Here is a 50,263-nt window from a genome sequence, read left to right as displayed (position 1 = left end):
CCGCGTTTGCCGCTCACCCCCCGGCCAATCGTGTTGGCGCGTACCCCCGGCATACGGTGTGGCGGGGGTGGGCCGCCCGGCCCCGGGGGGGGGGCCCGGCCCGGCCGCCGAGGCTCAGGCCAGGAACTCCCCGTCGCGGGCCACGACGACACCGCCGTGCACCACCATGTCGCGGCGCGGCATGTCCACGACGACCTGCGGCAGGCATTCGCCCCGGACCAGGACGAAGTCGGCCGGGGCGCCCGCCGTGAAGTCGGCGTGGTCGAGGCCCATCACGTCCGCGCCCCCGTGCGCCGCGACGCCGTAGCAGTCCGTCAGCTCCTCGTCGAGGCGTACGTCCGTCACCCAGCCGAGCAGATGCGCGCGGTGCATCATGTCGGCGTTGCCGAACGGGCTCCATGAGTCCCGCACACCGTCCGACCCGAGCCCGACCCGCACGCCGTGCTCGCGCAGACGGGCGATCGGCAGGACCAGGGAGTCGGACGGTGCGACCGTCGTGAGGGCGATGTCCTGCTCCCCCAAGTCCGCCGCGAGGGAGCCGAGTTCGCTGTCCGTCAGGCCCGGGAGGCAGAACACATGGCTGACGGTGACCTTCCCGGCGAGCGAGAGGGCACGCGTCCGCTCGACGATGCCGCGCATCGCCCGCATGCCCTTCTCGCCGCGGTCGTGCAGGTGGATGTCCACGCCGACGCCGTGGCGGTCCGCGATGCCGAAGACGATGTCGAGCTGCTCGTCGAGAGCCTGGTCGAAACCGATCGGGTCGATGCCGCCGATCATGTCGATGACCCCCTCGCGCGCCGCCTGCTCGAGCAGCGCCGCCGTACCCGGGGTGCGGACGACACCGTGCTGGGGGAAGGCGACGATCTGCACGTCGAGGGCGTGCCGCAGCCGCTCACGGGCCTCCGCCACGCCTTCGACCCCGGCCAGACCGTACGCCGGGGCCACGTCCGCGTGGGCGCGCATCGCGCGGGTGCCCCGGGCGACGGCGTGCGACATCAGCCCGTACGCACGCTCCCCGACGGGGCGGCGCTGGCTGCGGAACAGTTCCACGTCCTGGGCGACGTAGTCCGCGATGCCGCTCGCCGGCCGGCGCGACACCCAGGAGCCGCCCCAGGTCGTCTTGTCGGGGTGGATGTGGGCGTCCACGAGGGACGGCAGGGCGATCCTGCCGCCACCGTCGACGACCTTCGCGCCGCGTGGCGCCGGACCGTCCGAGATGCGGCCGTCGACGACCACGAGGTCCGTCGCCCTCGCCGCCCCGAACGGGCGCACGTCACGGAAGACCACGTCCCGCGCGCCGCGCCCCGCCGCGCCCTTCGCGCCGACGGAGGCGGCGGAGGAGGCGGAGGACGCGGAGGCCGACGCGCTCACGGCCTGGGCGGGCGACGCGGCCGCGGCGGCCGCCACGGTCGTCGTACCGGCGAGAGCGGCCGCACCGGCGAGCATCGTGCGGCGGGAGAGCGCGCCGGGGGACGACGGGGTCTGCTGCATGGGGACTCCTCAGGGGGACGGTGAGACGAAGTGGGGGTACGGGGCACGGGCGGCGACCCGTACGGGATGGATGTGCCCAAGTGCGGTACGGGTACGGGGTTACCGCTCGCAGCGGGCGATGGCGACCGGGCGGATCAGGTGCCGCTTCACGTACGAGACCGGTGGGGACGTACTGCGGTACGGGCTGCCGCGACCCCTCCCGTGCGCGAGGTCACCGCATCCGCCCCAGGCCTCCGCCTCAGACCAGGACGCCCGCCCGCACCACGCCCAGCGGTCGCTTGAGTACGGTGACGTCCGCGAGCGGGTCGCCGTCCACCAGGATCGCGTCGCCCGCGAAGCCGCGCGCGAGGCGGCCCGCCGTGCGTGCGAGACCGAGGAGGCGGGCGGCGCCCGTCGTCGCCGTGCGGATCGCGTCGAGCGCCGGCAGTCCGGCGGCGCGCATCAGCTCGACCTCTCCGCCGATCGGGTCCACCGTGCCGCCCGACGAGTCGGTTCCGGCGGCGAGCGGGACGCCGAGTTCGTTTGCGGCGAGGACAGCTCGCTTCAGCACCGGGAGGTAGGCGCGTCCGCGCTCGGCGAGCACCGGGTCCGTGGACGCGGCGAGACCGGCGATGGCGGTGAGCGTGGGGGTGAAGTACGTGTCCCTGCGCCGCATTTCGCGCAGGGTGCGCTCGCCGACGAACGCGCCGTGCTCCAGGGAGCGGATGCCCGCCGTGACGGCGTCGTGGCAGCCCTGCTCGCTGTAGCTGTGGCAGAGGACGCCCTTGCCCCGCCGCCGGGCGGCCGCGACGATCTCGGCGAGCTGTTCGTGCGAGTAGACCTGGGCGAGCGGGTCCTGTTCCGGCAGGCCGGCCCGTTCGTTGACCCGCGTCTTGATCACATCCGCGCCCCGGGCGAGGTTCACCTCGACGACGCGGCGCAGGGCTTCAGCCGAACGCACGCCGTCCCTGAGGCGGGCGAGCGGGGTGAGGTCGGCGTCGGCGAGCACGGTGTCGCCGAGATGCGGGGTGACGAAGACGCCCGCCGCCCTCAGCCGGGGTGCGAGGACGGGGCTGTGCCGGGCGAGTTCACGGACCGCGATGTCCTGGTAGAAGGCGGTCGATCCGCTGCGGGCGCTGGTCACGCCCTTGCGGACGGCGTCGCGGGCCTCGCCGACGGTGCTGAGGTGGATGTGCGCGTCGACCAGGCCCGGCAGGACCCAGCGGCCGTGGGCGTCGAGCACCTCGACGCCCTGGGGAACGGCGACGGCGCCCCGGCGGTCGGCCGCGCGGACCAGCCCGTCCTCGATGACGACGACGGCGTTCTCGGTGACCTCGCCGGTGGCCGGGTCGAGGAGGATGCCGCCCTGGATGACGAGGCTGCCCTGCCGCGCGGGGGCGGCGAGCCGCCGACCGGGGGCGGCCGGGCCGGCCTCGGCCGCCGCCGGTCCGGCCGCGGCCACGGTGCCGGCGAGGGCGGCCGCTCCGGCGAGGACGCCGCGGCGGGTGAGCCTGGCGGAGGGCGGCGGGGTGGCTTCGACGCACATGGGTGCTCCTTGGGGGAGTGGGCCGAGGGCTTCCCTGTTTTGTATACCAACCGTGCGGTGACCGACAAGGCCGAAGATCCCCTGAGGGTGAAACGTCCCCTTCGAGAACAGGAGACCGACGTCGGGGATACGAAAAGGCCTGGCCTGGTATACGAAGAGGTTCAGGCGTCGCCGAAGAGGGACCGCAGAGCCACGGACCTGCTGTCCCGTACGTGCAGCAGCGTGCTCGCCGCCGCCGCCTCCGCGTCCCCCGCCTCGATGTGCCGGTACATCTCGGCGTGCTGGGCCCGCATGTGCGCCGGCTCCTCGCGCAGGCCGAAGACGAGCCGCAGCTGCCAGCTCAGCTGCTCCATGGTGCGGGCGAGCAGCGGGTTGCCGGCCATGGCCACGACGCGCTCGTGGAACGCCGTGTGCGCGGCCACCTCGCGCGGCCCCTCGTCCGCCGCGGCGGCCGACTCGGCCTGCTGGAGCGCGGCCCGAAGGGTGGCGAGGCCCTCGGTGTCGCCCGCCGCGCGAGCCCTCGCCGCGAGCCGGGACGCCTGCACCGCCAGCGGTTCCCACACCTCGTACAGATGCTCCACATCGGTGCGTTCGAGGCGGCGCACGCGGACGCCGCTGTGCGGGAGCAGTTCGAGGAGCCCCTCGGTGACGAGTGCGCGGAGCGCCTCGCGCACCGGTACGCGGGACATGCCCAGCTCCTCGGCGACCTCCCGCTCGACGAGACGGGCCCCCTGGGCGTACCGCCGGTCGACGATGCGCTGAAGAACGGCCTCACGCGCGCGCGTACCGAGCGGCACAGGTGCGGGTTCCGGAGCCGGTACCTCGATCGGCTTCCTCCCGTCGGCGGACCGCCCACCGCCACTCCCGGTCGTCGAGCCGGTCCCGCGTGCGTCCGCCACCTGTGCCGTCCTCTTTCGCCCTCTTCCGCCCCACGTTCGGGCGCCCCGGGGCGAGGATACGTCGGCCACCTCACCCGACCGGCGCCCGACCGGCGTCACCGGGAGGCCCCCCGCGTCACGCCCTGCCCGCCGCCTTCTGGCTCCGCCGGGACAGGGAGTCGACGACCACGGCGGCAAGCAGGACCGATCCCGTGATCATGAACTGGACGGCGTTGCTCACGCCCATGATGTTCATCCCGGACTGGATGGAGCCGATCACCAGCGCGCCGAGCAGCGCGGACCAGACCGAGCCGCGTCCGCCGAAGAGGCTGGTGCCGCCGATGACGGCGGCGGCGATGACGTTCATCAGGAGGTTGCCGCCGCCGGAGGTCTGGCTCGCGGACTGGATCTGACCGGCGAGGAAGATGCCGCCGATCGCGGCCATCGTCCCGGCGATCGAGAAGACGGACATCCGTACGAACGGCACGCTGATGCCGGCCCGGCGCGCGCCCTCGATGTTGCCGCCCACCGCGAAGATCCGCCGGCCGTACGTGGTGCGCCGCAGCACGAAGTCCAGGAGCACGAGCAGGATCAGGAAGATCAGGAGCGCGAGCGGAAGCCCCTGGTACCGGTTGAGGATGTACGCGGCGGCGAAGGCGAGCGCGGCGATGACGACCGTACGCAGCACGATCTCGGCGACCGGCCGGAAGGGCACCCGGGCCGCGCGACGGCGCCGGGCATCGAGCAGCGAGGCCGCGAGGAACAGCCCGACCCCGACGGCCGCCGTCACATAGGCGGCGGCCGGGCTGTGATAGATCGTCGAGTACAGCCGGGAGACGATGCTCTCGCTCGGGATGTTGACCGTGCCGCTGGTGCCGAGGACCTGGAGCATCAGCCCGTTCCAGGCGAGATTGCCCGCGAGGGTGACCACGAAGGCCGGTACGCCGACTTTCGCGAAGAAGAACCCGTGGATGAGGCCGACCACCGCGCCGCCCGCGACGGCGACCAGGAGCGCGAGCCACTCGTTCATGCCGTTCAGGACGTTGAGTACGGCGAAGATCGCGGCACACAGCCCGCTGACCGAGCCGACCGACAGGTCGATCTCACCGAGCAGCAGCACGAAGACGATGCCGACGGCGATCATGCCGGTGCCGACGATCTGCTGACTGAGGTCGGAGAGGTTCTGGGCGGAGAGGAAGGTGCTGTTCAGACTGCCGAAGACCGTCCAGATGATGATCACGGCGAGCACGACGGGCAGCGAACCCAGTTCACCGCTGCGCATCTTGCGCCGGAACTCGCCCACGTACCCCTTGATCCCCTCCTCGCGGACGAGGAGGCGCGTGTCGACGGCGGGCACGGCACCGGGTGCCGGTTCCTGGGCGCCGGCGTCGCCGGTGCCGGACCTGTCGGCCGGGGGCTCGGCGCGGCCTCGGTCGTGGCTCATCGCTCCTCCTCCCGCTTGCGGGCCTGGCGGCGGGTGACGGCGCTGTCGCTGGCTCCCGTGATGGCGGAGATGATCTCCTCGGTGGTCGTGGAGCGCTTGTCGAAGAAGCCGTTGTTCCGGCCGAGGCGCATCACGGCGATCCGGTCGGCGACCGCCATCACGTCGACCATGTTGTGGCTGATCAGAATGGTGCCGAGACCCTGCCCGCGGAGCCGTTCGACCAGGTCGAGGACCTCCGCGGTCTGTTCCACGCCAAGGGCCGCGGTCGGCTCGTCGAGGATGACGACCTTCGGCGCGCCGATGAGCGAGCGCGCGATCGCCACCGTCTGACGCTGACCGCCCGACAGGGAGGCGACGGGGATGCGGACGCTGGGGATCCGGATGGACAGGGTGTCGAGCAGCTCGCGCGCCCGCTGGTCCATGCGGACCTCGTCGAGCACGCCGAAGCGGCGCAGCTCCCGGCCGAGGAAGAGGTTGGCGACCACGTCGAGGTTGTCGCACAGGGCCAGGTCCTGGTAGACGGTGGCGATCCCGAGGTTCTGGGCGTCGTGCGGCCGGCTGATCGAGACCGGCCGGCCCTCCCAGGTGATGACGCCCTCGTCGGGCGGGTTCACCCCGGCGATCGCCTTGACGGCGGTGGACTTCCCGGCGCCGTTGTCGCCGACGAGCGCGACCACCTCACCGGCGTGCACGTCCAGGTCGAAGTCCTTCAGCGCCTGGACCGCGCCGAACCGTTTGGAGATCCCCCGCAGTGTGAGCACGGCTGACTCCGGCAAAGGAACCGCCTCCTCCGCTCGCCCGCTCGCGCGGGCCGCTCCACCCCACCGGTTGGCAAGCCGCGCGGCTACTGGAGGCCGGCCTCCTTGCATGCCGCGGCGTACGTCGGGGTGCAGATCTCCTGGACCGTGTACAGACCGTCCTTCACGACGGTGTCCTTGATGTTGTTCTTGTCGACCACGACCGGTGTCAGCAGATTGGCCGGCACCTTCTCGCCACTGCCGCTGGTGACGGTGGTGGGCGTCAGGTCGGCCGGGAGCGGCTTGCCCTCGGCGAGGTTGACGGCCATCGTGGCCGCGATGTCGGCCTCCGGCTTGTACGGCTTCTCGACCGTGATCGTCTGGGTGCCGAGCAGGATCCGCTGGATCGCGTCGAGCTGGGCGTCCTGGCCGGTCAGCGGCACGTTCATGCCCGCCGCCTTGAGGGCGGTGGCGATGCCGGCCGCCAGTCCGTCGTTGGCCGAGTAGACACCGACGATGTTCTCCTTGCCCAGGGAGCTGATCGCGCCGGACATCTGCTGGTTGGCGTTGTTCGGGTCCCAGTTCGGCGTGTCGTACTCCTTGCCGATCTTCACCTTGCCGTCCAGAACAGAGTGCGCCCCGGCCTTGAACTCCGCCGCGTTCGGGTCGGTCGGCGAACCGTTGTGCATCACGATCTGGCCGGTCTCCGCCTTGTCGCCGAGCGCGTCGAGGAGCGCCTTGCCCTGCAGCTCACCGACCTTGCGGTTGTCGTACGAGACGTACGCGTCGACCGGGCCCTGGGCGAGGCGGTCGTACGCGACGACCTTCACGCCCGCGTCCCTGGCCTTCTGCACGGACGACTGGATCGACTTGGCGTCCACGGCGTCCAGGATGAGGACCTTGTCGCCCTTGGCGAGCGCCGTGTTCACCTGCTGTTGCTGGGTGGTGGCGCTCTCGGCGGCGTTGTAGTAGTCGATCTGGGCGTCGGGCGCCAGCTCCTTGATCTTGGCCTCGATGTACGGCCGGTCGAACTTCTCGTACCGCGTGGTCTTGCTCTCCGGCAGCAGCAGGCCGATACGCACCTCGCCCTGCGCCTCCGACGCCGGCTGGGAGGCCCCGCTGGTCGCCACCGCTCCCAGGCAGAGGGCCGTCGCTCCGGCCAGGGCTATCGCGCCACGCAATGTACGGGTCATGGGAGGCTCCTTCCGTACGCCCCCGTCCCGCCGCCGCGTGACCGCGGGCCCCAGGAGACGCATGTGGCCATATATCGACATTAGCGTCAACCTGGGGACCGGCAAGCGGGTGACACCCCACCACCCCGGGAGCGGCAGGAGTCAGTACACGTCCCGGACGTACCGCTTGTCGGCGGCCAGCTGCTTGACGTACACGCCCGCCGACTCCTCGTCGAGTCCGCCGTGGGCGACGGCGATGTCGCGCAGCGCCCGGTCGACGTCCTTCGCCATCCGGGCGCCGTCGCCGCACACATAGAAGTGCGCGCCGGACTGCAGCCACGACCACAGCTGCGGTCCGTGCTCCCGCAACCGGTCCTGGACGTAGATCTTGGCGCGCTGGTCGCGGGAGAAGGCGGTGTCGAGGCGGTCCAGGGTGCCGTCGGCGAGCAGGGCGGTGAGCTCCTCCTCGTAGTAGAAGTCGGTGGCGCGGTGCTGCTCGCCGAAGAAGAGCCAGTTCGGAGCACGGTGGCCGAGCGCCCGGCGCTCGTCGAGGAAGCCGAGGAAGGGTGCCACGCCCGTGCCGGGACCGACCATCACCATCGGGGTCGTGGGGTCCGCCGGGGGCCGGAAGTGCGGGGCGCGCTGGACGAAGACCGGGACGGGGGCGCCCGGCTCGGCATCGGCGAGGAACGGCGAGCAGACGCCCTTGCGGGGACGGCCGCGCAGGTTCTCGTAGCGGACGACGGAGACGGTGAGCGACACCCGGTGGGGGTCGGTGAGCGGGCTGGAGGAGGTCGAGTACAGCCGGGGCCTCAGGCTGCCGAGCACGTCGGCCCACTCCTGCGCGGCGGCACGGACGGCGTGCTCGGCCAGGACGTCCACGGCCTGTCGGCCCCACGTCCACTGCGCGAGGCCGTCCTTGTTGTCGGGCCGCAGGAGCCGCTTCAGATCCCGGTCGCCGGTCCGTTCGGTGACGAAGCCGAGGAGGGCGGGGGTGACACGGGTGATGTCGAGATGGCGGTGCAGGGCCTCGCCGAAGGGCACGGAGCCGGAGCCGGACAGCTCCACGGGGACGTCGGCGTCGAGCCCGGTCACGGCCAGCCATTCGGCCACGAGCTCGGGGCAGTTCACCGGCTGCACACCGAGGGCGTCCCCGCTCTCGTAGCCGAGCGGTGTCCCGGTCCCGCTGGTGTCGAAGGTGAACCGGCGTACCTCCTTGCCCGCGCCCGGCAGGCTGAGGAGCCGGTTCCCGACGAGCCGGGCGGGTGTGGTGGCGGGCCCGGACCGCCGCGCGGGGACGGTGGTCGCCGGGACCGGCGCGACCGGGGGAGCCGGCGCCGCGTCGGAGAGACCGGCGAGGACCTGGTCGAGCCAGGCGTGCGCCGAGGGCTCGTAGTCCGGTTCGCAGTCGGTACGGGGTGCCAGACGGACGCCCCCGAGCTCGTCCAGACGGCGGTCGAGACGCCGCCCGTGCCCGCAGAAGTCGCCGTACGAGGAGTCCCCGAGCGCGAGTACGGCGTAGCGGCGCCCGTCCAGGCGCGGGGTGTCGGGCGCGGCGAGCGCGTCCCAGAAGCCGGAGCCGTTGTCGGGCGCGTCCCCGTCCCCGAACGTGCTGGTGATCAGGAGGAGATCGGCGGTGGGCGGCAGCGCTCCGAGATCGGTCTCGTCCATGCCCGCGAGCGCGGCCCGGTGACCGGCCGAGAGCAGCCGCTCGGCGGTGGCGGCGGCGAAGACCTCGGCGTTCCCGGTCTGCGATGCCCACAGCACGACGACCTCACGGCCGGCCAGGTCCGCGCCTCCGGCGGCCTCCTTGGCCCCCGGGGCGCGCGAGTACAGACCGGCCAGGACACCGTTCACCCAGCGGGCGTGGTCCTCGCGGAACGGCGCGCCGGGCGGCAGGACGGGCACACCCGGCGCGCCCGTCTCCAGGCCGGCGAGGAAGCCGACGAGGTACTGGCGCTCCTCGGCGGTCAGGACGGGCGGCGGGGCCGGTTCGAGGCCGAAGGCGGCGGCGGGCCCGGGCGGCAGGCCACCGCTCGGAATCACCACCTGAGGAACCCCGGCGGAAGGGACGACGGCGGAAGGGACCACGTCGGAAGGAACAACGGAAGGAACAACGGAAGGAGCCGAAGCCGCCGGAACAAGGGCCGCCGGAGCCGACGCCCTCGTCAGCGCCACCGCGCACACCTTCAGTTCGGGCTGGAAGGAGAGGGGGTCGACGGCGTCCTGGGTGACCGCGTTGACACACAGGTCCTCGCCGAACAGGTCGTTCCAGTGGAAGGGCGCGAAGCAGCTGCCCGGTGCGACCCGGTCGGTGACCGCCGCGGGGAGCACGGCCCTGCCGCGCCGCGAGGCGATCTCCACGGGGTCGCCCTCCGCGATCCCGAGCGCGCGGGCGTCCTCGGGATGCAGTTCGACGAACGGCGCCGGGTTGAGCCGGTTGAGCTTGGCGACCTTCCCCGTCTTGGTGAGGGTGTGCCACTGGTGCTGGAGACGGCCGGTGTTGAGGACGAACGGATACGTGTCGTCGGGCATCTCGGCGGGCTCGACGTGCGGCCGGGCGTGGAAGACGGCCCGGCCGCTCGGCGTCGGGAAGACGGGACCGGTCCCGTCGCCGGCCACGTACCGGATCGGGTTCCGCGCCGGGCCCCCGGGCGCGGCGGGCCACTGCACGGGGGTGGCGCGCAGCCGCTCGTACGACACCCCGCTCAGGTCGTATCCGGTCTTCGGGTTCGCGGCGCGGCGGATCTCCTCGAAGACGTCCTCGGCGCTGTCGTACGAGAACGCCTTCTCGTACCCCATCGCGCGGGCGACGCCGGCGATGATCCGCCAGTCGGCGAGGGCCTCGCCCGGCGGGTCGACGGCCGGCCGCGTGAGGGTGAGGCCGCGCTCGCTGTTGATCAGGACGCCCTCGGTCTCGGTCCAGAGGGCGGCGGGCAGGACGATGTCCGCGTACGCGTTGGTCTCGGTCTCGGCGAAGGCGTCCTGGGTGATGACGAGTTCGGCGGCCCGCAGGCCCTCGACGACGGTGGAGCGGTTGCCGACGGAGGCGACCGGGTTGGTGCAGATGATCCAGCAGGCCTTGATCTCGCCGTCCGCCATGCGCCGGAAGAGGTCCACGGTGCCCTGTCCCGAGCCGTCCTCGCGGATCGTGCCGGGCGTCAGGTCCCAGAGCTCCTCGGTGAAGGCCCGGTCCTCCGCGACCAGGACCGAGCGCTGTCCGGGCAGGCCGGGGCCCATGTAGCCCATCTCGCGGCCGCCCATGGCGTTCGGCTGGCCGGTCAGGGAGAAGGGGCCCGAGCCGGGGCGGCAGATCGCGCCCGTCGCCAGGTGCAGGTTGACCAGGGCGTTGGTGTTCCAGGTGCCGTGCGTGGACTGGTTGAGTCCCATGGTCCAGCAGCTGGTCCACTCGGCCGCCGTGCCGATCCACTCGGCGGCGGTACGGATGTCGTCCTCGGGTATGCCGGTGATACGGGCGACCGTGGCCGGGGGGTAGTCGGCGAGGAACGGCGGCATCGCCTCCCAGCCCTCGGTGTGCGCGGCGACGAAGTCCGGGTCGGTGTGCCCGTTCTCGTGCAGCAGGTGCAGCAGCCCGTTGAGGAGCGCGAGGTCCGTGCCCGGCCGGATCCGCAGGAAGAGGTCGGCCTTCTCGGCCGTCGCGGTGCGCCGGGGGTCGACGACGATCAGCTTCGCCCCTGCCTTGACCCGCTCCATCATGCGGAGGAACAGGATGGGGTGGCAGTCGGCCATGTTGGAGCCGATGACGAGGAAGACGTCGGCCTTGTCGAGGTCGTCGTAGGAGCCGGGCGGTCCGTCGGCGCCGAGGGAGAGCTTGTAGCCGGTGCCGGCGCTCGCCATGCACAGCCGTGAGTTGGACTCGATCTGGTTGGTGCCGATGAAGCCCTTGGCCAGCTTGTTGGCGAGGTACTGGGCCTCCAGGCTCATCTGGCCGGAGACGTAGAGGGCGACCGCGTCGGGGCCGTGCTCGTCGACGATCGCCCGCAGCCGGCGGGCGGTCTCGGTCACGGCCCGGTCGGTGTCCTCGGGCACGGGGCCGGCGCCGCGCTCCCGCCGTACGAGCGCGGTGGTCAGCCGGCCGGGGGCGGCGAGCAGGTCGGCGGTGGTGGCGCCCTTGGTGCAGAGCCGCCCCCGGTTGGCCGGGTGGTCCTTGTCGCCCGTCGCCCTGAGAACCGTACGGCGCCCGTCGGGCCCCGTGCCGATGTCGAGGAGCAGTCCGCATCCGACACCGCAGTACGAGCAGACGGTCCGCACCTGTTCGGCCGTACCGCCCCGGGGGTCCGCCGAGTCCTGTGGGGTCACCGGGCGCCTCTCTGTGGAACCGTTCGAGCCCCGACCCTACGGAACACCCGTTACGCCCATGTCAACCGGGCCGATCATGGTCCGTAACACCGGTCACACAGCGGCCCCGGGCGCCGTGTGAGCACCCGGGGCAGCCGCCGGGATCCCTCCGTACGCCCGTTGAGGCGACGACCGAGTCGCGAGGCCTTACATATCGGGACAAGATGACCTTTTGTGGCCCTCGGAGAGGTCACACGGTCTCTCCGCGGAAGGGTGACGCGGACGTCCGGCGAGCGGTCGCCGCGACAGGAGGCGGGAATGTCTGAGCTCATCGTCATCGGATACGAGGATCCCGAGGTGGCCCAGCGGGCCTTCGTCACCGTGCAGGACCTGCAAAGGGACTACGTGGTGCATCTGAACGGTCTCGCGGTCGTCTCCGTCGACGGGGACGGCAGGACCCATGTCGACACCACCAGCCGCATCGTCGGCGTCTCGGCGGCGTCCGGGGCCCTGTGGGGAACGATCTTCGGAATCCTCTTCCTGCTGCCCGGCGTCGGACTCCTCACCGGCGCGGCCCTCGGCGGCCTCGTCGGCAGGATCAGCAGGTCCGGGATCGACGACCGGTTCCGCCAACAGGTGGAGGACCTCCTCAAGCCCGGCTCGGCCGCCGTCGTGATCATGGCTTCGAAGATCACCGACGACAAGTTCACGGTGGCCATGCAGCCGCACGGCGGCACCGTCCTCAAGACCTCGCTCAGCGACGAGGACGAGAAGGAACTGGCCGACCAGCTCGCCGGCCCCCAGTAGCCCCGCCGCACCCGCCGGCCCCGCCCGCAGCAACCGCCCGGCCGCGCCCGTGGCACCCGCCCCGCCGGCAGCATCCGCCCCGCCCGCCCGTGGCACCGCCGGAACCCGCAAGGAAGGCTTCCCCATGGACCCCGCGCTCAGCAGCGACGCGCTCGCGAAGCTGCGCCAGCCCCGCCCGTACCCCGCCGTGTCGCTCGTGATGCCGACGCACCGCCGCGAGCCGGAGAACGCCCAGGACCCCGTACGCCTCCGCAAGCTCGTGGCTGCGGCGGAGAAGGCGGTCCACGACGACCCCGCGGTGACCCGGGAACGGCGCGACGACGTCCTGGACCAGCTGCGCAGGGCGGTCGCCGAGATCGACCTCGCGCACGCCGAGGACGGCCTGGTGATCTTCGTCGCCCAGGGGGAGCACCACGTGTGGACGGTGGGCCGCACGGTCCCGGAGCGCGTCGTCCTCGCCGACACCTTCCTGACCCGGAACCTCGTCGCCGCCCAGGCAGCCGAACAGCCCTGCTGGACGCTCGCGGTGGCCGCCGACCGGGTCTCGCTGTGGAGCGGCGACGCCGCGCGGTTCACCGAACACACCGCGGACGGCTTCCCGCTCGTCCGCGACCTCGACGACCCCGACGCGGAACGCGAACAGCGCGTCGGCGACCTCCCCAGCACCTTCCAGGACGAGGCCACCCGCCAGTTCCTCCGCGACGCCCACCAGACCCTGCGCGCGGTCCTCGCCTCCCGGCCGCGCCCGCTGTACGTGATCGGCGAACCCGCCGCCCTCGCGCTCCTGGAGGAGACCGGGCCGCTCCAGCCGGGCACGACGCCCGTGCGGCGCGGCGGGCTCGCGCGCGGACCCGCCGAGGCCGTACGGGAGGCCGTCGAGCCCGCCCGCGCTGCCCGCGAGGCCGCCGCGTCCACCACGGTCGTGGCCGAGCTCGACACGGCCAGGGGACGGAGGGAGTTCGCCGGCGGGATCGACGAGGTGTGGCAGGCCGTGAAGGAGGGCCGGGTCCGGCTGCTCGCCGTCGAGGACCACTACCGGACCGTCGTACGGGACGACGGCGGGCATCTGGAACCCGCCGAGCCCTCCGAGGCCGAGGCACGGGACGACATGGTCGACGAGATCGTCGAACGGGCCCTCGACACCGGAGCCGAGGTCCAGTTCGTCCGCGACGACACCCTGATCGACATGGACCGCATCGCCGGCGTGCTCCGCTACTGAGCACCACGGCCGCACCCCCTGGAGACGAGAAGAGGACGCATCCCGTGAACCCCCCATCGACACCCGCGAGGTCGGTTCGCGTACGCGCGGTGAGCGCGGCGGCCGCCGTCGTCGTCACCGCCCTCGGCGCGGCCGGCCTGGTGTCCTGCGACACCGGGAACGACGACACCGGCAGCCCCGCGTTCAGCGCACGCCCCACGGCGCCCGACACGGGCGGTTTCTCGGGCGTACCGCCGTCGGGCATGGCCTCGTCGGCGGCGGAGGCCGTCGAATCGGCCCGCGCGTCGGCGTCGTCAGCGGCGGCCTCGGCGTCCGCCCGCGAGGCATCGCGCAAGGCGTCCATCGGGTCGGAGATCGAGCGTTCGCGCCAGGAGGCCGAGAACGCTCTGAAAGGCGTGGAGGGCCGTGGCAACGCCCTTGGCGAGGTCGCGATGACCGGCAAGCCCCGGGCGGACACCGGAGGCGTCCTGACCGTCCTCCTCACCATCACCAACAAGACGGACCAGGAGGCCTCCTACGCCGCGCAGGTCGACTTCCTCGACCCCTCGGGCAAGGTCGTCGAGACGCAGTTCGTCGGCGCCGAGGACCTCGAACCCGGCGAGCGCGAACAGCCGCTGGTCATCAGCGGGCAGCCCCCCGAGCCGGTGCTCACCCCCAAGCTCGTCAAGGCGCAGAGGTACTGACAGAGCGGTCACGACAGAGCGGTATCGACACATGAGGAGAGCCGTATGTCCGAACTCATCGTCCTCGGCTACGACGATCGCGCCGTCGCGAACCGGGCCTTCGCCAAGGTCCAGGAGCTGGAGCGCGACCAGGCGCTCGACCTGACCGGGCTCGCCGTCGTCTCGGTGGACGAGAAGGGCGAGACGCATGTGGACACCCCGGCCAGGAGAGAAGGGCAGGCCGCCCTCTCCGCCACCGCGGGCGCCCTCTGGGGCATGGTCTTCGGCATGATCATCCTCACGCCGGCGATGGGCGTCGTGGGCGCCGCCGTCGGAGGGCTCATCGGCAAGCTGAACCAGATGGGCGTGGACAACAGGTTCCGCGACAAGGTGCGTTCGCTGCTCGAACCGGGCTCGGCCGCCGTCGTCATCATGGCCTCGAAGGTCACTGAGGACTCCTTCGCCGCGGCCATGGACGAGTTCGGCGGGACCGTGCTCAAGACCTCCCTGCCGGAGCAGAGCGAACGGGAGCTCGCCGAGCAGCTGGCGGGCCCGGAGACGTCGGGCTGAGTCCTGGCGGGTGTCTTCCGATCCGGTTCCGACCGACGGGACACCCCCCGGCGAAGCCATCAGGACGAACCGGCCACCCCTCCGCGGGGTGGCCGGTTCCGTGGTGCGCGCGAGCCGTCAGAACGTGACCGCGTCACGGACGAGCGGGCAGGTCATGCAGTGGCCGCCGCCGCGCCCCCGGCCCAGTTCGGCACCGACGATGGTGATGACCTCGACACCCGCCTTGCGCAGCAGCGTGTTGGTCTGGGTGTTCCGGTCGTACGTGAAGACGACCCCCGGTTCGAGGGCGACGGCGTTGTTGCCGCTGTCCCACTGCTGGCGCTCGGAGGCGTACACGTCGCCGCCGGTCTCGATCACCCGCAGTTGGGGCAGGCCGAGGCCCTTGGCGACCACGTCCACGAAGGGCGTGCTGCCCTCGTCGGTGATCTCGACCCCGGGCGCCTTGTCGCCGGGGCGCAGCGAGAAGGTGTGGACCGCGTCCATGATCTTCGGGTAGAGCGTGACGATGTCGCGGTCGGCGAAGGTGAAGACGGTGTCCAGGTGCATCGCGGCGCGCAGCTTCGGCATGCCGGCGACGATGACGTGCTCGGCCGCGCCGTTCCTGAACAGCGAGGCCGCGACCTGGGTGATGGCCTGGCGGGAGGTGCGTTCGCTCATGCCCATGAGGACGACGCCGTTGCCGACGGGCATGATGTCGCCGCCCTCGAAGGTGGCCTGGCCCCAGTCCTGTTCGGGGTCGCCCCACCAGACGGTGGCGTCCTTGTAGTCGGGGTGGAAGGTGTAGACCGCCTTCATGAGGAGGGTCTCGCCGTGCCGGGCGGGCCAGTAGAGCGGGTTCAGGGTCACACCGCCGTACAGCCAGCAGGTGGTGTCACGGGTGTAGAGCGTGTTCGGCAGCGGGGGCATCAGGTACTCCCGCGCGCCGGTGGCCTCCCGCGCGAGGGCGACGTACCCGGAACGGAACGCCTCGGGCAAGTCGGCCGTCGACAGGCCGCCGATGAGGTACTCGGCCAGATCGCGCGCCGTCACGGAGTCGAGGAAGGCACGGGTGTCGTCGATGAGGCCCAGACCGACCTCGTTGGCGGTGATCTTCCGGTCGAGGAGCCAGGCCCGTGCCTCGGGGATCGCCATCGTCTCGGCGAGCAGCTGGTGGAGCTCCACGACGTCGACGCCCCGCTGGGTCAGCTTGTTGACGAAGTCGGCGTGGTCGCGCTGCGCGTTCTCCACCCACATCACGTCGTCGAAGAGCAGGTCGTCCGAGTTGGTCGGGGTCAGCCGGCGGTGGGCAAGCCCCGGGGCGCAGACGAGGACCTTGCGGAGCCGTCCGACCTCGGAGTACACGCCGAGCGCGGGCTCGACGGAAGCGTCGTTGCTGGTCATGCGGGGCCTTTCAGTACGGGTGACGGGTGACGGCTCACGGGGGAGGCGGCGGGCCTCAGAGGCTGATCCAGCCGGTCGCGAGGGCCACGATCCCGAGGACCGCGCCGGCGACCGAGACGGCCAGGATCACGAGCTCACGGCGGGAGAACGGCCGTCTGCCCTGCTCACGCCTCGCCTTGACGAACAGGAAGGTGGCGGGCGCGTAGAGGATGAAGGAGACCAGGACGAACTTGAGCCCGGCCGCGTACAGCAGGAACGCCGTGTACACCGTGGCGAGGACGCCCACGACCAGCTCGCGCCGGGTGCTCAGGCCCGCCACCTTCTCCCGCTCGGGCCTGAGGGCGATCTTCACCGCGAACGCGGCGGCCAGCAGGAACGGGATCAGACTGAGCGAGCTGGTCAGATCGAGGGCGAAGTTGAAGGCGTCGTCGGAGAAGGCCGTGACCACAAGCACGATCTGACTGAGGGCCGTGGTCATCAGCAGCGCGGGGACGGGGACGTCGTCGCCGCTCGACCGCCCGAGGAAGCGCGGCATGTCCTTGTCCTTGGCCGCCACGAAGAGCACCTCCGCGGCCATCAGGGTCCAGGCGAGGTAGGCGCCGAGCACGGAGACGATGAGACCGACGCTCACGAAGACCTTGCCCCAGGTGCCGACCGCGGCTTCCAGGACGCCCGCCATCGAGGGCTGGCGCAGCTCGGCGATCTCGCTCATCGGCATGAGGCCGTACGAGACCATGGTCACCGAGGCGAAGACGGCGAAGACGCTGAGGAAGCCCAGGATCGTGGCCCGGCCGACGTCCTCGCGGCGTTTGGCGTGCCGCGAGTACACACTGGCGCCCTCGACGCCGAGGAAGACGAAGACGGTGGCGAGCATGGTGCCGCGGACCTGGTTGAACAGTGAGCCGGCGTAGTCGGCGCCGCCGAAGTTGTCGGCGAACACGGACGGCTTGAAATAGAACAGCGCGAGGATGACGAAGACGAGGATGGGCACGATCTTGGCCACGGTCACGATCCGGTTGATCGCGGCCGCCTCCTTCACCCCTCGCCGGATGAGCAGGAAGAACGCCCACAGTCCCGCCGAGGACAGGACGATCGCGAGGGCGGTGTCGCCGTCGCCGAGCGACGGCGCGACGGCGCCGATCGTCGACATGATGAGCACCCAGTACGTGACGTTGCCGACGCAGGCGCTCGCCCAGTAGCCGAAGGCCGAGAAGAAGCCCAGGTACTCGCCGAAACCGGCCTTGGCGTACGCGTAGACACCGGCGTCCAGGTCCGGGCGGCGCACCGCGAGCGTCTGGAAGACGAACGCGAGCATCAGCATGCCGCAGCCGGCGATCGCCCAGGCGATCAGCGCGCCCGCGACCCCCGTCTCCTGCGCGAAGCGCCGAGGCAGCGAGAACACGCCGGCTCCCACCATGGACCCGACGACCATCGCGGTCAGCGTGATGAGCGTCAGCTTGGCCGTGGGAGGGGAACCTGTGGCGGCGGCGCCCGTGCTCGTATCGGCGTTCGACATGACCTGCCTCTCGGTCCACTAAAAGCTCGATAAAAGCAATTTGGCGCAATTGCGGCCATTGCGCCTCTCTTGGGTCCGCCTGAACCAGCGCCCCGGGGGAGTGGGGCGATGGTTCCGCCGCTCACGCCGGGGCGCGGCAGGCCTGTCTGAAAAGTGATGTTTGCTCGGTTAAACCTCGTGCGAATCAAGATCGCCGTTTCGAGTTAATGCCCCCGATCCGATGAGGCGAGCGGGGTTAACCGGCCGCTACTGTTCCCCCGGATCTGGACGGATTCCCAGAGATTCATCCCTGTTCCGTCCTTCCCTCCCCTTTCTTCTGTTTCTCCTCTTTCAGCGACCGGCGCACCCGTGCGCCGGTCACCACCCCCCTCCGAAGGAGAGCCCGCCCCATGACCGTTGACACCAGCCCGGACGCACAGCTGGACGCGCCGAAGCAGTCCAGCCTGAGCACCGCGGCCGCCCGGAACCTCGCCACCACGACCAAGTCCGCCCCGCAGATGCAGGAGATCAGCTCCCGCTGGCTGCTGCGGATGCTCCCCTGGGTCGAGACCAAGGGCGGCGCCTACCGGGTCAACCGCCGACTGAGCTACACCATCGGTGACGGTCACATCGAGTTCGTCCAGGACGGTGCCCACGTCCGGGTGATTCCCCGCGAGCTCGGAGAGCTCGCCCTGCTCCGCGGCTTCGAGGACGAGGAGGTGCTGAACGCGCTGGCCGGCCGGTGCGTCCAGCGCGACTTCGGCGTCGGCGAGGTCATCGTCGAGCGCGGCGCCCCCGCCGACCAGATCCACCTGATCGCCCACGGCCGGATCAACCAGACGTCCGTCGGCAAGTACGGCGACGAGGTGGCCGTGGCGGTCCTCGCCGACGGCGACCGGTTCGGTGAGAACGCCCTTCTGGACGCCGACGCCCGATGGGACTACACCGCCACCGCCGAGACCTCCGGCACGCTCCTCACGCTCTCCCGCGCCGATTTCTCCGCCGTGCTGGACTCCGCGCCGGACCTCCAGGCGCACATCGACGCGTTCAGCTCGCTGCCCCTGCAGCGGCAGAACCGCCACGGCGAGGCCGAGATCGCGATGTCGGCGGGCCACACCGGTGAGGTCGAGCTGCCGGGCGCCTTCGTCGACTACGAGCTCAAGCCGCGAGAGTACGAGCTCTCCGTCGCCCAGACCGTGCTGCGGGTCCACACGAGGGTCGCCGACCTCTACAACGGGCCGATGAACCAGACGGAGGAGCAGCTCAGGCTCACCGTCGAGGCGCTGCGCGAGCGCCAGGAGCACGAGCTGATCAACAACCGGGAGTTCGGCCTCCTCCACAACGCCGACTTCAAGCAGCGGATCCAGACCCATTCGGGCCCGCCCACCCCGGACGACCTCGACGAGCTGCTCTGCCGCCGCCGCGGCACCAAGCTCTTCCTCGCCCACCCGAGGACCATCGCCGCGATCGGCCGCGAGTGGAACGCCCGCGGGCTCTACCCGGACACCGTCGAGCTCGACGGGCAGCGCGTACTCGGCTGGCGCGGCGTCCCGCTCCTCCCCTGCAACAAGATCCCGATCACCAGGGAGAACACCAGCTCGATCCTGGCCATGCGCCTCGGCGAGGACAACCAGGGCGTCATCGGGCTGCGCCAGACGGGGCTTCCGGAGGAGTACGAGCCGGGTCTCTCGGTGCGCTTCATGGGCATCAGCGAGCAGGCGATCATGTCGTACCTCGTCACCACGTACTACTCCGCCGCCATCCTCGTCCCCAACGCGCTCGGCGTCCTGGAGAACGTGCAGATCGCCCGCAGGCGCGACTGACGGAGCTGTCCCGCGGCCGCCACGACGGCCACTGAAGGCCCGGGTCCTCCCGGGCCCGCCCAGCGCGCCCGGGATCCCGGACAGCCCACCCCCTCACCAAGGAGTCACGGATGCCCGAACCCGGGCCCTCCCCTCTGCAGTCGAGCCTGCCCGCCGCCGCCACCCGCTTCGGGGGGCAGGTCCTCGGCCGGTCGGCCCCCGCCACCGAGCCCGCCGAAGCCGCGGCGGTCACACCGTCCCTCCCCGCAGCGGGGTGGGTCCCGCCCGGCCCGACCGGGCTCGGGACGGCGGCCCTCTCCCTGGCCCGGCGCGCGGAGGCCCCGGAGTCTCCTGAAGCCTCGGACTCCTCGGCCTCCGAGGAGCCGGTGCGGGGACGCCCGATCCCGGGTCTCTACTTCCATCCCGTGGCCGAGCCCGATCCGGCACGGGTGGACGAGGTCAGCCGCCGGATCAAGGCCTGGGCCCTCGACGAGGTCCAGCTCTACCCCGAGGACTGGGAGGGCGAGTTCGACGGCTTCTCCGTCGGGCGCTACATGGTCGCCTGTCACCCGGACGCCCCGACCGTCGAGCACCTGATGCTCGCCACCCGCCTCATGGTCGCGGAGAACGCCGTCGACGACTGCTACTGCGAGGACCACGGCGGCTCGCCCATCGGTCTCGGCGGCCGCCTCCTCCTCGCGCACACCGCGCTCGACCCCCTGTACACGACGAAGGAGTACCAGCCGCTGTGGGCGGAGTCGCTCCACGCGGACGCCCCGCGGCGCGCCTACCGCTCCGCCATGGAGTACTTCGTCGACCAGGTCACGCCCTCCCAGGCCGACCGGTACCGGCACGACATGGCCCGGCTGCACCTGGGGTACCTGGCCGAGGCCGCCTGGGCCGAGACGGACCACATGCCGGAGGTGTGGGAGTACCTGGCGATGCGCCAGTTCAACAACTTCCGCCCCTGCCCCACCATCACCGACTCCGTCGGCGGCTACGAACTGCCCGCGGACCTGCACGCGCAGCCGGCCATGCAGCGCGTGCTCGCGCTCGCCGGGAACGCCACGACGATCGTGAACGACCTCTACTCGTACACGAAGGAACTGGCCAGTCCCGGCAAGCACCTGAACCTGCCCGTGGTGATCGCCGAACGCGAGGGCCTCTCCGACAAGGAGGGCTATCTGAAGGCCGTCGAGGTCCACAACGACCTCATGCGCGACTTCGAAGCCGCCGCCGCCGAACTCGCCGCCGCCTGCCCCGTCCCGACCCTGCTGCGCTTCCTGCGGGGCGTGGCCGTGTGGGTCGACGGCAACCACTACTGGCACCAGACCAACACCTATCGCTACAGCCTGCCCGATTTCTGGTAAGAAACGGATTTATCTGTGACCAGCACCGAGTACACCACCGTCAACGACACCTCCGCGTTCGTCCCCTCGCCGGCGACGCCGTACCAGGGGGACATCGCCCGCTACTGGAACGACGAGGCCCGGCCCGTCAACCTGCGCCTGGGCGACGTCGACGGTCTCTACCACCACCACTACGGCATCGGTGACGTGGACCACGCCTCCCTCGGGGACATCGAGGACAGCGAGTACGAGAAGAAGCTGATCGCCGAGCTGCACCGCCTCGAGTCCGCGCAGGCCGAGGTCCTCCTGGACCACCTCGGCTCCATCGGGCGTGACGACACGCTCGTGGACGCCGGCTGCGGCCGCGGCGGTTCGAGCGTCATGGCCCACCAGCGCTTCGGCTGCAAGGTCGAGGGCGTCACCCTGTCCTCCACGCAGGCCGATTTCGGCAACAAGCGGGCCAAGGAACTCGGCATCGACGACCACGTCCATGCCCAGGTCTGCAACATGCTGGACACCCCGTTCGAGAAGGGCAGCATCGCCGCCTCGTGGAACAACGAGTCGAGCATGTACGTCGACCTCGACGACCTCTTCGCCGAGCACTCCCGCTTCCTCAAGGTCGGCGGCCGGTACGTGACCATCACCGGGTGCTGGAACCCGCGTTACGGCCAGCCCTCCAAGTGGGTCTCCCAGATCAACGCGCACTTCGAGTGCAACATCCACTCGCGCCGCGAGTACCTGCGGGCGATGGCCGACAACCGTCTGGTGCCGCAGGCCGTCATCGACCTGACGCCCGACACCCTGCCGTACTGGGAGCTGCGCGCCACCTCGTCCCTGGTCACGGGCATCGAGGAGGCGTTCATCAACTCCTACAAGGACGGCTCCTTCCAGTACGTCCTGATCGCGGCCGACCGCGTCTGACCGACCGTGAGCACCCGGGCCGGGCCGTCACGCGACGGACCCGGCCCTTTCGGCGACCTCGGCGAGGAGTGCGGCGCGGTCGATGGCGTCGGTCCCGGTGGCCGGCACCGTGCAGGCGTAGGCCCCGGCCACCGCGCCGTAGAGGGCGCACCGGTCGAGGTCCTGACCCGTCAGCCGGCCGAAGAGGAAACCGGCGGCGAAGGCGTCGCCCGCTCCGTTGGAATCGACCACCGGCTCCCGGGGTGTGACGGCCGGTACGTGGACGAGCCCGTCGGCCGTCGCCAGGTACGCGCCCTCGGCCCCGGCGGTGGCGACCACGATCTCGGCGCGGCCCCGCTCCAGGATCCGGCGCACGGTCCGCTCCGGGTCCGCCAGGGCGGTGGTGGAGACGAACACGATGTCCGCGCCGTGGGCGAAGGGTTCGTGGTACGGGTTCTCGCCGTCCCAGTTGTGCAGGTCGGTGGAGACGGTGAGGCCCGCCTCGCGCAGGAGGGGGAGGGCGAAGGCGCACGGGTACGTGATCGAGACGTGCGCGTGGCGGCTCGCCGACGCGAGGGAGCGGACCAGGTCCTCGGGCAGCCGGTCGGACTCCCGGGAGCGACTGTCGTCGTAGAGCGAAAGGCGTCGGCCGTCGGGGCCGACGAGGTTGACGGCCCGCTTCGTGCCGCCGGGCAGGGGTACTTCGGTGAAGTCGATGCCCCGGTCGCGGTGGAAGGCGCGGACGAGATCGCCGGCGGAGTCGTCGCCGATCATGTCGATGTGGTGCGTCCGCAGCCCGAGGGCGCTCAGACCCAGGGCCACGAAGTCGCCCGTCTGCCCGGCGCGGGTCTCGATGCCCGGTCGGATCATGTAGCTGTCCGCGTAGGGGAGGGGGAGCTCGGGCACGTGGACGATCGTGTCGACGCCCGCGCCTCCGAGGACGAGGACGTCGTACTGGCTGGTCATCGGGGCTCCTTCGGCTGCCGTTGATCGCACGGGGAGTCAAGCAGCCGGTGACGCCGCCAGCAAGGGCTTGCAGGGAATTTCAGCAAGCGGATGTCCGAGTGTCCGGGCGGGGAGTCCTGGCCGCGGTCGGTGATCGTGGCGCCGAATTCTGTGGATGGTATGGACCTGACAAGTGAGGGCCGCTAGCGTACGCGGTGCTCTGCTGAGAGCGCTCTCAACGTCTTCTTCCCCCACCAGGAGGCTCCTGTGAGACGTACATCCGCCCTGCGCGCCGCCCTCGCGGCCCTCGTGCTCACCCTCGGACTCGGCGCCGCCCACGCCGCCCCCGCGAGCGCCGAACCCGACGGCGCGGCGCCCACCGCGTCCGCCGGCCTCCTCGCCGCCCTGCGCGCGGACCTCGGTCTCACGGAACGTCAGGCCGGCGAACGGCTGAAGGCCGAGCGTGCCGCGGCGCGCGTGGAGGCCGAGGCGCGGAGGACGGCGGGCGACGCGTACGGCGGATCCTGGTTCGACGCGGGCACCGGACGGCTCGTCGTCGCCCTCACCGACCGCGGAGAGGAGGCCGGGGTCCGGGCGCTCGGCGCCGACACCCGGCTCGTCCGGCACAGTGCGGGCGAACTCGACCGCGCCAAGGCCCGGCTCGACGGCCGGTCCGCCCCGGCCGGCGTCGCCGGCTGGCACGTCGACCCCCGCACCAACAGCGTCGTCGTCACCGTCGTCCGCGCCGACCGGCACCTGCCCGCCGTGCGCGCCTTCGTGGAGAAGGCCCGAGACGCCGGCCCCGTCACCGTCGCCGAGACGGCGACCGCACCCCGTACGTACGCCGCGGGAACCGTCGGCGGCGACCCGTACTACACCGGCAACGTCCGCTGCTCCATCGGGTTCTCCGTGCACGGAGGCTTCGTCACCGCCGGGCACTGCGGCCGGGCGGGGGCCGCCGTCCGTGGCTGGGACGGATCCGCGATGGGCACCTTCCAGGGCTCCTCGTTCCCCGGCGACGACTACGCGTACGTGAGCATCCACAGCGGCTGGTGGACGGTCCCCGTGGTGCTCGGCTGGGGGACCGTGCCCGACCGGCTCGTCCGAGGCTCGGCCGAGGCGCCCGTCGGCGCGTCGATCTGCCGCTCCGGGTCCACGACCCGCTGGCACTGCGGCACGGTCCTGGCCAAGAACCAGACCGTCAACTACAGCCAGGGCGCGGTCCATCAGATGACGAAGACCAGCGTGTGCGCGGAGGGCGGTGACTCCGGCGGCGCGTTCATCAGCGGGGACCAGGCCCAGGGCGTCACCTCCGGCGGCTGGGGCAACTGCTCGACCGGCGGCGAGACCTGGTTCCAGCCCGTCAACGAGATCCTCGGCCGGTACGGCCTGAGGCTCCACACGGCCTGACCTGTCTGGGCCAGGGAGGAGATCCCCCACGCGCGCCGACCGGCGTGAGGCCCGCGCTCACGACAGCTTCGCGAGCCTGCGGTGGGCCGCGGTCGCGGAGCGGCCACGGCGCGGCGCCTCCCGCCAGGGGTCGTCCTCGCCGAGGCGGTCTCCGATGGTGGAGACGGTCCACCGCCGCGCGGTGAGCCCCGGATCGTCCAGCTCCGCCCAGCTCACGGGCGTGGCGACGGGGGCGCCGGGCAGCGCACGGACCGCGTAGGGGGCGACGGCGGTCTGGCCGTAGGCGTTGCGCTGGACGTCCAGGTAGAGGCGGTCCCCGCGCGCCTGCTTACGGGCGGCGGTGGTGAGCCGGTCGGGGTACCGGTCGGAGAGCACGTCGGCGGCGTCCCGGGCGAACGCGCGGACCTCGTCGAAGGCCGTACGCCGGTCCAGGGCGACCACGACGTGCAGGCCCCGGGAGCCGGTCGTCATCGGGACGCCGGGAAGGTCCAGCTCGTCGAGCAGCGCGTGCAGAAGCCCCGCCGCCTCCCTGACCTGCTCGAAGTCGTCGCCCGGCGGGTCGAGGTCGAAGACCAGCCGGTCGGGGTGGTCCGGCCGGTCCGCCCTGGAGAGCCAGCGGTGCGGGGTGACGCACGCCTGGTCCGCCAGATAGAGGAGCGTGGCCAGGTCGTCGCAGACGGGATAGGTGACCGTGCCGCCCTCCTTGGCCAGTTCGGTGCGGTGGATCCACTCGGGGAAGTGATCGGGGGTGTCCTTCTGCATGAAGCGGCCGCCGCCGATCCCGTCGGGATGCCGTTCGAGCATCAGCGGACGGCCACGCAGATGCGGCAGCATCCGTCCCGCGACGGCGCGGTAGTACGTGGCCAGGTCTCCCTTGGTGATGCCGTCGCCGGGAAAGAGCTCCTTGTCGGCCCGTTTGATCTCGACGGTCCGGCGGCCCGCTCGCAGGGTCTCCGTGCTCGTCATCGTTTCCTCTCGTCACGCTCACCGTTCGCCTGCTCCTGCGGCCGGACGACGTCGAGGAGTTCGAGCAGGTACAGGAAGGCGGCGGCCATCGGCCTGTCCCCGGTCTCCTCGCGTACGCGGTCCCAGTCGACGCGCTCGCGCAGCCCCCGCGCGACCGGGAGGAGCTTTCCGTAGTCGCAGTGGTGCTCGGACAGGGCGGCCAGCCGTCCGACCATCAGGTCGGTCGGGTCGATGACCGGCATGTGGACCGAGTCCACGGGGAGCGTCCACGCCCGTTCGAGCAGTTCGGTGGTGACCGGCCGACCCGCGAGAGAGAAGATCAGGTCGATGTGCTCGCCGCCCCTGCGCGCCTTCACCAGCCAGTCCTCCGGCGGATCGACGATCTCGATCCCGTGGGCGCGCAGCAGGCCCGTCACGGTGTCGGCGTCCTCGCGCCGTACGGCGAAGTCCGTGTCGTGCTGCAGCCCCACCGGGATTCCGTAGGCATAGGCCGCGACGCTCCCGACCAGGGCGAACGGGCACTCCGACGACTTGAGGACGCCGGCGATCTCCTTGGTGACCTCGAGAATGGCCTGCGTGTGGTCCAGGGGGAGGTCCTGTTCCGACCCGCCCCTGCCGGTCCGGGCCGCGATCCCCGCGAACCGCGCGGGAAGCCGGTCCGCCGGTGAGGAGCGGGCGTCCGCGTGGCGGCCTTCGACAAGGTTCATGGAGCTTCCTCCTCACGGATGCCGCCACTGTTCGGCGAGGGGCGGGGGTGTGCACCTACCCCGTACGCGGGGAAGAACGCGCGGGCGGATCGCCGCGCCCTTCGTCACCCTCACGCGAGTGCCCAGGACGTCCCCGGGCAGACGCCCCGAACGCCACCGACCCCCTACGAGCGAAGGCAGGCGAGCGACGATGAGTCCCAGCGGCGTCCCCCACGGCATGGTCCCCGACAGCACCGCCGCCCTTCTCCTGAAGGGCTACACCTGGCTCCCGGACCTGCGGCGCCGCCACGACGGGGCCCCCGTGCGGACGCGCCTCCTCGGCCGGCCGGTACGGGTCCTGGCCGGACCCCGGGACGTGGAATTCTTCTACGACGAGGCGCACGTCCGCCGCGAAAGCGCCCTGCCGGGACCGGTCCTCGACACCCTCTTCGGGCGCGGCGCCGTCCACACCCTGGACGGCGCCGCGCACCACGTACGGAAACGCCTGTTCCTGGACGCCCTGACCGATCCCGGAGCCGTCCGGGCCCTCGCCGACCTGGTGGGCGAGGAGTGGCGCGCGGCTATGGAGCGCAGTCGGGGCCGGCAGACGGTGCTCTTCGACGAGGTCGCGTACGTCCTCGCCCGGGCGGTGAGCTCCTGGGCCGGACTGCCGCCGACCGACGAGGCGACGACCGGGCGGCTCGCACGGGACTGCGTCGCCATGGTCGACGGCTTCGCCACCCCCGGCCCACGGCATCTGCGGGCCCGCCGTGCCCGGGCCCACCAGGAGCGCAGGCTCGCGCGGGTCGTCGAGGAGGCCAGGTCGCACCCCGCCGACGCGTCCCCCGCGACACCGTTCCGGGCCGTCGTCGCGCACCGGGACGCCGACGGCACTCCGCTCGACGCCCGGACCGCGGCGGTGGAGCTGCTGAACATCCTGCGCCCCACGGTCGCCGTCGCCTGGTTCGCCACCTTCGCCGCCCAGGCCCTGCGGGGAGCCGTGTGGGGGGCCGTACCGGGCAGGTCCGAGGCGCGGGAGCGGCTCGCGGACGCGTCGGCGAACGGCTACGGACTGGCCTTCGTCCAGGAGGTGCGACGCTTCTACCCCTTCGTGCCGTTCGTCGGCGGCCTCGGCGCGGACGGCCTCGGGCCCGAGGGCGAACGGCTGGCTCCCGGCACCATGCTGCTGCTCGACGTGTACGGACAGGACCACGACCCCGACCTCTGGGAGGACCCGTACCGGTTCGCGCCGGAGCGCTTCCTGGGCGCCTCCGCCGGCCGTGAACGGCTGATGATCCCCCAGGGCGGCGGCCCCCGGGACGGACACCGCTGCCCGGGCGAGGACATCACCGTCGCGGTGCTCCGGGTGCTCGTGCGCGAGCTGGCCAGGACCGACTTCACCGTGCCCGAGCAGGACCTGCGGATTCCGATCCACCGCATCCCCACCCGGCCGCGCAGCGGGTTCCGCATCGACGTCGGCGCGGGCGCCGGGCGCGCCCGCTGACTCGACCCCGATCACTCACCGTCATCGTCCAGGAGGTCGAGCACGGCGCGTTCGACGGCGCCCTGGGTCGCCGGATGACCGAACACGCCGTGCTCCCCGAGCCGTTCGAGCACGGGGGCCACGGTGACTCCCTCGCCGTACCGCTCGATGACGCGGGGCGCGATGTACGAGCCTCGGCAGACGGCCGGGGTGTTGTTCAGGTACGCGCTCACCTCCCGCACGGCCCGCCGTACGGCCCTCCGCCGTGCCGTCACGGACTCGGCCCCGGCCTCCTCGGACACCGCGAGCGCGACGGCGGCGAGGACGGTCGCGTGCCAGGTGCGGAAGTCCTTGGCGCTGATGTCGACGCCGGACCGGTCCCGCAGATAGGCGTTGAGGGCCTCGGCGTGCACCTCGTGCCACGCCCCGCCCTTCCAGTACGCGAAGAGCCACGGGCTGTCGTCGCCGCGCCGCAGGAGCGCCCGCACCACCTGGTGGACGGATCTGTCGACCAGGGCCGCGGTGACCTGCTTGCCGGACTTGCCGGGGTAGTCGAAGACGACCCGGCCGCCGGAGAGGTGGACCTGGTCCCGCCGGAGCGTCGTGAGGCCGTACGAGCCGTTGCCGCGTCGGTAACGGTCTCCGCCGACGCGGAAGAACCCCAGGTCGAGCAGGCGGGCCGCGCAGGCGAGGACGCGGTCCTCGCACAGGCCGCGGAGCGCGAGATCGTGCTCGACCGCCCGGCGCAGCCGGGGCAGCGCCGCCGCGACCTCGTGCACGTGCTCGTGCTTGGCGCGCTCCTGACGGGCCCGGAACTCCTCGTGGTACAGGTACTGCCTGCGGCCCGCGTCATCCGTGCCGACGGCCTGGACGTGCCCGTTGGGCCACGGGCAGATCCAGACGTCCCGCCAGGCCGGCGGAATCGCCAGGGCTCGCACGCGCGCCCGGTCCGCAGCCGGGAGGGGCCGGTTCCGTTCGTCGAGGTAGCGGAAACCCCGTCCGTGGCGGACACGTCGCCACCCCGGCCGGCCGGCATCGCTCATCCTCAGTCGCACGCCTTCCATGTGCCCCCGATCGGTGGGATCACGCCGGGTGAGCGGGCCAGCGGCGTTCGGCGAGAGGGCAGGCGGACCACCGCAGGCCCGCCATGGTTGGGCGTGCGGCGAGCGGGCAGCCGCCGGGAGACCCGAGAGGGACACCGCCCACCACCCGGCCGGGGAGGCGCAGCATGTCAGGCAGCAGCGACAGCGGACCCGCGCCCGAGGCGTACGACGCGACGCCCTTCCTGCCGCGCCGGGGAGGTCTGCCCGCGCACCGGCGGGCCGCCGCCGACTGCCGGGGCTGCCCCCTCTACCGGGACGCGACCGGGACCGTCTTCGGCGCGGGCGACACGGACGCGCGCGTGATGCTGGTCGGCGAGCAGCCGGGCGACCAGGAGGACCGCGAGGGCGTCCCCTTCGTGGGGCCGGCGGGGCGCCTCCTCTCCAAGGCCCTGCGCGAGGCGGGCATCGACGAGGAGGGCCTCTACGTGACCAACGCGGTCAAGCACTTCAAGTTCACCCGGGACGAAACCCGGAAGCGCCGTATCCACAAGGCGCCCAGCCTGCGCGAGACCCTCGCCTGCCGGCCCTGGCTCACGGCGGAACTCCGCCTCGTCTCACCCGAGTTGGTCATCGTCCTCGGCGCCACGGCGGGCCGGTCGCTGCTCGGCCCCTCCTTCCGCGTCGGCACCGACCGCGGAGTGCCGCGGCCCCTGCCCGGCGCGGAGGACGGGGCACGGGTGCTCGCGACCGTGCACCCCTCCTCCGTGCTCCGCGCACCGGACAGGAAGGCCGCGTACGAGGGCCTGGTCGCTGACCTCAGGACCGCGGCCGGGCTGCTCTGACCCGCCCCGGCGCGGGCCGTACCCCCACGTTTCCGCGCGGGACCCCCGGGCAGCCGCTCCGGGAACGAACCCGAACGAACGGGCGGAGCCCGCGAAACGAACGGAGGCGACCCGTCATGACCAAGGCGACGGTCGGCGACCACCTGCTCGACCGGCTGCGCGCCTGGGGCGTCAGCCATGTCTTCGGCTACCCGGGGGACGGCATCAACGGGCTCCTCGCCGCCTGGTCACGGGCCGGGGACGAACCCAGGTTCATCCAGGCGCGGCACGAGGAGACGGCCGCCTTCGAAGCCGTCGGCCAGGCCAAGTTCTCCGGACACGTCGGCGTCTGCGTGGCGACCTCCGGCCCCGGCGCCATCCATCTCCTCAACGGCCTGTACGACGCCAAACTCGACCACGTCCCCGTCGTGGCCATCGTCGGCCAGACGGCCCGCAGCGCCATGGGCGGCTCCTACCAGCAGGAAGTCGACCTCCACACCCTGTTCAAGGACGTCGCGAGCGCCTACCTGGAGACCGTCACGGTCCCCGAGCAGCTGCCGAACGTGCTCGACCGGGCCGTACGCACCGCCTACGCGCGCCGCGCCCCCACCGCCCTGATCATTCCGGCGGACGTCCAGGACCTCCCGTACTCCGCCCCCGGCCACGAGCACAAGATGGTGCCCTCCAGCCTCGACGTCAGCGGCTGGGCCCCGGTGCCCGACGACGGCTCCCTCGCCCGCGCCGCCGCCCTCCTCGACGAGGGCGAACGCGTCGCCATGCTCATCGGACAGGGAGCCGCGGGCGCCGCCCGCGAGGTCGGGGAGGTGGCCGAGGTCCTCGGCGCGGGCGTCGCGAAGGCGCTCCTCGGTATGGACGCGCTGAGCGACGAACTGCCGTACGTGACGGGCCCGATCGGTCTCCTCGGCACCCGCCCCTCGTACGAGATGATGCGGGACTGCGACACCCTGCTGACCGTCGGCTCCAACTTCCCGTACTCCGAGTTCCTGCCCCCGTACGGGCAGGCGCGGGCCGTCCAGATCGACATCGATCCGCACATGGTCGGGCTGCGCTACCCGTACGACGTGAACCTGGTCGGCGACGCGGCGACCACCCTGCGACGGCTCCTGCCGCTGCTCACCCGCAAGGAGGACCGCGGCTGGCAGGAGACCGTGGCCGGCGGGGTGCGCCGCTGGAAGACGGTCATGGAGCGCAGGGCCCGCGTCGCGGCGGATCCGGTCAATCCCGAGCTCGTGGCGGCGGCCCTCGACCCGCTGCTGCCCGACGACGCGATGATCACCTCGGACTCCGGATCCATGGCCACCTGGTACGCCCGCCACCTCACCATGCGGGGCACCATGCGCGGCTCGCTCTCCGGCACCCTCGCCACCATGGGCTGCGGAGTCCCGTACGCGATCGGCGCCAAGTTCGCCCACCCCGACCGGCCCGCCATCGCCCTGGTGGGTGACGGAGCCATGCAGATGAACGGCATGGCGGAGCTGATCACCGTCGCCAAGTACGCCGCGGAGTGGACCGACCCGCGACTCGTCGTGGCCGTCTGGAACAACGGGGACCTGAACCAGGTCAGCTGGGAGCTGCGGGCCCTCGGGGGGACGGCCCCCTTCGAGGCCTCGCAGGCCCTCCCCGACGTGCCGTACGCCGACTTCGCGCGCTCCCTCGGCATGACCGGCATCCGCGTCACCGACCCGGACCGCGTCGAAGACGCCTGGCGCGAGGCCCTGGCGGCGGACGGACCCTCCGTCCTCGACTTCCGTACCGACCCCGCCGTGCCCCCCGTCCCGCCGCACGCCACCTGGGAGCAGATGGAGGCGACGCTCGCCTCCCTGGCGCACGACGGCGGCCGCGGCCATGTCGTCGTCCAGGGACTCAAGGCGAAGGCGCAGGAGCTGCTGCCGGGCGGCCGCGGCGAACGCTGACGGCCGCACGGGGCTCCGGCGGCCGTCCCACGGGGGAGCGGTTCAGCCGGGTCTGCCTGGGCAGCGGCAGAACAGGACGCCCGTGAGAACGGCGGGAGGTGTCGGCGATGGACGAGGCCCGGCTCTCGGAACGAGAGCGACGCATCCTCGCGGAGATCGAGGAGCGGCTGGACCAGGACCAGCGGCTGGCCCGTCGGCTGCGCACGACGCGCGGCGGGCGGGCGTCCCCACGTCCGGCCGTCGGCGCGCGCCGAGGAGTGACCGCCCTCGGCCTCTGCACCCTCGGCGCCGTGACCCTGACCCTGCTCGTCCTGGCCGTCGCCACCGAGGCCCCGCTCCTGATCTGGGCCTTCGCCGCCGCCTGGGTGGTGACCCTGGTGGTCCTGCTGCGCCTGGTCGTCCGCTGGTCGAGGCGCATGGCAGCGACGCAACGAGGCCGCGATCGGTGACACGCCCTCCGCTTCCGCTGCGGGGGGTTACGAGGGGCCCCGGGCGGGTAGCCGCGCAGCCGTCCCGGTAACTCCACCGACCCAGGGAGATGACCGCGATGGTGCACGACACGATCAGAGTGGACGCCCCACTGCGCGAGGTCTACGACCAGTGGACGCAGTTCGAGGAGTTCCCCCGCTTCATGGACGGCGTGGAAGAGGTCCGGCAGCTCGACGACCGGCACTGCCACTGGCGGACGCGGGTCGCCGGGGTGACCCGCGAGTTCGACACCGAGATCGTCGACCAGCTTCCCGACGAGCGGATCGCCTGGCGCACCGTCGGCGGAGACGTACGCCAGAAGGGCGTCGTGACCTTCGAGCGCGTCGACGACTCCCGCACCGAGGTGACCCTGGCGATGGACTTCGAACCGGAGGGCGTCGCCGAGAAGACGGCGGCGGCCGTCGGCATGGTCGACAGCCGGGTCGGAAGCGACCTGCTCCGCTTCAAGGAGTTCATCGAGGACCGCGACAGGGCGACCGGCGCGTGGCGCGGCCGGCTGCGGCCCGCCGACGCGGAGGAGAGTACGGAGGGGCAGGGCGCCGCCGGTGCCGCGGGAGCCGCCCCGGGTTCCCCCACCGCCCCGCCCACGGCACCGCCCGGGCCCCGGCCCGGCGACGAGCCGCCCGGTCCTCCGCCCCGCCCGATGCCCGTGGACCCCGGGCACCTGTAGACGCAGGAGCCGGTCGTCGCCGGCCGAGAGGGAGCCCGACGGGGTCGGCGCCCGGTCGGTACGGCGACGGGAGGAGGTTCACGATCCATGCAGGATGACCATCGCACGGAAGCACACGTCGGAACGGAACACATCAGAACAGAACACATGGCAACGGAAAGCGTCGGGACGGACGGTGTCGGGATGGAACGGGTCGGGACGGCGCCGCTCGGAACGGCACTCGGCGCGATCGACACGGACCCGGCGGAGCCCCTGACTGTCGAGGTCCGGCCCGACACCCACGTCGCGGGGACGGTCCTACTCGTCGTGACGGGGGAACTCGACTACGGGACGGCGGCCCCCCTGCGCGACGCCTTGGAGGAACACGGCAGGGCCCGGCGGATCGTCGTCGACTGCTCGGGAATGCGGTTCTGCGACTCGACCGGACTCAATCTGCTCCTCAAGGCGCGCCTGAGGACGCTGGACGCCGGAGGACGGCTCGACCTCGCCGGACTGCGCGCCTCCGTGGACCGCATGTTCGAGATCACGGGAGCCCGGCAGGTCTTCCGGGTGTACGGGGACGCCCACGAGGCGCTCGCGGACGCGGCCTGAGCCCGGGGGCCCCCGGCCCGGCCGGCTCCGCCCGGCACGGCCACGGCCCCGGTCCTAAAGTGGAGTGGTGGGGCAGCCGCCGGGACCGGCGCGCACAGCCCCGTACGCGAGGTCCTTCATGGTAGAGCGCAGAGTGGTGCACCCCAGCGGCGAGAAGCCGCGCGACCGGACAGGCGCGGACGGCGACGGCGGCGACGAGGGCCTTCAGCGCCTGCTCGCCGGCCTGACCGCCGTACGGGACGGTGAGCTCTCCATACGCCTCGCCGAGGGCTCCGAGGGCGTCCTCGGCGAGATCGCCGGGGTCTACAACGACATGGTGGACCGGCTCTCCCTGCTCACCTCGGAGGTCACCCGCGTCGCGGGAGAGGTCGGCGGGCAGGGCCTCCTCGGCAGCCGGGTGCGCGAGGCACGGGCCCGCGGGGTGTGGCAGGAGGTCACCACCGGCGTCAACACCATGGCCGACAACCTCACCTCACAGGTGCGCTCCATCGCGCAGGTCGCCACCGCCGTCGCCCGCGGCGACCTCACCCAGAAGATCCGGGTCGACGCCCGCGGCGAGGTCCTGGAGCTGAAGGAGACCATCAACACGATGGTCGACCGGCTCTCCTCCTTCGCCGAGGAGGTCACCCGGGTGGCCCGCGAGGTCGGCACCGAGGGCAAACTCGGCGGCCAGGCCACCGTGGGAGGCGTCTCCGGCACCTGGAAGGACCTCACCGACAACGTCAACTCCATGGCCGACAACCTCACCAACCAGGTGCGCAACATCGCCCAGGTCACCACCGCCGTCGCCCAGGGCGACCTGACCACCCGCATCGACGTCTCCGCGCGCGGCGAGATCCTGGAGCTCAAGACCACCATCAACACCATGGTCGACCAACTGTCCTCGTTCGCCGCCGAGGTGACCCGCGTGGCCCGCGAGGTGGGCACGGAAGGGAAGCTCGGCGGCCAGGCGGAGGTCGAAGGAGTCTCCGGCACCTGGATGCGCCTCACCGAGAACGTCAACGAGCTCGCCGGGAACCTCACCCGCCAGGTCCGGGCCATCGCCGAGGTCACCAGCGCCGTCGCCGAGGGCGACCTGACCCGCTCCATCACCGTCGACGCCCCCGGCGAGGTCGGCGAGCTCCGCGACAACATCAACGCCATGGTCGAGTCCCTGCGCGCCACGACCCAGGCCAACCAGGAACAGGACTGGCTGCAGACCAACCTCGCCCGGATCACCGGACTGCTCCAGGGGACCCGCAGTCTGACCGAGATGGCCGAACTGGCCATGGCCGAGGTGCCGCCGCTGGTCTCCGCCCAGTACGGCGCCTTCTTCGCCGTCGAGGAGGACGAGCGCGGGCCCGGCCTTGTCATGGCGGCCTCGTACGGGCTGCCCGATGTGGGCGACGACGGCGAGCCGCGCCGCTTCCGCCCCGGCGAGGGACTCGTCGGACAGGCGGCTCGCGGCCGGCGCCCCCTCGTCGTGGACCCCGTCCCGCCGGGATACGTCACGATCTCCTCCGGCGTGGGCTCCGCCGAACCCCGCGCCCTGATCGTGCTCCCGATCGTCGTCGAGGACCAGGTCCTCGCCGCCGTGGAACTCGCCTCCCTGCACCCCTTCACGGGCCTGCGCCGCGACTTCCTCGACCGTTTCGTGGACAGCGCGGGCGCCGTCCTCAACTCGCTCGTCGCCAACCTGCGCACCGACGCCCTGCTCGGCCAGTCGCGCACCCTCGCCGACGAACTCCGCTCCCGCACCGAGGAGTTGCAGGCCCGCCAGCGGGAACTCCAGCGCTCCAACGCCGAACTGCAGGAGAAGGCCGCGCTCCTCGCCGAGCGCAACAAGGACATCGAGTCGAAGAACCGGGTCATCGAGCAGGCCCGGCAGGAACTGGAGACCCGGGCCCAGCAGCTCTCGCGCACCTCCATGTACAAGTCCGAGTTCCTCGCCAACATGAGCCACGAACTGCGCACCCCGCTCAACAGCCTGCTCATCCTGGCCCGGCTGCTCACCCAGAACCCGGACGGCAACCTGACGCAGAAGCAGGTCGACTACGCCGAGGTCATCCACTCGGCCGGATCCGACCTGCTCCAGCTGATCGACGACATCCTGGACCTGTCCAAGGTCGAGGCGGGCAAGATGGAGGTCCGGCACGAGCCGTTCGCCATGTCCCAGCTCCTGGAGTACCTGGAGTCGACCTTCGGCCCGGTCGCCGACGAGCGCGGGCTCCACTTCTCCGTGACCGTGGCACCCGACGTCCCCGGACACCTCACCACCGACGAGGGACGGCTCCGCCAGGTACTGCGCAACCTGCTCTCCAACGCGCTGAAGTTCACCGACAGGGGCAGCGTCGAGCTGACCGTCGAGCACTGCCCGCCCGACGAGGCGCCGGCCGCCCTGCGCGACGGCCGGCCCGTCCTCGCCTTCCGGGTCACCGACACCGGCGTCGGCATCCCCGCCGACCGCCTCCGCCACATCTTCGACGCCTTCCAGCAGGGCGACGGCACCACGGCCCGCCAGTACGGCGGAACCGGCCTCGGCCTCTCCATCAGCCGCGAGGTCGCCAGGCTCCTCGGCGGCACCATCGCGGTCGAGAGCGTGCCCGGCCGGGGCAGCACCTTCACCTTCCACCTCCCGGAGCGCGCGGGCGCCCGCGAACCGGCCACCGCCGAGGCGGCGGAGGACCAGGAGGACCGCGACGGCGGCCTCGCGAGTACGCCCTCGGGCGCCGGGGTCCCGGAGTGGGCCGGGAGCACCGTCCTCGTCGTCGACGACGACACCCGGAACGTCTACGCGCTCACCGAGGTCCTTGAGGCACAGGGACTGCGCGTACTGACCGCCGACGGAGGCGAGAGCGGCATCGCCCTGGTCGCCGCGCACCAGGAGATCCGGCTCGTGCTGATGGACGTCATGATGGCCGGGACGGACGGCTACCGCGCCATCGAGGAGATCCGGAAGCTCCCCGGCCGCGCCGACCTCCCGATCATCGTCGTCACCGCGAAGGCGATGCCGGGCGACCGGGCCAGTGCCCTTGAGGCGGGCGCCGACGACTACCTCGCCAAACCGGTCGACCAGGCGGAACTCCTGGTCAAGATCCGGCGCCGCCTGACGAAACCGGCGAAGTAGGGCACGGGCGAGGGAGAATCGCCGGCGCTCCTCAGGACCCGCGTACGGGGGCCCGGCTTCAGGACCCGCGTACGGCGTCCGGCTCCCGCAGCCGCACCGCCACGACACTGGTGTCGTCGTCGGTGTCCCCCGTCACCATGCCGAGCAGCCCGTCCACCAGCTGCTCCAGATCCGGCACGCCGGCGAGTTCCTCCGCCGCGGCGACCAGCCGGCCGAGACCGGAGCCCAGACCGTCGTGGCGCCGCTCCACCAGGCCGTCCGTGTACAGCAGCAGGGTGTCCCCCGGTCGTAGCGCGGTACGGCGCTCCTGGTACCGGGACGAGGGCGTCGCCCCCAGCAGGATGTCCTGCGGCGGGTCGAGCAGGGTCGCCCGGCCGCCCCTGAGCAGCAGCAGCGGAAGATGTCCCGCGCTCGACCAGACGAGTTCGCCGTCCTCCGGGTCGTACAGCGCGCACACCGCCGTCGCCGTGCTCCCGCCGCCCGTCCGCAGCGTGACCTCGTTGAGCCAGCTCATCAGCTGCCCGGGCCCCCGGCCGGTGAACGCGAGCGCCCGCTGCGCGTTGCGCAGGGCCACCATGCCGGTCACGGAGTCGATCCCGTGCCCGGCGATGTCGCCGACGGCCACCAGGACCTTGCCGCTGGGCAGCGGCAGGACGTCGTACCAGTCGCCACCCACCTGGTACTCCTCCGCCGCCGGCCGGTACCGCGAAGCCGCCATGAGGCCACCCGGCAGCTCCTGGAGGGCGGGCACCTCGGGCACGATCGCCCGCTGGAGCTGGAGGGCCAGCTGGTGACGGACGTCCGCCTGGTCACGGACGGCCGTGAGGTGGTCGAAGGTCGCCGTCAGGGCCAGCTCGGTGCGCCGGCTCGCCGACACGTCCTGGTAGACCCCGACGCACCCGGTGACCGTCTCGCCGTCCAGGAGCGGCTCCGCCACCACCCGGACATGGCGCACCGAACCGTCGGGAAGCACGGCCCGGAGCACGGTCTGCGCGCCCGCACCGCGTTCCGTCAGGGTTCTGAGCAGCTCGGTCAGCGCCCCGCCGTCGTCCTCGTGGATCCGCCCCCGGAGCGCCAGGAGCGGCACCGGCGGCTCCTGCCGGGACATCCCGAAGATGCCGTAGGCCTGCTCGGACCACACCGTCTCGCCGCCGTCCAGGCTGTCCTGGAACGTGCCGACCGTCTGGAGCCTCGCGACGGCCCGGCGCACCGCGAGCCCGGGGTCGCCGGCCGTGTGCCAGAGAACGACGGCCAGCTCCTCGCCGGCGGGCAGGACGCGTACGTCGAGGAGTGGCGAGGGACCCCCTTCCGGGCCGGTGTCGGCCGTCACGGGAAGCCGGGCGGCGTGCTGCGGACGCCTGGAACGGCGGACCCGCCGTTCCAGGCGGGTGAGCTCCCGGTGCGCCAGGGGGAAGACCCGGGCCAGGGACCGGTCCTCGGCGGGGAGCGGGCCGCCGAGCGCGGCGACGGCCTCCTCGTTGGCGTGCTCCACCGTCGGCGGGCCGGCCGTGCCGGAGGTGCGCAGGAGCACCGCCGGGTGGGTCAGGGCGTCGAGGACGTCCACGAGCACCGGGGAACCGGGCTCGGGGGAGTCGGGACGGTCGAGGACCGTGCTCGCGACGGTCATCAGACCGGTGACGGCCCGCCGTGTCCTGGTGTCGAACTCCATGGGCTCCGGCCAGCCGGCCAGCGCGAGGCCGACGGTGGCGCCCCGTCGGCGCAGCGGCACGAGCACACGGGCCGCGCCCGCCGAGGCCCCCGGCAGCGCGGCGGCGTCGGCCGGCCCGTCACCCAGCCACACGGGCGTGCCCTCGGCCAGAGCGGTCCGCATCGGCTCGGGGGCCATAGGGGGGATCCCCCGCCAGGCCTCGGCCTCCGAGGCGGAGACCCCGGCGCACCCGGCGAGCCGCAGGTACCCGGCCTCCGCACACCGCCACAGCCACAGACTGTCCGCGCCGAGCAGGGCGAGTCCGTCGTCCAGGAGCGTGCGGGCCGCCTCGCCGACGCTGTCCGCCGTCTCGGCAGCGGCGGACGCGCGGCGGAGCCGGCGGGCGGGGAGCGGCGAGGCCGGGCCGGGGTCCGCGCGCGGGTCCCCGGGCGAGGCGACGGCGTTCACGACGTCGGCGGCGAGGTCCTCGGGCGATGTCCCCGTCGCCCGGGCGGTCTCCTCCAGGTGATCGGCCGCCTCGGTCGTCGACTGCCCCAGCTGGACGGCGAGCATCCCGGTGGCGAGATCGATCAGATGACGGCGCGCCGCCGCCTCCCGCAGGCGCCGGTTCTCCGCGGCGAGCCCGGACACCGCCCCATGGACGGACCCCTCCGAGGAACCCCCGGCACCCGTCAAGGCGACCTCCGATCCGCCCTCGCTCGGACAGCTGGAGAAGTACAGACAGCGGGAGAAGCACAGACAGCTGAGAAGTTACGCATCTGGAGAAGTGACGTATCCGGAAAAATTGCGCGTACGCCTACGAATTCTACTCGCGGTCCCCTCCCCGCGGCCGGGGACCGGGGCCCCGGCGGGCCGGATACCGGATGGCCGGCGGCCCGCCGGGACCGCCGGCTCAGGACAGGTCGAACCGGTCGAGGTTCATGACCTTGTCCCACGCGGCCACGAAGTCGCGCACGAACTTCTCACCCGCGTCCTGGGACGCGTAGACCTCCGCCAGGGCTCGGAGCTGGGAGTGCGAACCGAAGACGAGGTCGACGGCGGTGGCCGTCCACCTGACCTCACCCGTGGCGCGGTCCCGGCCCTCGAACACGTTCTCGGTGGCCGTCGACGGCTTCCACTCCGTGCTCATGTCGAGCAGGTTCACGAAGAAGTCCGTCGTCAACGCCCCCGGCCGCTCCGTGAACACCCCGTGCCGGGCACCCCTGAAGCCGGCGTCCAGGGCCCGCATGCCGCCGACCAGAACCGTCATCTCGGGAGCGGTCAGCGTCAGCAGATTGGCCCGGTCGAGCAGGAGCGTCTCCGGCGACAGCTTCTCTCCCGCCCGGAGATAGTTGCGGAAACCGTCCGCCTTGGGTTCGAGCACCCCGAACGACTCCACGTCGGTCTGCTCCTGCGTGGCGTCGGTACGCCCCGGAGAGAACGGGACCGTGACGTCGTAGCCGGCGTTCCGCGCGGCCTGTTCGACGGCCGCGCAGCCGCCGAGGACGATCAGGTCGGCGAGCGACACCTTGACGCCGTCGGTCCTTGAGCCGTTGAAGTCCTGACGGATCCGGTCCAGGGCCTCCACCGTCCCCGCGACCTCCGGCAGGTCGTTCGCCTCCCAGTCCCGCTGCGGGGCCAGACGGATCCGCGCCCCGTTGGCGCCGCCGCGCTTGTCGGTGCCGCGGAAGCTCGCGGCCGACGCCCACGCGGTGGTGACCAGCTGCGGGGGAGTCGGCCCGGAGGCGAGGATCCGGCGCTTGAGGTCGGCGATGTCCGCGTCACCGACCAGCTCGTGATCGACCGCGGGAACCGGGTCCTGCCACAGCTGCGGCTCGGGGATCCACGGGCCGAGGTACCGAGAGACGGGCCCCATGTCGCGGTGGAGCAGCTTGTACCAGGCCTTGGCGAAGGCCTCCGCGAGCCTGTCCGGGTTCTCGTGGAAGCTCTTGGCGATCGGACCGTAGACGGGGTCGAGCTTCAGCGAGAGGTCCGTCGTCAGCATCATGGGCGCGTGCCGCTTCGACGGATCGTGGGCGTCGGGCACCGTGTCACGGGCCGAGGGGTCCGTGGGCGTCCACTGCTTGGCGCCGGCCGGGCTCGTCGTCAGCTCCCAGTCGTACCGGAACAGGTTGTCCAGGTAGCCGTTGTCCCACTTCGTCGGCTCGGAGGTCCAGGCGCCTTCGAGGCCGCTGGTGAGGGCGTGGGCGCCGGTGCCGCTGCCGCAGGTGTTCCGCCAGCCGATGCCCTGCTGCTCGATGGGGGCGGCCTCGGGCTCAGGACCGATGCAGCTGGGATCGACCGCGCCGTGACACTTGCCGAACGTGTGGCCGCCGATGATGAGAGCGGCCGTCTCCTCGTCGTTCATGGCCATCCGTCGGAACGTCTCGCGAATGTCCCGTGCGGCGGCGATCGGATCCGGATTCCCGTTCGGACCCTCGGGATTGACGTAGATCAGGCCCATCTGCACGGCCCCGAAAGGACCGGTGAGTTCACGGTCACCGCTGTACCGCTCGTCTCCGAGCCAGGTGTCCTCGGGCCCCCAGAAGACCTCCTCGGGCTCCCAGATGTCCTCACGGCCGAATCCGAAACCGAACGTCTTGAACCCCATGGATTCCATGGCGCAGTTCCCGGCGAAGACCAGGAGATCGGCCCAGGAGATCTTCCGGCCGTACTTCTGCTTGACCGGCCAGAGCAGACGGCGGGCCTTGTCCAGGCTCGCGTTGTCCGGCCAGCTGTTGAGCGGAGCGAAACGCTGGGCGCCGGAACCGCCGCCGCCCCGGCCGTCCTCGATGCGGTACGTCCCCGCCGCGTGCCAGCTCATCCGGATGAAGAGCGGCCCGTAGTGGCCGTAGTCGGCGGGCCACCAGTCCTGCGAGGCCGTCATCACCTCGAAGACGTCCCGCTTCAGCGCGTCGACGTCCAGGGTCGCGAATTCCTTCGCGTAGTCGAAGTCCGGGTCCATGGGATCGGACTGGGGCGAATTCTGGTGGAGCACCTGGAGGTCGAGCTGCTCCGGCCACCAGTCCCTGTTCGTCCTGGGGCGGGTCGGCGCGGGGGCCGGGGAGGGGATTGCCGGGTTCTCGCTTTCGCTGCCGGACACGTCCGTCCTTCTTCCTGTCGCGGTGTTTCCTTCTGCCGGCCGCCTGCTCCTGACATTCGCTTTTATGCATCGGGACGGAGACTCGGCGTCCGTATGGTCGCGCACCGCACACCGCGCGGCTGAGAGAACACGCAGGGCACCACCGCGCAACAAGAAGTCGACCGAAGGTCTCCGGGCTCAGAGCCCGGAGACCTTGGAGCTCGCCGACAGTTCGTAGACCAGCGTGACCGTACGGCGGCCGCCGGGCGGCAGGGTGACGTCCCAGCGGACGATCCCCTCGGCGTCGACCGCGTCGGGCGCGGGCGAACAGGCCTCCTCGCGCAGGCGGACGTCCACCGCCGAGACCTCGGAGACGGGGATCCGCTCCCGGAGGACGACGACCCGCTCGCCGAGCTCCCCGGGCGGTGAGAACCGGGACAGGTGCAGCCGGACCGTGCGGGTGACCACGGTCCGCTGCGTGAGGCCGGCGGTGTCGCGGGACTCCTCGGTCTCCCGGACGACCCGGTGGTCGTCACGGCTGCCGAAGGCCAGTTCGAGCGGGGCGCCGGGGGTGGTGAAGTCCAGCGCGCCGCGACCGATGAAGCCGCTGTCGCGGACGAGGTCCACGGGACCCGCGAGCAGCACGTGGCCGGACAGGTTGTCGCCCCGCACCACCTGGGTGACCAGGGGCGACACCTCGGGGGAACAGGCGTACTCGCTGCTCGCGGCCGTGGTGAACGCGGAGATCGGCACCCGGTGCGCGCGCCCGTCCGAGGGCACGGAGACCGGCACGGGGGAGTGCAGCACCCGGGTTTCGCCGCCGTCGTCGACCCCCGGCAGACCGAGCACCGGAGCAGGCCCGAGGTCCCCGATCTCCTCCTCGCGCAGCTCGACGTCGACCGTGCGCCGCTCCGCGGCCGTACGCTCCTTGAGCGTCAGCCGGTCCTCGGCGAGCCGCGGCGGATCGGTGGCAAGCGCCGACCGGGCCGTCGACAGCGTCAGCCGCGCCTCCGACCAGTCCTCGCCGGTGTGCTGCCACACCACCGCCTCGGTCTCCAGCGTCAGGGAGCCACCGTCGAGCACCGCCCGGTAGGCGGGCCGCCACAGCGCGCACGGCGTGAGGTGGCTCAGGCGCAGCCCGGCAGGCCCGGCGACCGCGGCCTCCACGGTCAGCTCGATGTGACCGACCAGCTCGGCGGGCTCCTCCTCGGTGAGGTCCACGGCCCGCTCGACGTCCCGGAGTTCGGCGGCGAGCGCCGTCAGCCGGGCCTCCACGGTACGGAGCAGCTCGCCGTGGGTGTCGCGCTCGGCGTCCACCCGGTCCAGTTCGCGGGCCCAGCGGGGTCCTTCGGTCTCCCCGGAGCCGGCGCCCTCGGCGATCTCGCGGAGGACGTCGGTGGCGAGGCGGCCGAGGAGGTCGAGGCGGACCCGCAGCCGATCGCGCTGCTGCTCGAGGACGAGCCGCTCCTCCTCCAGGGCGTGGACGCGGTGGCGCAGGGCGGAGTCGTCGCCGGCCGGGGGCCGCGGCCCCCGAGGCGTCCACTCACGCACGACGCGTACGTCGAGCACGGTGGCCGGGTGGTCGGAGGTCAGCTCGGCGTGGAGCGTGCGGTCGACGGCCAGCGCACTGACCGGACCGAGGCGCAGCCGCTGGACCCCGGCCTCCAGGTCGAGCACGACGGACCGCTCGATGTGGGCGCGGTCCTCCAGACAGGTGACGGCGGTGACGGGGACGGCGATCGTCGTCGAGACCGTGGACATGGGGGCTCAGCTCCTGCGGTTGCCGCCGACCAGGGCTTTGCCGGCCGGGATGCGGATCTCGTAGCCGCCGTCGAGGGCGGTGGTGCCACCGGCGGGCAGCTCCACCCGCCAGACGCGGGTGCCGGGGGCGTGCCGCTCGGGCCCCGTGCGGTCGGGCGCCGTCCAGCCGCCCCGCTCCTCGACGCGGACGTCCGCCTCGGAGGTGACGGGCACCCGCTCGCGGACCTCGACGGTCGCGGGCCTGCCGAGCCGGTTGGCCAGTTCCACATGGACCTGGTGGTCGAGCACGGTGATGTGGTTGCGCAGTCCCGACGTCGACTCGCGCAGGTTCGTGCGGCGGGTGACACGGATGCCCTCGGCGGGCCCGAGCCCCACCCGGCGTACGCCGCCGGGGGCGAGCGTGGGCAGCGCGGCGGTCAGCAGGAAGTCGTCGTCGACGGTGACCTCCACCGGGCCGGCCAGCAGGGCCTGGTCGGTGGCGTTGGAGAGCACGAGCGTCGCGTACACGGTCTGCTCCACGGACGGCACACAGAGGTACTCGGTGCGCAGACCGACCGGGATCTCGGCGACGGTGACGGTGTGCCAGGTGCCGTCCGAGGGAACGTCGGCGCGGGCGGCCGCGTCGAAGCGGTGGTCGAAGGAGCCCGCCGACTCGCGGGGGCGCACGGCGTGTCCGGGCAAGGGCAGCGCGGCCACCGCCTCGGCGCGGCGCCGGTACTCGGCCGCCACCGCGTCGAAGGACTGCGCGGGGAACAGCCGGCCCCGGCGACCGCCCGGCTCGGCGGGACCGCACAGGGTCAGGGCGGCGTAGTCGAGCTCGGCGCCGCTCGGCTGCGGCGGACCGGCCACCGGCGGTGGCGGCGGTGCGGCGGCGCCGGGAGGCGCGGGAGCGGCGGGCGCGGGCGCCCCCGCGAGGGACCGGTCACGGGTACGGGGCCGGGCGCCCGGTTGCCGAGGTGCGGGCCGCGCGGCGGGCGCCGCGCCGAAACCCTGCGGTGCGGCCGGAGGCGGCGGAGGACCGCCGTAGCCCACCGAAGGCGGTGGTGACACCTGCTCGTACGCGAGCTCTTCCGGTACGGCCACGGGCGCGGCGCCGACACCCCAGGCGACCGCTCCACCGGCCGCCGCGCCACCCGCGGCCATGGCCGGCCGGGGGCCGGCCGCCTCGTACCCGGTGAACAGGTCGGCGAGACCCGCCGGCGGCTCGCGCCAGCCCGAGGGCGCGGGCTCGGACTGGCGGCGTCCGATCCGGACCGAACGCAGCTTCGGCAGATCGGTGCGGCGCCGGAGGTCGGCGGTGGCCAGGGCGATGCGCACCCCGGTCCAGTCCTCGCCGGTGCGCTGCGCGACCGAGGCGCGCAGCACCAGGCGGCCGGTGTCGTCGCCCTGACGGTGGGTGAGACGGTACGTCGGCACCCAGACGGCGCCCGGCACCCCGTACTCGAGGGCGAGCTCCACCTCCGTGTCACCGGCGCCGGCGAGGGTCAGCAGCGCGGAGACCGTCGTGTCCACATGAGCCGCCGGCGCTTCGGTGGAGGCGCGGTCGAGCCGGTCGGCGGCGACCTCGAGCTCGTGCTCGACGGCGAGCAGCTCCCGTTCCAGCTCGACGAGACGGGCGTGCAGTCCGGTCAGCCGCCCGTCGACGAAGTCGGCGAGCTCCAGCCAGGCGTCGACCGGGGTACGCCGGTGCGGGTCCTCGCGCTTGCGGCCGGGCGGCACCGGGTGCAGGCCCTGCATCTCCGCGATCAGACCGAGCTGCCGGTCCCGGCGCCCACGCGCCGCCGCCGACGCGTCGCGCAGCCGCTCGACCTCGCGCCGCAACGCGTCGGGCGCGGCCCTGCCGTCTGCGGGGGCGTCGACCTCCACCCGGGCCTCGGTGACCCGCACTCCGGACGCACCGAGGACACGGGCACGCAGGGAGCCCGGATCCAGCGAGCGGGGCAGCCCCGTGACCCGTACCCGGCCGTCCGCCGGAACGCTGCCCCGGGCCAGCCGGTGGCAGAGCGCGCCCCGCGCGTACACCACGACCGAATCGAGGGTCGATCCCCACCGCTGTGCCGTCTCCGCCGCCATGTGCCCCGCCCCCGTCGCGTCCATGCTGAGCGAAGCCTACGCCGGAGTGTCCCGGGTGTCGGCAGGGGCCGGAGGACGAAGCGGCGGAGAAACGGATACCGGCCGCCCACCATGGGAAAACCGCAGGTCACCGCCGTGCACTTCGCCGGGTGCACCGCCCTGCACGAGGGAGCCCTGGGCGGACGCCCTGCGGCTTCGGTGGTTGGGCGGCGCCCGGGGTGGGACGCTGAAGGTGGGGGTCCGTGCCCACGAGACTCGGGAGGGACCGATGGGACGTGACGTCCCGGCGCTGGAGTTCACCCGTGACGACCGTCGCCGGTTCCGGAACAAGGTGCACACCTGCCTCGATGTGTTCGCGCGGATGCTGCGGGAGTCACGCTTCGACTTCGAGCGGCCGCAGGTCGGTCTGGAGATCGAACTGAACCTCGTGGACCCCGATGCCGAGCCCGCCATGCGCAGCACGGACGTCCTGGAGGCGATCGCCGATCCCTCCTGGTCGACCGAGCTGGGCCGGTTCAACCTGGAGATCAACGTCGAGCCGAGGCTGCTCGCGGCGGGCGGCCCCGACTCCTGGGAGCAGGAGATCCGGGCGGCCCTCAACCACGCCGAGGAGAAGGCCGCGGCGATCGGCGCGCATCTGGTGATGATCGGGATCCTGCCGACCCTCGAACTGAAGGACGTCGGCCCGGAGTCGCTCTCGGAGAACCCGCGGTACCACCTGCTGAACGAGCAGATATTCGCCGCGCGGGGCGAGGACCTCCTGATCTCGGTGGACGGCGTGGAGAGACTGCGGACGTACGCGGAGACGATCACGCCGGAGGCGGCCTGTACCAGCACCCAGTTCCATCTGCAGGTCGCGCCGGACGAGTTCGCCGACTACTGGAACGCCGCCCAGGCCGTCGCGGGCGTACAGGTGGCCCTGGCGGCGAACTCTCCGTTCCTCTTCGCCAAGGAGCTGTGGCGCGAGACGCGCATTCCGCTGTTCGAGCAGGCCACCGACACCCGGCCCGACGAGATCAGGGTGCAGGGGGTACGCCCTCGGGTCTGGTTCGGGGAGCGGTGGATCACCTCCGTCTTCGACCTCTTCGAGGAGAACGCGCGGTACTTCCCCGCGCTGCTGCCCCTCTGCGACGAAGAGGACCCGGTGGAGACCCTCGAAGGCGGAGGAACCCCCGGACTCGCCGAACTCACCCTCCACAACGGGACGGTCTACCGCTGGAACCGGCCCGTCTACGCCGTCGTCGACGGCGTACCGCATCTGCGCGTGGAGAACCGGGTGCTGCCCGCCGGCCCCACGGTGGCCGACGTGCTGGCGAACGGCGCCTTCTACTACGGTCTCGTCCGCGCCCTGGTCGACGAGGACCGGCCCGTCTGGTCCCGGATGTCGTTCGCGGCGGCGGAGGAGAACCTGCACACCGCCGCCCGTCACGGCATCGACGCGCAGCTGTACTGGCCCGGCATGGGCGAGGTCCCGGTGACCGAGCTGGTGCTGCGGCGCCTGCTGCCGCTGGCGGACCGCGGCCTCGAACGGCTGGGCCTCGACGCGGCCCGCCGGGAGCCGCTGCTCGGCGTCATCGAGCAGCGGTGCGTCAGCGGCCGCAACGGCGCGGTGTGGCAGTCCGAGATGTTCCACCACCTGCACGACACCGTCCACGTGGACCGCCACCAGGCGCTGCGGCGGATGACACGGCAGTACATCGAGTACATGCATCTGAACGCTCCGGCGCACACCTGGCCGGTCGAGTGACGCCCGGCATCCTGGTGGTGCCGACACCAGGACCAGCTCCCGCTCCCCAGCGGGCCGGCGCCCCGGGCACGCTGGCGTCATGAACCCACGTACCGCACCCACCGTCCTGATCACCGGCGCCACCCAGGGGCTGGGGCGCGGCATCGCGCTCGGCCTGGCCGCCCGGGGCCACCGTGTCCTGCTCCACGGCAGGGACCCGGAGCGCCTCGAAGCGACCGCGGAGGAGGTACGGGCGACGGCAGGACACGCGGCGGTCGGGACCTTCCTCGCCGACCTCGCCGATCTGGACCAGGTCCGCGCCATGGCCGACCGGGTGCGCGCGACCGAGCCCCGGCTCGACGCGCTCGTGAACAACGCCGTCGCCGGAGGCGGCGCCGAACCCCTGCGCCGTGAACTGAGCGCCCAGGGACACGAGTTGCGATTCGCCGTCAACCACCTGGCGCCCTATGTCCTCACCCGGGCCCTGCTGCCCCTCCTCACGGCCTCGGCCCCCGCCCGCGTCGTCAACGTGGCCTCCATCGGGCAGGAGCGCGTCGACTTCGACGACCTCATGCTGGAGGAGGGGTACGAGGGGCTGCGGGCCTACTGCCGGAGCAAACTGGCGATGATCATGGCGACCTTCGAGCTCGCGGCCGAACTCGAGGGCACTGGAGTCACCGTCAACACCCTGCATCCCGCCCATCTGATGGACACCCGCGGAGTGCGGGAGTACGGCCTCACCCCGGTCGTCGGGATCGAGGAGGGGGTCCGGCCGACCGTACGGCTCGTGACGGACCCGGACCTGACGCGCACCACCGGCCGGTACTTCGACCGGTTCACGGACACCCGCGCGCACGAACAGGCCTATGACGCGGAGGCCCGCGGCCGGCTCATGGCCTTGACGGACACGCTCGTGGGCGGCGGCGCCAGGCACCCGGCCGGGCGGTGACGAGGCCGGGCGGCCCCCGAGAGCGGGGGCCGCCCGGCCCGTCTGTGGTGCCTCCGTCTTTCCGGGGCCTTACGGCCGGCTTCCGACTAGAAGACGCTCACGCCGTACGCGCTCAGCGCCTCCGTCACCGGCTGGAAGAACGTGGTGCCGCCGGTGGAGCAGTTGCCGCTGCCACCGGAGGTGAGGCCGAGCGCGGTGCTGCCGGAGAAGAGCGCGCCGCCGCTGTCGCCCGGCTCGGCGCAGACGTTGGTCTGGATCATGCCGTAGACGATGTCGCCGTTGCCGTAGTTGACGGTCGCGTTGAGGCCGGTGACGGTCCCGCTCCGCAGACCGGTGGTGCTGCCGCTGCGCTGGACCGACTGGCCCACGGAGGCGTTGCCCGCCGTGGTGATGTCGCGGTAGCTGCCGTTGTAGAGGTAGACCCGGCCGTCCGCCGCCGAGGCGTTGGAGTGGCGGATGATGCCGTAGTCGTTGGTCGGGAAGCTGGAGCCCGTGCGGGTGCCGAGCACCGTGGTGTTGGCCGAGTTCGTGTACCAGGTGCTGCCGATGTTGGTGCAGTGGCCTGCCGTGAGGGCGTAGTAGGTCGAGCCGCTGCGGACGTTGAAGCCCAGCGAGCAGCGCCCGCCGCCCGCGTAGATGGCCTGGCCGCCCGCGATGAGCTTGTTGAACGTGCCGGGCGTCCGCTTGATCTCCAGGGCGGAGGCGCGGTCGCCCGCCGCCTTCTTGATCGCGGCGATCTCGGCGGCGGAGACGGTGGAGTCGGCGGTGAGGACGATCTTCCCGGTCGCCTGGTCGGTGTACCACGCGGTGCCGGGCACATCGGCTCCACGTACGGCTTCGCTGGCCGAGGCCAGCTGGGTGGCGGTGGCCCGGCCTTCCACGGCCGTGGCGGCGGACGAGGAGGGGACGGCAAGCGCTGAGGCGGCGAGCAGCGCGGAGGCCACGGCGATCAGCCGGGCGCCCTTGGCGGCGCCGCCGAGGGGGGACAGACGCTTGAGGTTCACTGGATCCTCCGGTGGGGGAGTGGAGGGATCGCTGGGTGGGCGATCCCCTGGTGCGGGGAGCGAGCAGGACATGACGCAGGGGTAGTCCGCCATGAACCTGTCAAGCTCGACAGGGGAATCCTCGAATCCAGGCCACCCTGGCGGCAAGAACGCCTTTCGGCCTATCTACGCGCGTACGTGCCGTCCGGGGGTCGGCAGGTGCGGACCGCGGCCTGATCGCGGGGCATGTCGGGAGGGGTGCGGCAGGCTCGTGCAAACGCTTGTGGAAGTTTGCTGACGGGCTTTCAGGAGCTTGAAACGGCAACCAAGTTCGCCCGGCGAAGGTGGGTCGATAAAGCGGAACGCGTTGTACCGTTTCGCCAGTTCAGCCGCCGGGGCGTCCCCGTCGCCCGAGCCGGTGCCGCGCCCCCGCCGGCCACGGCGGGCGGGGCCCCGGAGCCGCGGGCCGGAAGGGTAGCGGGTGCACAGTTCCGGACGTGCCCCGGATCGGGGCCGACGGGTGAAGAGCCCCCTGCGCCGGCGGAGAAGGGTCCGTCCACGGGCCCGTCACGCACGCGTGGACGCCCCTCGATGTCGCAATCCTTCCCCTCCGTCCCAGGCGACCGCGTGTCCGGATCCCGTCGCGCCCGGGGCCGGCCGGGCGTCAGAGTGCCGCGTACACGGCCTCGATCAAGGCCATCTTGCGGGGATCGTCAGCGATCCGGGAGCCCATGCGGTTCATCACGTAGCCCAGGGAGACGCCCGACTCCGGGTCCGCGAGACCGCAGGAGCCGCCGAAGCCGTCGTGGCCGAAGGCTCGCGGATTCGGGCCGTAGGCGGCGTTGGGCCCGCTGAGCCAGAGGCCGAGGGCGCACTCCGTGTCCTGGGCGAAGCCCGCGCCGAGGACCAGGTCCCGGCCGGCTCCCTGTCCCTCCCGGGCCCGTTCGACGGCCGCCTCGGAGAGGATCCGGTGCTCGCCGTACCGGCCCCGCCCGGCGAAGACCCCGTACAGCTGGGCGACCGCGCGGGCCGTCCCGTGACCGTTGGCCGCGGGCAGCTCGGCGGCACGCCACTCGGGGCTGTTGGCCTGGCGTGCGCCCACGAGCGGGTTCGCCAGGGCGGCCTGCGCCGCGGGCGCCAACCGGGCGAAGGCGGCCGCCTGTTCATCCGACGACGAGGTGCGGGGGTGTACGAGCTCGGCCGCGCGTTCCGCCTCCTTCTCCGGGAGACCGATGGTGAAGTCGATGCCGAGGGGGCCGGTGATCTCGTCGCGGAGGAAGGCGCCGGGCAGTCGTCCCGTGATCCGCCGGATCACCTCGCCGACCAGGAACCCGTACGTCATGGCGTGGTAGCCGGACCGGGTGCCCGGTTCCCACCACGGCTCCGTCGCCGCGAGCCGGGCCGTCGTCACCTCCCAGTCGTAGAACTCCGCGAGCGAGAGCGGCTCCCGCAGTCCTGCGAGGCCCGCGCGGTGGGAGAGGAGATGGCGTACGGGGAGCCTCTCCTTGCCCGCGGCGGCGAACTCCGGCCAGTAGGAGGCGACCGGCGCGTCCGGATCGAGCAGTCCCCGGTCCGCGAGGAGGTGGGCGCAGAGGGCTGTCACGCCCTTGGTCACGGACCAGACGTTGACCACGGTGTCGCGTTCCCAGCGGCGCGTCCGGGCGGCGTCCGCCCAGCCGCCCCACAGGTCGACCACGGTCTCCCCGTGGACCTGGACGGTGACGGCGGCCCCGAGCTCCTTCCGGGTGCGGAAGTGGGCCTCGAAGACCTCCCGTACGGCGGTGAAGCGCGGGTCGCAGTGCCCCTCGACCACGGGCCGGGGCGGGGGCTGGGGAGAGGCGGCGGGTGAAGGGGCCGGCTCGGGCATGAGGTCCTCCGGGGGGTGCTCGACGGTCGCGAGCAACATACCGACCGGTCGGACAGGGGGGAAGGGAGTGCGCGCGGGAGGCGCGAGACCTCGATGCCACCCGCCCGATGGCGCTCGCCCCGTCGCCACCGCCCCGCGTCAGCCGCGACCGGCGCCCTCCACGGCGCTCATACGCTCACGAGGAGCTCGTCGAGCGGGCCAGGCACCTGGGCGGGGGTGAGGGCCTCCACCAGGAGGAGGCCGTAGCGGATCTTGCGGCCCTTCTTCGTGCCGAGGAAGCGGCGCAGCTGCCCGTGCCGG

At 72.5% G+C, this 50,263-nt stretch carries 37 protein-coding genes (1 of these 37 only partly in view); 17 read left to right on the top strand and 20 right to left on the bottom strand.

The annotated features are described in order from the left end of the window. Nucleotides 1–114 precede the first annotated feature (114 nt). From ACZ4VK_RS29815 to ACZ4VK_RS29785, 7 genes are all read right to left on the bottom strand, one after another. The gene (locus ACZ4VK_RS29815) at nucleotides 115–1,491 is read right to left on the bottom strand and encodes an amidohydrolase family protein (protein WP_468358695.1); all 1,377 of its coding nucleotides are present in this window, start codon (nucleotides 1,489–1,491) and stop codon (nucleotides 115–117) included. 238 nt (nucleotides 1,492–1,729) lie between these two features. Next, on the bottom strand, nucleotides 1,730–3,016 hold the full coding sequence (locus tag ACZ4VK_RS29810) for an amidohydrolase family protein (protein ID WP_468358692.1): 1,287 nt from the start codon (nucleotides 3,014–3,016) through the stop codon (nucleotides 1,730–1,732). Nucleotides 3,017–3,177: 161 nt separating this feature from the next. Then, nucleotides 3,178–3,843 (bottom strand): GntR family transcriptional regulator, encoded by a 666-nt coding sequence (locus ACZ4VK_RS29805; RefSeq protein WP_468358837.1) that lies wholly within the window; start codon nucleotides 3,841–3,843, stop codon nucleotides 3,178–3,180. A 187-nt stretch (nucleotides 3,844–4,030) separates the two neighbouring features. Beyond that, nucleotides 4,031–5,338 (bottom strand): sugar ABC transporter permease, encoded by a 1,308-nt coding sequence (locus ACZ4VK_RS29800; protein ID WP_468358689.1) that lies wholly within the window; start codon nucleotides 5,336–5,338, stop codon nucleotides 4,031–4,033. After that, nucleotides 5,335–6,099, bottom strand: a complete 765-nt coding sequence (locus tag ACZ4VK_RS29795; protein WP_468358686.1) for an ATP-binding cassette domain-containing protein — start codon at nucleotides 6,097–6,099, stop codon at nucleotides 5,335–5,337. The genes ACZ4VK_RS29800 and ACZ4VK_RS29795 overlap by 4 nt, the downstream gene beginning before the upstream one ends. Before the next feature lie 83 nt (nucleotides 6,100–6,182). After that, complete coding sequence (locus tag ACZ4VK_RS29790) at nucleotides 6,183–7,268, bottom strand: sugar ABC transporter substrate-binding protein (RefSeq protein WP_468358683.1); 1,086 nt, start codon at nucleotides 7,266–7,268, stop codon at nucleotides 6,183–6,185. A 141-nt stretch (nucleotides 7,269–7,409) separates the two neighbouring features. Then, on the bottom strand, nucleotides 7,410–11,567 hold the full coding sequence (locus ACZ4VK_RS29785) for a molybdopterin-dependent oxidoreductase (RefSeq protein ID WP_468358680.1): 4,158 nt from the start codon (nucleotides 11,565–11,567) through the stop codon (nucleotides 7,410–7,412). Nucleotides 11,568–11,864: 297 nt separating this feature from the next. Here ACZ4VK_RS29785 and ACZ4VK_RS29780 point away from each other — a divergent pair, with 297 nt between their 5' ends. The 4 genes from ACZ4VK_RS29780 (at nucleotide 11,865) to ACZ4VK_RS29765 (ending at nucleotide 14,804) form a co-directional block, all read left to right on the top strand. Beyond that, nucleotides 11,865–12,353: a DUF1269 domain-containing protein gene (locus tag ACZ4VK_RS29780; protein ID WP_468358677.1), complete on the top strand. Its 489-nt coding sequence runs from the start codon at nucleotides 11,865–11,867 to the stop codon at nucleotides 12,351–12,353. A 124-nt stretch (nucleotides 12,354–12,477) separates the two neighbouring features. After that, nucleotides 12,478–13,572 (top strand): baeRF3 domain-containing protein, encoded by a 1,095-nt coding sequence (locus tag ACZ4VK_RS29775; RefSeq protein WP_468358674.1) that lies wholly within the window; start codon nucleotides 12,478–12,480, stop codon nucleotides 13,570–13,572. An 89-nt stretch (nucleotides 13,573–13,661) separates the two neighbouring features. After that, complete coding sequence (locus ACZ4VK_RS29770; RefSeq protein WP_468358671.1) at nucleotides 13,662–14,255, top strand: hypothetical protein; 594 nt, start codon at nucleotides 13,662–13,664, stop codon at nucleotides 14,253–14,255. 45 nt (nucleotides 14,256–14,300) lie between these two features. Continuing rightward, on the top strand, nucleotides 14,301–14,804 hold the full coding sequence (locus ACZ4VK_RS29765) for a DUF1269 domain-containing protein (RefSeq protein ID WP_468358668.1): 504 nt from the start codon (nucleotides 14,301–14,303) through the stop codon (nucleotides 14,802–14,804). Nucleotides 14,805–14,921: 117 nt separating this feature from the next. Here ACZ4VK_RS29765 and ACZ4VK_RS29760 read toward each other — a convergent pair whose 3' ends face one another. Together ACZ4VK_RS29760 and ACZ4VK_RS29755 are read right to left on the bottom strand one after the other, a co-directional pair. Beyond that, the gene (locus ACZ4VK_RS29760) at nucleotides 14,922–16,184 is read right to left on the bottom strand and encodes an arginine deiminase (protein ID WP_468358665.1); all 1,263 of its coding nucleotides are present in this window, start codon (nucleotides 16,182–16,184) and stop codon (nucleotides 14,922–14,924) included. 55 nt (nucleotides 16,185–16,239) lie between these two features. Next, nucleotides 16,240–17,700, bottom strand: coding sequence for a basic amino acid/polyamine antiporter (locus ACZ4VK_RS29755; RefSeq protein ID WP_468358662.1), 1,461 nt, complete (start codon nucleotides 17,698–17,700; stop codon nucleotides 16,240–16,242). A gap of 389 nt (nucleotides 17,701–18,089) precedes the next feature. On the opposite strand from ACZ4VK_RS29755, the gene ACZ4VK_RS29750 reads away from it, so the two are divergent. The 3 genes from ACZ4VK_RS29750 to ACZ4VK_RS29740 all read left to right on the top strand — a co-directional run bounded on the left by ACZ4VK_RS29750 (nucleotide 18,090) and on the right by ACZ4VK_RS29740 (nucleotide 21,751). Then, the gene (locus ACZ4VK_RS29750; RefSeq protein ID WP_468358659.1) at nucleotides 18,090–19,502 is read left to right on the top strand and encodes a family 2B encapsulin nanocompartment shell protein; all 1,413 of its coding nucleotides are present in this window, start codon (nucleotides 18,090–18,092) and stop codon (nucleotides 19,500–19,502) included. Nucleotides 19,503–19,612: 110 nt separating this feature from the next. Further along, nucleotides 19,613–20,851, top strand: a complete 1,239-nt coding sequence (locus ACZ4VK_RS29745) for a family 2 encapsulin nanocompartment cargo protein terpene cyclase (RefSeq protein ID WP_468358656.1) — start codon at nucleotides 19,613–19,615, stop codon at nucleotides 20,849–20,851. A 15-nt stretch (nucleotides 20,852–20,866) separates the two neighbouring features. Continuing rightward, nucleotides 20,867–21,751, top strand: a complete 885-nt coding sequence (locus ACZ4VK_RS29740) for a geranyl diphosphate 2-C-methyltransferase (protein ID WP_468358652.1) — start codon at nucleotides 20,867–20,869, stop codon at nucleotides 21,749–21,751. A gap of 27 nt (nucleotides 21,752–21,778) precedes the next feature. Here ACZ4VK_RS29740 and ACZ4VK_RS29735 read toward each other — a convergent pair whose 3' ends face one another. Further along, the gene (locus ACZ4VK_RS29735) at nucleotides 21,779–22,696 is read right to left on the bottom strand and encodes an adenosine kinase (protein WP_468358649.1); all 918 of its coding nucleotides are present in this window, start codon (nucleotides 22,694–22,696) and stop codon (nucleotides 21,779–21,781) included. Between the two features lie 246 nt (nucleotides 22,697–22,942). Between ACZ4VK_RS29735 and ACZ4VK_RS29730 the strand changes: the two genes are divergently transcribed. After that, the gene (locus tag ACZ4VK_RS29730) at nucleotides 22,943–24,085 is read left to right on the top strand and encodes a S1 family peptidase (protein ID WP_468358646.1); all 1,143 of its coding nucleotides are present in this window, start codon (nucleotides 22,943–22,945) and stop codon (nucleotides 24,083–24,085) included. Between the two features lie 57 nt (nucleotides 24,086–24,142). Here ACZ4VK_RS29730 and ligD read toward each other — a convergent pair whose 3' ends face one another. Continuing rightward, nucleotides 24,143–25,051 (bottom strand): non-homologous end-joining DNA ligase, encoded by a 909-nt coding sequence (gene ligD / locus ACZ4VK_RS29725; protein WP_468358643.1) that lies wholly within the window; start codon nucleotides 25,049–25,051, stop codon nucleotides 24,143–24,145. Further along, nucleotides 25,048–25,758 (bottom strand): nucleotidyltransferase family protein, encoded by a 711-nt coding sequence (locus ACZ4VK_RS29720; RefSeq protein ID WP_468358640.1) that lies wholly within the window; start codon nucleotides 25,756–25,758, stop codon nucleotides 25,048–25,050. Before ACZ4VK_RS29720 ends, ligD begins: the two co-directional genes overlap by 4 nt. A 190-nt stretch (nucleotides 25,759–25,948) precedes the next feature. On the opposite strand from ACZ4VK_RS29720, the gene ACZ4VK_RS29715 reads away from it, so the two are divergent. Continuing rightward, nucleotides 25,949–27,241, top strand: a complete 1,293-nt coding sequence (locus ACZ4VK_RS29715; RefSeq protein WP_468358637.1) for a cytochrome P450 — start codon at nucleotides 25,949–25,951, stop codon at nucleotides 27,239–27,241. Nucleotides 27,242–27,252: 11 nt separating this feature from the next. Here ACZ4VK_RS29715 and ACZ4VK_RS29710 read toward each other — a convergent pair whose 3' ends face one another. Beyond that, nucleotides 27,253–28,275, bottom strand: a complete 1,023-nt coding sequence (locus ACZ4VK_RS29710) for a DNA topoisomerase IB (protein WP_468358634.1) — start codon at nucleotides 28,273–28,275, stop codon at nucleotides 27,253–27,255. A 173-nt stretch (nucleotides 28,276–28,448) separates the two neighbouring features. On the opposite strand from ACZ4VK_RS29710, the gene ACZ4VK_RS29705 reads away from it, so the two are divergent. The 6 genes from ACZ4VK_RS29705 to ACZ4VK_RS29680 all read left to right on the top strand — a co-directional run bounded on the left by ACZ4VK_RS29705 (nucleotide 28,449) and on the right by ACZ4VK_RS29680 (nucleotide 35,874). Beyond that, the gene (locus tag ACZ4VK_RS29705) at nucleotides 28,449–29,105 is read left to right on the top strand and encodes a UdgX family uracil-DNA binding protein (protein ID WP_468358631.1); all 657 of its coding nucleotides are present in this window, start codon (nucleotides 28,449–28,451) and stop codon (nucleotides 29,103–29,105) included. A 116-nt stretch (nucleotides 29,106–29,221) separates the two neighbouring features. Beyond that, a complete protein-coding gene (locus tag ACZ4VK_RS29700; RefSeq protein WP_468358628.1) occupies nucleotides 29,222–31,018 on the top strand; it encodes a thiamine pyrophosphate-requiring protein in 1,797 nt (598 codons plus the stop codon). 107 nt (nucleotides 31,019–31,125) lie between these two features. Continuing rightward, nucleotides 31,126–31,467, top strand: coding sequence for a DUF3040 domain-containing protein (locus ACZ4VK_RS29695; protein WP_468358625.1), 342 nt, complete (start codon nucleotides 31,126–31,128; stop codon nucleotides 31,465–31,467). A gap of 98 nt (nucleotides 31,468–31,565) precedes the next feature. Beyond that, the gene (locus ACZ4VK_RS29690; RefSeq protein ID WP_468358622.1) at nucleotides 31,566–32,177 is read left to right on the top strand and encodes an SRPBCC family protein; all 612 of its coding nucleotides are present in this window, start codon (nucleotides 31,566–31,568) and stop codon (nucleotides 32,175–32,177) included. A gap of 147 nt (nucleotides 32,178–32,324) precedes the next feature. Further along, nucleotides 32,325–32,768, top strand: coding sequence for an STAS domain-containing protein (locus tag ACZ4VK_RS29685; protein WP_468358619.1), 444 nt, complete (start codon nucleotides 32,325–32,327; stop codon nucleotides 32,766–32,768). A gap of 118 nt (nucleotides 32,769–32,886) precedes the next feature. Beyond that, on the top strand, nucleotides 32,887–35,874 hold the full coding sequence (locus tag ACZ4VK_RS29680; RefSeq protein ID WP_468358616.1) for a hybrid sensor histidine kinase/response regulator: 2,988 nt from the start codon (nucleotides 32,887–32,889) through the stop codon (nucleotides 35,872–35,874). 58 nt (nucleotides 35,875–35,932) lie between these two features. Here ACZ4VK_RS29680 and ACZ4VK_RS29675 read toward each other — a convergent pair whose 3' ends face one another. The 4 genes from ACZ4VK_RS29675 to ACZ4VK_RS29660 form a co-directional block, all read right to left on the bottom strand. Beyond that, a complete protein-coding gene (locus ACZ4VK_RS29675; protein ID WP_468358613.1) occupies nucleotides 35,933–38,173 on the bottom strand; it encodes a SpoIIE family protein phosphatase in 2,241 nt (746 codons plus the stop codon). Nucleotides 38,174–38,435: 262 nt separating this feature from the next. Then, complete coding sequence (gene katG, locus ACZ4VK_RS29670; RefSeq protein WP_468358610.1) at nucleotides 38,436–40,625, bottom strand: catalase/peroxidase HPI; 2,190 nt, start codon at nucleotides 40,623–40,625, stop codon at nucleotides 38,436–38,438. A 177-nt stretch (nucleotides 40,626–40,802) separates the two neighbouring features. Next, the gene (locus tag ACZ4VK_RS29665) at nucleotides 40,803–42,365 is read right to left on the bottom strand and encodes a mucoidy inhibitor MuiA family protein (RefSeq protein ID WP_468358607.1); all 1,563 of its coding nucleotides are present in this window, start codon (nucleotides 42,363–42,365) and stop codon (nucleotides 40,803–40,805) included. Nucleotides 42,366–42,371: 6 nt separating this feature from the next. Next, on the bottom strand, nucleotides 42,372–44,438 hold the full coding sequence (locus ACZ4VK_RS29660) for a DUF4139 domain-containing protein (RefSeq protein WP_468358834.1): 2,067 nt from the start codon (nucleotides 44,436–44,438) through the stop codon (nucleotides 42,372–42,374). 268 nt (nucleotides 44,439–44,706) lie between these two features. Here ACZ4VK_RS29660 and ACZ4VK_RS29655 point away from each other — a divergent pair, with 268 nt between their 5' ends. Continuing rightward, nucleotides 44,707–46,185, top strand: coding sequence for a glutamate-cysteine ligase family protein (locus tag ACZ4VK_RS29655; protein WP_468358604.1), 1,479 nt, complete (start codon nucleotides 44,707–44,709; stop codon nucleotides 46,183–46,185). A gap of 79 nt (nucleotides 46,186–46,264) precedes the next feature. Further along, nucleotides 46,265–47,113, top strand: coding sequence for an SDR family NAD(P)-dependent oxidoreductase (locus ACZ4VK_RS29650; RefSeq protein ID WP_468358601.1), 849 nt, complete (start codon nucleotides 46,265–46,267; stop codon nucleotides 47,111–47,113). A gap of 86 nt (nucleotides 47,114–47,199) precedes the next feature. Here ACZ4VK_RS29650 and ACZ4VK_RS29645 read toward each other — a convergent pair whose 3' ends face one another. The 3 genes from ACZ4VK_RS29645 to ACZ4VK_RS29635 all read right to left on the bottom strand — a co-directional run. Next, nucleotides 47,200–48,117, bottom strand: coding sequence for a S1 family peptidase (locus ACZ4VK_RS29645; protein WP_468358598.1), 918 nt, complete (start codon nucleotides 48,115–48,117; stop codon nucleotides 47,200–47,202). Between the two features lie 643 nt (nucleotides 48,118–48,760). Further along, the gene (locus ACZ4VK_RS29640; protein WP_468358595.1) at nucleotides 48,761–49,963 is read right to left on the bottom strand and encodes a serine hydrolase domain-containing protein; all 1,203 of its coding nucleotides are present in this window, start codon (nucleotides 49,961–49,963) and stop codon (nucleotides 48,761–48,763) included. A gap of 167 nt (nucleotides 49,964–50,130) precedes the next feature. After that, a protein-coding gene (locus ACZ4VK_RS29635) for a TOPRIM nucleotidyl transferase/hydrolase domain-containing protein (RefSeq protein ID WP_468358592.1) crosses the window boundary here: on the bottom strand, nucleotides 50,131–50,263 show its 3' end. It continues 485 nt past the right edge of the window; the window shows 133 of its 618 coding nt (coding positions 486–618); its start codon lies beyond the right edge, outside the window; its stop codon occupies nucleotides 50,131–50,133.

It is taken from the genome of Streptomyces sp. NPDC028711 (assembly GCF_055565415.1).
The sequence above is the reverse complement of the archived record's forward strand: the minus strand, read 5'-3'. Positions and strand labels throughout refer to the sequence as shown.

Coding starts and splice junctions, on each gene's coding strand:
- ACZ4VK_RS29750 (WP_468358659.1), top strand. CDS start 18,090: ATGACCGTTGACACCAGCCCGGACGCACAGCTGGACGCGCCGAAGCAG.
- ACZ4VK_RS29665 (WP_468358607.1), bottom strand. CDS start 42,365: ATGTCCACGGTCTCGACGACGATCGCCGTCCCCGTCACCGCCGTCACC.
- ACZ4VK_RS29775 (WP_468358674.1), top strand. CDS start 12,478: ATGGACCCCGCGCTCAGCAGCGACGCGCTCGCGAAGCTGCGCCAGCCC.
- ACZ4VK_RS29680 (WP_468358616.1), top strand. CDS start 32,887: ATGGTAGAGCGCAGAGTGGTGCACCCCAGCGGCGAGAAGCCGCGCGAC.
- ACZ4VK_RS29690 (WP_468358622.1), top strand. CDS start 31,566: ATGGTGCACGACACGATCAGAGTGGACGCCCCACTGCGCGAGGTCTAC.
- ACZ4VK_RS29700 (WP_468358628.1), top strand. CDS start 29,222: ATGACCAAGGCGACGGTCGGCGACCACCTGCTCGACCGGCTGCGCGCC.
- ACZ4VK_RS29815 (WP_468358695.1), bottom strand. CDS start 1,491: ATGCAGCAGACCCCGTCGTCCCCCGGCGCGCTCTCCCGCCGCACGATG.
- ACZ4VK_RS29760 (WP_468358665.1), bottom strand. CDS start 16,184: ATGACCAGCAACGACGCTTCCGTCGAGCCCGCGCTCGGCGTGTACTCC.
- ACZ4VK_RS29810 (WP_468358692.1), bottom strand. CDS start 3,016: ATGTGCGTCGAAGCCACCCCGCCGCCCTCCGCCAGGCTCACCCGCCGC.
- ACZ4VK_RS29790 (WP_468358683.1), bottom strand. CDS start 7,268: ATGACCCGTACATTGCGTGGCGCGATAGCCCTGGCCGGAGCGACGGCC.
- ACZ4VK_RS29780 (WP_468358677.1), top strand. CDS start 11,865: ATGTCTGAGCTCATCGTCATCGGATACGAGGATCCCGAGGTGGCCCAG.
- ACZ4VK_RS29705 (WP_468358631.1), top strand. CDS start 28,449: ATGTCAGGCAGCAGCGACAGCGGACCCGCGCCCGAGGCGTACGACGCG.
- ACZ4VK_RS29765 (WP_468358668.1), top strand. CDS start 14,301: ATGTCCGAACTCATCGTCCTCGGCTACGACGATCGCGCCGTCGCGAAC.
- ACZ4VK_RS29640 (WP_468358595.1), bottom strand. CDS start 49,963: ATGCCCGAGCCGGCCCCTTCACCCGCCGCCTCTCCCCAGCCCCCGCCC.
- ACZ4VK_RS29655 (WP_468358604.1), top strand. CDS start 44,707: ATGGGACGTGACGTCCCGGCGCTGGAGTTCACCCGTGACGACCGTCGC.
- ACZ4VK_RS29695 (WP_468358625.1), top strand. CDS start 31,126: ATGGACGAGGCCCGGCTCTCGGAACGAGAGCGACGCATCCTCGCGGAG.
- ligD (WP_468358643.1), bottom strand. CDS start 25,051: ATGACGAGCACGGAGACCCTGCGAGCGGGCCGCCGGACCGTCGAGATC.
- ACZ4VK_RS29660 (WP_468358834.1), bottom strand. CDS start 44,438: ATGGCGGCGGAGACGGCACAGCGGTGGGGATCGACCCTCGATTCGGTC.
- ACZ4VK_RS29715 (WP_468358637.1), top strand. CDS start 25,949: ATGAGTCCCAGCGGCGTCCCCCACGGCATGGTCCCCGACAGCACCGCC.
- ACZ4VK_RS29745 (WP_468358656.1), top strand. CDS start 19,613: ATGCCCGAACCCGGGCCCTCCCCTCTGCAGTCGAGCCTGCCCGCCGCC.
- ACZ4VK_RS29800 (WP_468358689.1), bottom strand. CDS start 5,338: ATGAGCCACGACCGAGGCCGCGCCGAGCCCCCGGCCGACAGGTCCGGC.
- ACZ4VK_RS29685 (WP_468358619.1), top strand. CDS start 32,325: ATGGCAACGGAAAGCGTCGGGACGGACGGTGTCGGGATGGAACGGGTC.
- ACZ4VK_RS29650 (WP_468358601.1), top strand. CDS start 46,265: ATGAACCCACGTACCGCACCCACCGTCCTGATCACCGGCGCCACCCAG.
- ACZ4VK_RS29720 (WP_468358640.1), bottom strand. CDS start 25,758: ATGAACCTTGTCGAAGGCCGCCACGCGGACGCCCGCTCCTCACCGGCG.
- ACZ4VK_RS29755 (WP_468358662.1), bottom strand. CDS start 17,700: ATGTCGAACGCCGATACGAGCACGGGCGCCGCCGCCACAGGTTCCCCT.
- ACZ4VK_RS29735 (WP_468358649.1), bottom strand. CDS start 22,696: ATGACCAGCCAGTACGACGTCCTCGTCCTCGGAGGCGCGGGCGTCGAC.